At 68.0% G+C, this 55341-nt stretch carries 56 protein-coding genes, 2 pseudogenes and 1 riboswitch (2 of these 59 running past the window's edge); of the genes and pseudogenes, 28 read left to right on the plus strand and 30 right to left on the minus strand.

Annotation, left to right across the window (positions count from 1 at the left end; genetic code table 11):
- Positions 1–202, minus strand: partial view of a LytR C-terminal domain-containing protein gene (locus tag AC5Y3Z_RS15295; protein WP_473139442.1) — the 5' portion only. Its footprint begins 269 nt before the window's first position; the window shows 202 of its 471 coding nt (coding positions 1–202); its start codon is at positions 200–202; the stop codon falls past the left edge of the window.
- 52 nt (positions 203–254) lie between these two features.
- Complete coding sequence (gene napA, locus AC5Y3Z_RS15300; protein WP_463825581.1) at positions 255–563, minus strand: nucleoid-associated protein NapA; 309 nt, start codon at positions 561–563, stop codon at positions 255–257.
- Positions 564–714: 151 nt separating this feature from the next.
- Here napA and AC5Y3Z_RS15305 point away from each other — a divergent pair, with 151 nt between their 5' ends.
- From AC5Y3Z_RS15305 to AC5Y3Z_RS15320, 4 genes and pseudogenes are all read left to right on the plus strand, one after another.
- A complete protein-coding gene (locus AC5Y3Z_RS15305; RefSeq protein ID WP_463825580.1) occupies positions 715–1311 on the plus strand; it encodes a peptide deformylase in 597 nt (198 codons plus the stop codon).
- Positions 1311–1880, plus strand: a pseudogene (locus AC5Y3Z_RS15310) (GNAT family N-acetyltransferase, cg3035/Rv0428c family); the annotation flags it as partial. The gene AC5Y3Z_RS15305 and the pseudogene AC5Y3Z_RS15310, both read left to right, overlap by 1 nt.
- Before the next feature lie 82 nt (positions 1881–1962).
- The gene (locus AC5Y3Z_RS15315; RefSeq protein ID WP_463825966.1) at positions 1963–2766 is read left to right on the plus strand and encodes an exodeoxyribonuclease III; all 804 of its coding nucleotides are present in this window, start codon (positions 1963–1965) and stop codon (positions 2764–2766) included.
- 92 nt (positions 2767–2858) lie between these two features.
- Positions 2859–3323 (plus strand): hypothetical protein, encoded by a 465-nt coding sequence (locus AC5Y3Z_RS15320; protein ID WP_473139443.1) that lies wholly within the window; start codon positions 2859–2861, stop codon positions 3321–3323.
- A gap of 8 nt (positions 3324–3331) precedes the next feature.
- Here AC5Y3Z_RS15320 and AC5Y3Z_RS15325 read toward each other — a convergent pair whose 3' ends face one another.
- Positions 3332–3517, minus strand: coding sequence for an Rv1535 domain-containing protein (locus tag AC5Y3Z_RS15325; RefSeq protein ID WP_473139444.1), 186 nt, complete (start codon positions 3515–3517; stop codon positions 3332–3334).
- A 59-nt stretch (positions 3518–3576) separates the two neighbouring features.
- On the opposite strand from AC5Y3Z_RS15325, the gene AC5Y3Z_RS15330 reads away from it, so the two are divergent.
- The 6 genes from AC5Y3Z_RS15330 (at position 3577) to AC5Y3Z_RS15355 (ending at position 7796) form a co-directional block, all read left to right on the plus strand.
- Complete coding sequence (locus AC5Y3Z_RS15330; protein WP_473139445.1) at positions 3577–3858, plus strand: hypothetical protein; 282 nt, start codon at positions 3577–3579, stop codon at positions 3856–3858.
- Between the two features lie 44 nt (positions 3859–3902).
- A riboswitch (TPP riboswitch) is annotated at positions 3903–4013 on the plus strand.
- Entirely contained in the window at positions 4004–5641 is a 1638-nt protein-coding gene (gene thiC, locus AC5Y3Z_RS15335) for a phosphomethylpyrimidine synthase ThiC (protein WP_463825576.1), read from the plus strand. It overlaps the preceding riboswitch by 10 nt.
- On the plus strand, positions 5638–6468 hold the full coding sequence (thiD, locus tag AC5Y3Z_RS15340; RefSeq protein WP_463825575.1) for a bifunctional hydroxymethylpyrimidine kinase/phosphomethylpyrimidine kinase: 831 nt from the start codon (positions 5638–5640) through the stop codon (positions 6466–6468). Before thiC ends, thiD begins: the two co-directional genes overlap by 4 nt.
- The gene (locus AC5Y3Z_RS15345) at positions 6465–7088 is read left to right on the plus strand and encodes an alpha/beta hydrolase family protein (RefSeq protein ID WP_463825574.1); all 624 of its coding nucleotides are present in this window, start codon (positions 6465–6467) and stop codon (positions 7086–7088) included. Before thiD ends, AC5Y3Z_RS15345 begins: the two co-directional genes overlap by 4 nt.
- A 96-nt stretch (positions 7089–7184) precedes the next feature.
- Positions 7185–7409, plus strand: coding sequence for a hypothetical protein (locus tag AC5Y3Z_RS15350; RefSeq protein ID WP_463825573.1), 225 nt, complete (start codon positions 7185–7187; stop codon positions 7407–7409).
- Between the two features lie 42 nt (positions 7410–7451).
- On the plus strand, positions 7452–7796 hold the full coding sequence (locus AC5Y3Z_RS15355) for a hypothetical protein (RefSeq protein WP_463825572.1): 345 nt from the start codon (positions 7452–7454) through the stop codon (positions 7794–7796).
- On the opposite strand, the gene AC5Y3Z_RS15360 is transcribed toward AC5Y3Z_RS15355, so the two are convergent.
- From AC5Y3Z_RS15360 to AC5Y3Z_RS15390, 7 genes are all read right to left on the minus strand, one after another.
- The gene (locus AC5Y3Z_RS15360; RefSeq protein ID WP_473139446.1) at positions 7793–8227 is read right to left on the minus strand and encodes a DUF4190 domain-containing protein; all 435 of its coding nucleotides are present in this window, start codon (positions 8225–8227) and stop codon (positions 7793–7795) included. The genes AC5Y3Z_RS15355 and AC5Y3Z_RS15360 overlap by 4 nt on opposite strands.
- Positions 8228–8238: 11 nt before the next feature.
- The gene (locus AC5Y3Z_RS15365; RefSeq protein WP_473139447.1) at positions 8239–9675 is read right to left on the minus strand and encodes a neutral zinc metallopeptidase; all 1437 of its coding nucleotides are present in this window, start codon (positions 9673–9675) and stop codon (positions 8239–8241) included.
- Between the two features lie 77 nt (positions 9676–9752).
- Entirely contained in the window at positions 9753–10154 is a 402-nt protein-coding gene (locus tag AC5Y3Z_RS15370) for a DUF4190 domain-containing protein (protein ID WP_463825569.1), read from the minus strand.
- Positions 10155–10245: 91 nt separating this feature from the next.
- Positions 10246–11721 carry a M28 family peptidase gene (locus AC5Y3Z_RS15375; RefSeq protein WP_473139448.1) on the minus strand — a complete coding sequence of 492 codons (1476 nt, stop codon included), beginning with the start codon at positions 11719–11721 and terminating at the stop codon, positions 10246–10248.
- Complete coding sequence (locus AC5Y3Z_RS15380; RefSeq protein ID WP_463825567.1) at positions 11718–13220, minus strand: M28 family metallopeptidase; 1503 nt, start codon at positions 13218–13220, stop codon at positions 11718–11720. The genes AC5Y3Z_RS15375 and AC5Y3Z_RS15380 overlap by 4 nt, the downstream gene beginning before the upstream one ends.
- A gap of 10 nt (positions 13221–13230) precedes the next feature.
- Positions 13231–13656, minus strand: a complete 426-nt coding sequence (locus tag AC5Y3Z_RS15385; protein ID WP_473139449.1) for a DUF2752 domain-containing protein — start codon at positions 13654–13656, stop codon at positions 13231–13233.
- Between the two features lie 21 nt (positions 13657–13677).
- Positions 13678–14001: a CD225/dispanin family protein gene (locus AC5Y3Z_RS15390; RefSeq protein ID WP_463825565.1), complete on the minus strand. Its 324-nt coding sequence runs from the start codon at positions 13999–14001 to the stop codon at positions 13678–13680.
- Between the two features lie 368 nt (positions 14002–14369).
- Between AC5Y3Z_RS15390 and AC5Y3Z_RS15395 the strand changes: the two genes are divergently transcribed.
- Complete coding sequence (locus tag AC5Y3Z_RS15395) at positions 14370–14870, plus strand: serine/threonine protein kinase (RefSeq protein WP_463825564.1); 501 nt, start codon at positions 14370–14372, stop codon at positions 14868–14870.
- 14 nt (positions 14871–14884) lie between these two features.
- On the opposite strand, the gene AC5Y3Z_RS15400 is transcribed toward AC5Y3Z_RS15395, so the two are convergent.
- Genes AC5Y3Z_RS15400 through thiO form a run of 4 tightly spaced genes read right to left on the minus strand, consistent with a single transcriptional unit; the run spans position 14885 to position 17589 of the window.
- Positions 14885–15643 carry an SGNH/GDSL hydrolase family protein gene (locus tag AC5Y3Z_RS15400; RefSeq protein WP_473139450.1) on the minus strand — a complete coding sequence of 253 codons (759 nt, stop codon included), beginning with the start codon at positions 15641–15643 and terminating at the stop codon, positions 14885–14887.
- The gene (locus AC5Y3Z_RS15405; protein ID WP_463825965.1) at positions 15640–16344 is read right to left on the minus strand and encodes a thiazole synthase; all 705 of its coding nucleotides are present in this window, start codon (positions 16342–16344) and stop codon (positions 15640–15642) included. The genes AC5Y3Z_RS15400 and AC5Y3Z_RS15405 overlap by 4 nt, the downstream gene beginning before the upstream one ends.
- Positions 16345–16387: 43 nt before the next feature.
- Complete coding sequence (gene thiS, locus AC5Y3Z_RS15410; RefSeq protein WP_463825562.1) at positions 16388–16585, minus strand: sulfur carrier protein ThiS; 198 nt, start codon at positions 16583–16585, stop codon at positions 16388–16390.
- The gene (thiO, locus tag AC5Y3Z_RS15415; RefSeq protein ID WP_463825561.1) at positions 16585–17589 is read right to left on the minus strand and encodes a glycine oxidase ThiO; all 1005 of its coding nucleotides are present in this window, start codon (positions 17587–17589) and stop codon (positions 16585–16587) included. Before thiO ends, thiS begins: the two co-directional genes overlap by 1 nt.
- A 143-nt stretch (positions 17590–17732) precedes the next feature.
- On the opposite strand from thiO, the gene thiE reads away from it, so the two are divergent.
- Positions 17733–18398 (plus strand): thiamine phosphate synthase, encoded by a 666-nt coding sequence (gene thiE / locus AC5Y3Z_RS15420; protein WP_473139451.1) that lies wholly within the window; start codon positions 17733–17735, stop codon positions 18396–18398.
- Here the strand turns inward: thiE and AC5Y3Z_RS15425 are convergent.
- Positions 18385–18861 (minus strand): annotated as a pseudogene (locus AC5Y3Z_RS15425) (NUDIX hydrolase); the annotation flags it as partial. The gene thiE and the pseudogene AC5Y3Z_RS15425 sit on opposite strands and share 14 nt — an antisense overlap.
- A 116-nt stretch (positions 18862–18977) precedes the next feature.
- On the opposite strand from AC5Y3Z_RS15425, the gene glnX reads away from it, so the two are divergent.
- The 3 genes from glnX to AC5Y3Z_RS15440 are packed head-to-tail and all read left to right on the plus strand — an operon-like array spanning position 18978 to position 23583.
- Positions 18978–20297 (plus strand): protein kinase G-activating protein GlnX, encoded by a 1320-nt coding sequence (glnX, locus tag AC5Y3Z_RS15430; protein ID WP_463825558.1) that lies wholly within the window; start codon positions 18978–18980, stop codon positions 20295–20297.
- Entirely contained in the window at positions 20297–21274 is a 978-nt protein-coding gene (locus AC5Y3Z_RS15435; protein WP_463825557.1) for a glutamate ABC transporter substrate-binding protein, read from the plus strand. Before glnX ends, AC5Y3Z_RS15435 begins: the two co-directional genes overlap by 1 nt.
- Complete coding sequence (locus AC5Y3Z_RS15440) at positions 21274–23583, plus strand: serine/threonine-protein kinase PknG (protein WP_473139452.1); 2310 nt, start codon at positions 21274–21276, stop codon at positions 23581–23583. Before AC5Y3Z_RS15435 ends, AC5Y3Z_RS15440 begins: the two co-directional genes overlap by 1 nt.
- Positions 23584–23704: 121 nt before the next feature.
- On the opposite strand, the gene AC5Y3Z_RS15445 is transcribed toward AC5Y3Z_RS15440, so the two are convergent.
- The 4 genes from AC5Y3Z_RS15445 to fgd form a co-directional block, all read right to left on the minus strand.
- A complete protein-coding gene (locus AC5Y3Z_RS15445; RefSeq protein ID WP_473139453.1) occupies positions 23705–24580 on the minus strand; it encodes a putative endonuclease domain-containing protein in 876 nt (291 codons plus the stop codon).
- A gap of 79 nt (positions 24581–24659) precedes the next feature.
- Positions 24660–25808, minus strand: coding sequence for an acetate kinase (locus AC5Y3Z_RS15450; RefSeq protein WP_473139454.1), 1149 nt, complete (start codon positions 25806–25808; stop codon positions 24660–24662).
- On the minus strand, positions 25805–27880 hold the full coding sequence (gene pta / locus AC5Y3Z_RS15455) for a phosphate acetyltransferase (RefSeq protein WP_473139455.1): 2076 nt from the start codon (positions 27878–27880) through the stop codon (positions 25805–25807). Before pta ends, AC5Y3Z_RS15450 begins: the two co-directional genes overlap by 4 nt.
- Positions 27873–28883, minus strand: coding sequence for a glucose-6-phosphate dehydrogenase (coenzyme-F420) (gene fgd / locus AC5Y3Z_RS15460; RefSeq protein ID WP_463825550.1), 1011 nt, complete (start codon positions 28881–28883; stop codon positions 27873–27875). Before fgd ends, pta begins: the two co-directional genes overlap by 8 nt.
- A gap of 79 nt (positions 28884–28962) precedes the next feature.
- On the opposite strand from fgd, the gene AC5Y3Z_RS15465 reads away from it, so the two are divergent.
- Positions 28963–29700 carry an MBL fold metallo-hydrolase gene (locus AC5Y3Z_RS15465; RefSeq protein WP_473139456.1) on the plus strand — a complete coding sequence of 246 codons (738 nt, stop codon included), beginning with the start codon at positions 28963–28965 and terminating at the stop codon, positions 29698–29700.
- On the opposite strand, the gene AC5Y3Z_RS15470 is transcribed toward AC5Y3Z_RS15465, so the two are convergent.
- From AC5Y3Z_RS15470 to AC5Y3Z_RS15495, 6 genes are read right to left on the minus strand one after another with little or no spacing between them, the layout of a single operon-like run.
- The gene (locus tag AC5Y3Z_RS15470; protein WP_473139457.1) at positions 29697–31007 is read right to left on the minus strand and encodes an NtaA/DmoA family FMN-dependent monooxygenase; all 1311 of its coding nucleotides are present in this window, start codon (positions 31005–31007) and stop codon (positions 29697–29699) included. The genes AC5Y3Z_RS15465 and AC5Y3Z_RS15470 overlap by 4 nt on opposite strands.
- Entirely contained in the window at positions 31004–32119 is a 1116-nt protein-coding gene (locus AC5Y3Z_RS15475; protein ID WP_473139458.1) for an LLM class flavin-dependent oxidoreductase, read from the minus strand. The genes AC5Y3Z_RS15470 and AC5Y3Z_RS15475 overlap by 4 nt, the downstream gene beginning before the upstream one ends.
- The gene (locus AC5Y3Z_RS15480; RefSeq protein WP_473139459.1) at positions 32116–33162 is read right to left on the minus strand and encodes an LLM class flavin-dependent oxidoreductase; all 1047 of its coding nucleotides are present in this window, start codon (positions 33160–33162) and stop codon (positions 32116–32118) included. Before AC5Y3Z_RS15480 ends, AC5Y3Z_RS15475 begins: the two co-directional genes overlap by 4 nt.
- The gene (locus AC5Y3Z_RS15485) at positions 33159–33656 is read right to left on the minus strand and encodes a GNAT family N-acetyltransferase (protein ID WP_473139460.1); all 498 of its coding nucleotides are present in this window, start codon (positions 33654–33656) and stop codon (positions 33159–33161) included. The genes AC5Y3Z_RS15480 and AC5Y3Z_RS15485 overlap by 4 nt, the downstream gene beginning before the upstream one ends.
- Positions 33657–33667: 11 nt before the next feature.
- The gene (locus tag AC5Y3Z_RS15490; protein WP_473139510.1) at positions 33668–34531 is read right to left on the minus strand and encodes an SAM-dependent methyltransferase; all 864 of its coding nucleotides are present in this window, start codon (positions 34529–34531) and stop codon (positions 33668–33670) included.
- A 60-nt stretch (positions 34532–34591) separates the two neighbouring features.
- Positions 34592–34957: a DUF3054 domain-containing protein gene (locus AC5Y3Z_RS15495; RefSeq protein WP_463825544.1), complete on the minus strand. Its 366-nt coding sequence runs from the start codon at positions 34955–34957 to the stop codon at positions 34592–34594.
- A gap of 35 nt (positions 34958–34992) precedes the next feature.
- Here AC5Y3Z_RS15495 and AC5Y3Z_RS15500 point away from each other — a divergent pair, with 35 nt between their 5' ends.
- Positions 34993–36180: an acyl-CoA dehydrogenase gene (locus AC5Y3Z_RS15500; RefSeq protein WP_463825543.1), complete on the plus strand. Its 1188-nt coding sequence runs from the start codon at positions 34993–34995 to the stop codon at positions 36178–36180.
- Entirely contained in the window at positions 36177–36773 is a 597-nt protein-coding gene (locus tag AC5Y3Z_RS15505) for a hypothetical protein (protein ID WP_473139461.1), read from the plus strand. The genes AC5Y3Z_RS15500 and AC5Y3Z_RS15505 overlap by 4 nt, the downstream gene beginning before the upstream one ends.
- Here AC5Y3Z_RS15505 and AC5Y3Z_RS15510 read toward each other — a convergent pair.
- Complete coding sequence (locus tag AC5Y3Z_RS15510; protein ID WP_473139462.1) at positions 36770–38320, minus strand: HNH endonuclease signature motif containing protein; 1551 nt, start codon at positions 38318–38320, stop codon at positions 36770–36772. The genes AC5Y3Z_RS15505 and AC5Y3Z_RS15510 overlap by 4 nt on opposite strands.
- Positions 38321–38384: 64 nt before the next feature.
- On the opposite strand from AC5Y3Z_RS15510, the gene AC5Y3Z_RS15515 reads away from it, so the two are divergent.
- The 7 genes from AC5Y3Z_RS15515 to AC5Y3Z_RS15545 all read left to right on the plus strand — a co-directional run bounded on the left by AC5Y3Z_RS15515 (position 38385) and on the right by AC5Y3Z_RS15545 (position 48196).
- Positions 38385–38759 carry a hypothetical protein gene (locus AC5Y3Z_RS15515; protein ID WP_473139463.1) on the plus strand — a complete coding sequence of 125 codons (375 nt, stop codon included), beginning with the start codon at positions 38385–38387 and terminating at the stop codon, positions 38757–38759.
- Between the two features lie 15 nt (positions 38760–38774).
- Positions 38775–39896, plus strand: coding sequence for an FAD-dependent monooxygenase (locus AC5Y3Z_RS15520; RefSeq protein WP_473139464.1), 1122 nt, complete (start codon positions 38775–38777; stop codon positions 39894–39896).
- A gap of 72 nt (positions 39897–39968) precedes the next feature.
- Positions 39969–40643 carry an ABC transporter ATP-binding protein gene (locus tag AC5Y3Z_RS15525; RefSeq protein WP_473139465.1) on the plus strand — a complete coding sequence of 225 codons (675 nt, stop codon included), beginning with the start codon at positions 39969–39971 and terminating at the stop codon, positions 40641–40643.
- Positions 40640–43129 (plus strand): ABC transporter permease, encoded by a 2490-nt coding sequence (locus AC5Y3Z_RS15530; RefSeq protein ID WP_473139466.1) that lies wholly within the window; start codon positions 40640–40642, stop codon positions 43127–43129. The genes AC5Y3Z_RS15525 and AC5Y3Z_RS15530 overlap by 4 nt, the downstream gene beginning before the upstream one ends.
- A 3-nt stretch (positions 43130–43132) precedes the next feature.
- The gene (locus AC5Y3Z_RS15535) at positions 43133–44200 is read left to right on the plus strand and encodes a UbiA family prenyltransferase (RefSeq protein WP_473139467.1); all 1068 of its coding nucleotides are present in this window, start codon (positions 43133–43135) and stop codon (positions 44198–44200) included.
- Complete coding sequence (locus AC5Y3Z_RS15540; protein WP_463825535.1) at positions 44197–45246, plus strand: pyridoxal phosphate-dependent aminotransferase; 1050 nt, start codon at positions 44197–44199, stop codon at positions 45244–45246. The genes AC5Y3Z_RS15535 and AC5Y3Z_RS15540 overlap by 4 nt, the downstream gene beginning before the upstream one ends.
- Positions 45239–48196 carry a thiamine pyrophosphate-binding protein gene (locus AC5Y3Z_RS15545; RefSeq protein ID WP_473139468.1) on the plus strand — a complete coding sequence of 986 codons (2958 nt, stop codon included), beginning with the start codon at positions 45239–45241 and terminating at the stop codon, positions 48194–48196. Before AC5Y3Z_RS15540 ends, AC5Y3Z_RS15545 begins: the two co-directional genes overlap by 8 nt.
- Position 48197: 1 nt before the next feature.
- Here the strand turns inward: AC5Y3Z_RS15545 and AC5Y3Z_RS15550 are convergent, their stop codons facing one another.
- Both AC5Y3Z_RS15550 and AC5Y3Z_RS15555 read right to left on the minus strand, forming a co-directional pair.
- Positions 48198–49706, minus strand: coding sequence for a cytochrome P450 (locus AC5Y3Z_RS15550; RefSeq protein ID WP_473139469.1), 1509 nt, complete (start codon positions 49704–49706; stop codon positions 48198–48200).
- A gap of 28 nt (positions 49707–49734) precedes the next feature.
- On the minus strand, positions 49735–51054 hold the full coding sequence (locus tag AC5Y3Z_RS15555) for an aminotransferase class I/II-fold pyridoxal phosphate-dependent enzyme (protein WP_473139470.1): 1320 nt from the start codon (positions 51052–51054) through the stop codon (positions 49735–49737).
- 97 nt (positions 51055–51151) lie between these two features.
- Here AC5Y3Z_RS15555 and AC5Y3Z_RS15560 point away from each other — a divergent pair, with 97 nt between their 5' ends.
- From AC5Y3Z_RS15560 to AC5Y3Z_RS15570, 3 genes are read left to right on the plus strand one after another with little or no spacing between them, the layout of a single operon-like run.
- Positions 51152–52066 (plus strand): Rieske (2Fe-2S) protein, encoded by a 915-nt coding sequence (locus tag AC5Y3Z_RS15560; RefSeq protein ID WP_473139471.1) that lies wholly within the window; start codon positions 51152–51154, stop codon positions 52064–52066.
- Positions 52063–52548 (plus strand): hemerythrin domain-containing protein, encoded by a 486-nt coding sequence (locus tag AC5Y3Z_RS15565; RefSeq protein ID WP_463825530.1) that lies wholly within the window; start codon positions 52063–52065, stop codon positions 52546–52548. The genes AC5Y3Z_RS15560 and AC5Y3Z_RS15565 overlap by 4 nt, the downstream gene beginning before the upstream one ends.
- A 48-nt stretch (positions 52549–52596) precedes the next feature.
- Positions 52597–54024: an NAD(P)/FAD-dependent oxidoreductase gene (locus AC5Y3Z_RS15570; protein WP_463825529.1), complete on the plus strand. Its 1428-nt coding sequence runs from the start codon at positions 52597–52599 to the stop codon at positions 54022–54024.
- Here the strand turns inward: AC5Y3Z_RS15570 and AC5Y3Z_RS15575 are convergent.
- Together AC5Y3Z_RS15575 and AC5Y3Z_RS15580 are read right to left on the minus strand one after the other, a co-directional pair.
- Positions 54021–55214, minus strand: coding sequence for an O-succinylhomoserine sulfhydrylase (locus tag AC5Y3Z_RS15575; protein ID WP_463825528.1), 1194 nt, complete (start codon positions 55212–55214; stop codon positions 54021–54023). The genes AC5Y3Z_RS15570 and AC5Y3Z_RS15575 overlap by 4 nt on opposite strands.
- Positions 55215–55341: the 3' end of a rhodanese-like domain-containing protein gene (locus AC5Y3Z_RS15580; protein ID WP_473139472.1), read on the minus strand. It continues 293 nt past the right edge of the window; only the last 127 of its 420 coding nucleotides appear in the window; its start codon lies off the right edge, out of view; it ends in the stop codon at positions 55215–55217. It lies immediately after the preceding gene.

Raw genomic sequence — 55341 nt, forward strand, 5'->3', positions numbered from 1 at the left:
TGGCCGCCGGTTTGGCACTGGTCGAGGTCGGCGCCGACGTGCTGGACATCGTGGTGACCGCCGACGACGACTCCTCGTCGGCCTTGCCGGCCGAACCCAGGGCCTGCCAGCCGAGCAACAGGAAAATCACGCCCAGGAAGAGCAGCACCATCACCATGGCCCGCAGCGGAAGCCCCGTCGAGTCGGGTACGCGCTCGTTCATCGAAGCCACTGTAACCAGCGCACGGCCAGAACCCGCAAAGGGCGCGGACCGGTCAGGTGACCTCGAAGCCCAGCCGCCGCGCGGCGCGGGCCTTCTGGCGACTGGCCCGCAGCCGCCGCAACCGCTTCACCAACATCGGGTCGGCGGCCAGCGCTTCGGGCCGGTCGACCAGCGCGTTGAGCACCTGGTAGTAGCGCGTCGCCGACATCGAGAACAGCTCCTTGATGGCGTCTTCCTTGACGCCGGCGAATTTCCACCACTGCCGTTCGAAAGCCAAGATGTCATGCTCGCGCCGGGTCAGCCCGTCTGCGATCTCCGAGTCGTCGTCCGCTCGATGTGCCCGCGCCATGGCGCTGTCCATATTGCTTCCCCTGGACCCTTTCGGCGAATGCTGGGCAATGTTGTGCGCGAATATTGAACCACGCCGCAATGTGTTGCGCCGGAATGCAGACCCGCGCGTCGGCGTAGACCTTTGCGGGACCGTTCGCGCAACTCGCCTAAGCTAGCCGACCATGGCAGTCGTACCCATCCGCATCGTGGGAGATCCGGTTTTGCACACTCCGACGACGCCTGTCCCGGTCGGCGCCGACGGGTCGCTGCCGGCCGAGGTGCTCGAGCTGATCCAGACCATGTACGACACCATGGACGCCGCCCACGGTGTGGGACTCGCGGCCAACCAGATCGGGCACGGCCTGCGGTTGTTCGTCTACGACTGCTCGGACGACCGGGGACTGACCAGCCGCCGGCGCGGGGTGGTGGTCAACCCGGTGCTGGAGACGTCGGAGATTCCCGAGACCATGCCGTCAGCCGGCCACGACGACGACGAAGGGTGCCTCTCGGTGCCGGGCGAGTCCTTTCCGACCGGACGGGCCGACTGGGCGAAGGTCACCGGCCTGGACGCCGACGGCAAACCGGTCAGCGTCGAAGGCACCGGGCTGTTCGCGCGCATGTTGCAGCACGAGACCGGGCATCTGGACGGATTCCTCTATCTCGACCGGTTGATCGGCCGGCACGCACGCGCGGCCAAGCGGGCGGTCAAGTCGCATGGCTGGGGCGTGCCGGGATTGTCCTGGACGCCGGGCGAGGGGCCCGACCCGTTCGGTCACTGATGGTTGCCTGGCCGCCGCCCGGGACGCGGGTGACGCTGCGCTACCGCCGGCCGGCCGGATCGGTCCCGCCGCTGACCGACGCCGTGGGCCGGTTGCTGGCGGTCGATCCCGCGGTGCACGTACAGACGAAATCCGGTGCAGTGGTCCAGGTTCGGCCCGACGACGTGGTGGCCCTGCGGGTCCTGACCGACGCTCCGGTGCGCACTGCCGACATCCGGGCGCTCGAGCGCCGGGCCGCCGAGGCCCGGCCCGGCGCCGAGGAAAGCCGGCTGTCGGGCTGGCTGCTGCGCGCCGGTGACGGCGTTGAACTGGCCACCAATTCTGCTGTGCCGCTTGATCTTTCGGCGGATTCAGCAGCCATCGGCGCGATCGCCGCCTGGTACACCGCGCGAGGCCTGCCGCCGCGGGTGGTCATCCCGGACCGGTTGCTGTCGCCGCCGGCCGGCTGGTGCTGCGAGCGTACCGAACGGGTCCTGGTGCGCGAGGCTGATCACGCGTACCGCTGCATACCCGACACCGAGCCGACCGGCACGGCCGAATTGCAGGGTTTCCGCCTGCACCATCGCCGCCGGTATTTCCGCGCAGCACCGGACTGGACACCGGACTAGAGAGGAGAACGCCATGCCCGACACCCCCGCCGGCGGCGACCGGCTGCGGTTGGCCACCTGGAACGTCAACTCGATCCGCTCCCGGCTGGACCGGGTCCTCGACTGGCTGGTGCGCGCCGAGGTCGACGTGCTGGCCATGCAGGAGACCAAGTGTTCGGATGAAAAGTTTCCGGCCCTGCCGTTCCACGAAATCGGTTACGAGGTGGCCCATGTCGGCTTCAACCAATGGAACGGGGTGGCGATCGCCTCCCGGGTCGGGCTGTCCGATGTGCAGGTCGGCTTCGACGGCCAGCCGACCTGGAGCGCCAAACCCGACGTGGCGGCGGCGGCCGAAGCCCGTGCGCTCGGCGCCACCTGCGGCGGGGTGCGGGTGTGGAGCCTGTACGTGCCGAACGGCCGCACCCTCGACGACCCGCATTACCTCTACAAGTTGAATTGGCTTGCCGCGCTGCGCGATACCGCTGCCGGCTGGATGCGCGAGGATCCCGGCGCGCCCATCGCGCTGGTCGGCGACTGGAATATCGCGCCCACCGACGACGATGTCTGGAGCACCGAGTACTACGCCGGCTGCACCCACGTCTCGGAACCGGAGCGCCGTGCGTTCGCGGCCATCGTCGACGCACAATTCGCTGACCTGGTAAGGCCTTTCACGCCGGGACCGGGGGTATACACCTACTGGGACTACACCCAGCTGCGCTTCCCCAAGAAGCAGGGCATGCGCATCGACTTCATCCTTGGCTCCCCGGCGCTGGCCGAGCGGGTGGTGGACGCACAGATCGTCCGCGAGGAGCGCAAGGGCAAGGCGCCCAGCGATCACGCGCCGGTCCTGGTGGACCTACGCCCCTGACCTTTCAAGATGCTGTGAAATTCGTTGTTGTTTCTGGTGAAGAACGCGGCCGGGGGGTATACAAGCAGAGTAGCCAAGGCCAGGGAGTGATCATGGGTGTCGTTGACGGAGCTTTTCGCACGGTAGGTCGGACACTCAGTCGGGCCGCGACGGCAACCACCGCCGCTGCCGGCGCCGTCGGCGGGGCGACGGTCAACGGCATCGTCGGCGGGGTCAAGGGCGCCGCCGAGGGGATTCAGCAGGGCATCGGCACCGGCAGCAAGTCGACTCCGGCCGCCGCGCTGGCGATCGGCGCGATCGGCGCCGCGGGTCTCATCGAGTGGCCCATCCTGTTGGCGGTCGGCGGTGGAGCGCTGTTGCTGCGCAAACTGAACAACGCCCCGGAACCGGCCGGCGTGCAGGCCCCGGCCAAGCTCACCCCGGTGCCGGACGAACCGGCCGCCGCCGAAGCACCGAAGACCCCGACGAAGACAGCGACAAAGACAGCCCGGAAGGCACCGGCCAAAAAGGTCGCCGGGCGCCGGGCCGGTAGCACCAGCCTGCGCAGTACGAACTGATTCCGTCGTCAGCCGGTTGCGCGCGAGCAATCACACCGCGACGCGCGGACCGTGACAGGGCGAGGAGTTCGATCCGAGACCACCTCCAGCACCCCCGCCCGCCACAGCAGGGCGTACAGCTCCGTCAACGGCCTCTGCAGCAACCGGGCGCACGACGCAGCCAGCGGGTCACGCAATGCATCTGTCGTCGTCATACCTCGACGGTGACCGCCCCACCGGGCACGACGGCAAACCCTTCGTTACTGAAAGGCAAATGATGGCCGAAAAGAAAGATCGCTCCGTTACCTCCCAGCGCGAGGCGGTGTCCCAGATCCGGCAGGCCCAGACGTTCGTGATCAACCTGCCGATCCTGGGCAGGGTCCAGATACCGCCGCCCGAACAGCTGGCCTACTACGGCGGGATCGCGGCCCTGGCGGCGTTCGAACTGATCGACTGGCCCGTCGCCCTGGTGATCACCGCCGGGCACCTGCTGGCCAGCAACCACCACAACCAGGTCCTCGAGGAACTCGGCGAGGCCCTGGAAGAGGCCGACTGATACCCGGGCCGGTGCGCGCTGCGCTAGCGTGGGAGCCATCCAACCGAAAATGACGCGGGAGCGCACGCCCGGTGCGCTGAGAGGACGGCTCGGGGCCGTCGACCGTACGAACCTGACCGGGTAATGCCGGCGTAGGGAGATAGCCATGACCATGACCGTCGAACCGTCCGTCACCACCGGCCCGATCGCCGGCAGCAGCAAGACCTACCGCGAGGTGGAGGGCGTCCCCGCGGCGCGGGTCCCGTTCCGGCGGGTGCACCTGTCCACCGGGGATCACTTCGACCTGTACGACACGTCCGGGCCCTACACCGACGCGAACGCCGTGATCGACCTGAACGCCGGCCTGCCGCCGCGTCCGGGTGTGGTCCGCGACCGCGGCACCCAGCTGCAGCGCGCCCGCGCCGGCGAGATCACCGCGGAGATGGCCTACATCGCGGTGCGCGAAGGCATGCCCGCCGAGCTGGTGCGGGACGAGGTGGCCCGCGGGAGGGCCGTCATTCCGGCCAACCACAACCACCCCGAGATCGAGCCGATGATCATCGGCAAGGCGTTCGCGGTGAAGGTGAACGCCAACATCGGCAACTCCGCCGTCACCTCCTCCATCGCCGAGGAGGTCGACAAGATGGTGTGGGCCACCCGCTGGGGCGCGGACACCATCATGGACCTGTCCACCGGCAAGAACATCCACGAAACCCGCGAATGGATCCTGCGCAACTCGCCGGTCCCGGTCGGCACGGTGCCCATCTACCAGGCACTGGAGAAGGTCAAGGGTGACCCGACCGAGTTGACCTGGGAGTTGTACCGCGACACCGTGATCGAACAGTGCGAGCAAGGTGTCGACTACATGACCGTGCACGCCGGTGTGCTGCTGCGGTACGTGCCGCTGACGGCCAAGCGCGTCACCGGCATCGTGTCCCGCGGCGGGTCGATCATGGCGGCATGGTGCCTGGCGCACCACCGGGAGTCGTTCCTGTACACCCACTTCGAGGAACTCTGTGACATCCTGGCCCGCTATGACGTCACGTTCTCCCTGGGCGACGGGCTGCGGCCGGGTTCCATCGCCGACGCCAACGACGCCGCCCAGTTCGCTGAGTTGCGCACCCTGGGCGAGCTGACCAAGATCGCCAAAGCCCACGGGGTGCAGGTGATGATCGAAGGCCCGGGCCACGTCCCGATGCACAAGATCGTGGAAAACGTTCGGCTGGAGGAGGAGTGGTGCGAGGAGGCACCGTTCTACACCCTCGGGCCGCTGGCCACCGACATCGCGCCGGCCTACGACCACATCACCTCGGCGATCGGCGCGGCGATCATCGCCCAAGCCGGCACCGCGATGCTCTGCTATGTCACCCCCAAGGAGCACCTCGGCCTGCCGGACCGCAAGGACGTCAAAGACGGCGTGATCGCCTACAAGATCGCCGCGCACGCAGGTGATCTGGCCAAGGGCCATCCACACGCGCAGGACCGCGACAACGCTCTGAGCACAGCACGTTTCGAATTCCGCTGGAACGACCAGTTCGCCCTGTCGCTGGATCCCGACACCGCACGGGAGTACCACGACGAGACGCTGCCGGCCGAACCCGCCAAGACCGCCCACTTCTGTTCGATGTGCGGGCCGAAGTTCTGCTCGATGCGCATCACCCAGGATGTGCGGGACTTCGCCGCCAAGCACGGACTGGAAACCGAGGCAGATGTGGACGCCATGCTGGCCGCCGGCATGGCAGAGAAGTCCCGCGAGTTCGCCGACCACGGCAACCGGGTGTATCTGCCGCTCGCCCAGCAGTGACCTACCTGCCCCTGCCGGCACCGGGCGCAACGCCGCTGCGGGTGCTGACGATCGCCGGGTCGGACTCCGGGGGCGGCGCGGGCATTCAGGCCGACATGCGCACCATGGCGCTGCTGGGCGTGCACGCCTGCGTCGCCGTCACCGCGGTGACTATCCAGAACACCTTGGGCGTCAAGGGTTTTCACGAGGTTCCCACCGCGGTGGTGGCCGGGCAGATCGAAGCGGTGGTCACCGACATCGGCATCCAGGCGGCCAAGACCGGGATGCTGGCGTCGTCGTCCATCATCGAGGTGGTGGCCGCCACCTGGCAACGCCTCGACCCGCAGGCGCCGTTGGTCGTCGACCCGGTCTGCGCGTCCATGCACGGGGATCCGCTGCTGGCCCGGGATGCGCTGGAATCGCTTCGCACCCAACTGTTTCCGTTGGCCACGTTGGTGACGCCGAACCTGGACGAGGTACGGCTGATCGTCGATATCGAGGTGGTCGACGCCGCGTCCCAGCGCGCCGCGGCCGAGGCACTGCATGCCCTGGGCCCGCGGTGGGCGCTGGTGAAGGGCGGGCACCTGCGGACCTCGCAGTCCAGTTGCGATCTGCTGTACGACGGTTGCGATTTCTACGAGTTCGACCAGCCCCGGATCGCCACCGGCGACGACCACGGCGGCGGTGACACGTTGGCGTCGGCGGTGGCCTGCGCGCTGGCCCACGGCTTCACCGTGCCCGACGCCGTGCGCTTCGGAAAGCGCTGGGTCACCGAATCGCTGCGGGCCGCCTATCCGCTGGGCCGCGGCCACGGTCCGGCCTCTCCCCTGTTCCGGCTGCACCGGTGAACCTCGACGACATCGCAGGTGTCGCGCATCGGCCCGAAGGCACCCCACATGGGGTGGTGGTGCTGACCCACGGCGCCGGTGGCAATCGGGATTCCGCACTACTGCAACAGATTTGCGCACAGTGGGCCCAGCGCGGCTGGCTCGCGGTGCGCTACAACCTGCCGTACCGCCGACGCCGCGCAGCAGGCCCGCCGTCGGGCTCGGCGGCCACCGACCGGGCCGGGATCATCGAGGCGATCGAGGTGTGCCGGCGACTCAGCGACGGACCGCTGATCGCCGGCGGACATTCCTACGGCGGCCGGCAGACATCCATGGTGGCCGCGGGGGGCCAGCCACTGGACGTGCTTACCCTGTTCTCCTATCCGGTGCACCCACCGGGCAAGCCGGAGCGTTCCCGCACCGAACATCTGCCGGACATCACGGTGCCGACGGTGTTCACCCACGGCACATCCGATCCGTTCGGCACGATCACCGAACTGCGCGACGCCGCTGCGCTCATCTGCGCACCGACCGAGATCGTCGAGATCACCGGCGCCCGCCACGACCTCGCTTCGAAGAAGTTCGACGTCGCCGGCCTGGCGGTGGCCGCGGCGCTCCGGCTGGCAACCGCAGTGGGCTGAAACGCCCTGCTCCGCACCACCCAGACTACCGTCGTGCTGGAATGTCCATTAACATAGTGCACGTCCGTGGGGTAGGCCGACTGGTGGCGGGGCGTCGTGTTGGAAAGAATTCGCCGGGTGTTGAGCTTCGAGCTCTCCGTCGCCCAGCTGCTGGCCATCGGGATCGGGCTCGGTGCCCCATATCTGCTGGTAGGGGTGGTTTGGTCAGCGACGCACACCGATCATCTGCGCGATCTGCAGGGCGCCGATCTGGCCGTGTCGTTCCTGGGGTCGATCGTTTCATGGCCCGTCCTACTGTTCGCCAATGTCTGCATGACCTGAATGTCGACACCGTACCGACTATTAACATCGCCGGGAGCAAACGTGAGTCACCGTCAGTTCTACCTCGGAATCACCGGCCTGCTACTCGTGCTGATCGGACTGGCTGCGCTGTGGTTTCCGGTGTACCTGGGCCAGTACGACCAGTACGGCATCAGGATCAACTGCGGCAACGGTCTCGGCTTCCAGCTCTCTCAGGCCCCGCAGGCCGCCCCGGCCGCGACGTCGCAGTGCGGCAGCGCGTTGCTGATCCGTCGGTTATGGGCGATCCCCGCCGTGGCCGTCGGGTGGGTGCTGGTCTGCTGGGTAGCGATCAAGTGGATGCGGGAAGAGACGTTGAGCGACGAGCCCGAACACCTTGTGCCCCATCCCGAGATCGGGTGGTTCTAACAGGACACCGTCTGGGGAGTGCGGCTGATCGTCGCGGCGATGGCGGTCGAGTAATCGTAGTAGTCGCGGTGGTGGTAACGATGGCGGCGTGAGTCCGCCTGTGCCAGCAGCACCAGCGCGATCACGATGATCACCCCGGCCACCACGGTGAGCGCGCTGATGATGATGCCGGCAATCGCCATGCCGCGGCCCTGTTGCCCGCTGGTCCTGATCTGGTGGAGTCCGATGAACCCGAACACCAGCCCGAGAACGGTGGCCACGCCGCACACGAACGGTCCGATCACCGAACACACCAGCGAGGCGATCGCCATACCGTTCGTGCCCTGCTGCGTCGGGTAACCGCCCATCGGCGGCGGATAACCGAAGCCTGGTTGCGGCTGGTATCCGTAGCCACCGGGCGGCGGCGGATAGCTCGGCGGCTCGTAGGTCACGAGACGAAACTCTACCCCGGGTAACGGGTATAACATCCGGCCATCTCGCCGCCGACGCCGGAGCGGAATGCGGCGATCCGGGTGAATCCGGCGGGCACGCTGACACCGTCGGCGTCACTGGCGACCATATGGTTGGTGAGCAGTCCGGCCACCGCTTCGTCGAGGTCACCGGCGGTCAAGACCAGCGAGTTACCCGACGGCAACTCGATGTTGTCGGACATTTTGCGGTGCGCGACGCCGGTGAGGCAGGCCGTGCGCAGCGCGGTCCACGGACTCTGCATCGGCAGGTTGCGCTCGTGCTGGACCGCCAGCGCGTACCTCGACATCACGATCGACAACGCGGTGTCGTCGCCCTGGGGCAGGCTGTGTTCGTTCTCGCCGGCGACCTTGCCCATCGTGGCCAGGGCAGGCAGGTCGACGGCGATGGTGTTGGTGGCCGGGCAGTACGACGCCGGCGGGCTGGGCTTGGCGTCGGCGCAACCGGCTTCCTTCAGTGACAGCTTGGGCGGGTTCTTCGGGGCGAAGATCTTGCCCATCAATTCCATCAAGGTGTTCAGGGTGTCTTCGTTGATCTGGACCTCACCGGTCTCCGTCGATCCGCTGGTGTCGACCCGCAGCGTCGTGGGCAGGTCGCCGCGGCGCCGCTCGATCTCGGCTTTGGTGATCGTCGCGCACGCCGACGTCCCGGTAACGAAGCCCATCTGAAAGGCGCTCACCCGGTCCAGTGCCGATCCGTGCTCGTCTTCGTTGGATTCGTCGGCGTCCATCACCGGGTCCCGGGTGGTGATGATCCCGGCCAGCACATGGTCGAGTCCGTCGCCGGTGCTCAGGGTGAAGCGCGGCGACTTACCCTCGGCCACGTAGTACAGGTACACCCCGGCGAAACAGTCCGCCTGCTGCTCGTAGACGATGGTCGGGTCTTTCCGGTTGACCAGCTTGGCCATCGCCTGCAGGGCGTGCCCGAACTCGTGGGCGAGCACGCCGTTGACCGACATGTCACCGAAGTACTGCTGCGCGGTCGGCATGAAGACCCCGCGGTCCCAGGCGATCAGGTTGCAGCGCGACGTGAAGAACGCGTTGACGTTGTCGTAGGTCTGGCTGCGGCAGACCCGTGGGCTGTTGCGGTCCTTGGAGTTGTAGGACACGAACTTGTCGACTGGCTTGTAGGAACCCTTCAGCGGTGCTTTGTAGTTCGCCTGCCAGAACTCTTCGATGTCGTTGATGGAGAGCAAGGACAGTCTGTCGATCGGTCCGTTGTCGGTGTTGACGACGGTGCCCGTCGCGGCGGGCGCGTTCGCTTTCACGCCACTCTTGCCGTTGGTCGCCGGCAGGCCACCCACCCGGAAAGGATCGTTCAGGATGGAGACCGCCCGGCCCTCGACCATGGTCGAACATCCCGCCACTATCAGCACGGCGCCGAGGCATGCCGTCACTGCCCGAAAGCTCATCGAATCAACCCCGTCCCGACCCGGCCGGACCCAACGACACCCATTCTAACCGGCGTCGTTCAGGTCACCGGAACGCGTCAGACTAGCGCAGCTCGCGAAAACACCTGCGGGTCAACGGCAGTCAGCATCATCGAGACGGTGTCGTGGCTACTGCTGGTGGCCGCCATGATGGCGACGAAGATGAACCAGAGCACGATCATGACGATCGAGATCCCGCTGATGATCACGCCGGCCAGCGCCATGCCGCGGCCATCCTGCCCGGTCTTCTTGATCTGATTCAGCGCGATGATGCCCAATACCAGGCCCACGATCGGGCCGATGCCGCAGATCCACCCCACCAGCGAACACACCAGCGAGGCGATCGCCAACCCGTTGGTGCCGACGGGTTGCGGATAGCCACCGTACGGATTCGGTGCCGGCGGCGGATATCCGTATCCACCGGGCGGTGGCGGCGGATAGTGGGGCGGTTGCTCCGTCATGGGACCCTCCTACACCAATCACGATGCCGCCGCAGTTTGCCGACGTCAGCGCACACTCTACTTCCCGGCTCACGTCGTGACCAGCGTTGCGCTAAGACACCCGGGTGCGGTGACGTTTGTCATGGGGGGTAACGCCGTTGACACCGGTGACCGAGTCGGCATAGGTGCCCACCGCGAATGCCACCCCAGACCCCATGACCGCCAACGCTTCCCGGTTCACGGCTTCGAGGTTGTCGCGTGCACTCTGGTAGCCGGGGTCGAATGCCACGCCCGGCTGACCACCCCAGAGTCGCGCCTGCACAGCGGTTTTCACTTGCGAAGCGCCGGTGTTCATGCCACCCACCGGGACGCCCGCGACGAGAAACGGGTGATAGTCGGTGCGGGTGTTCAGCGGCATGTCGGCCGGCCGCTTCCCGGCCAGGTTCAGGTATCCGGCCAGCGTCCGTTCGATTCCGGCCGATCCCTGCGGCACGTCGGCCGACGGCACATCCGGACCGGCCGGTCCCGACTGGTCACCGTCGTCGGTGAAGAACCCCGCGTTAGGCGAACCGAGCATGTCGAAGTTCAAATACAGTGCAATGTTGTTCAGCGCCTCGTTGTCGAGGCCGAAGACGTAGTCCATCGAGCCGTTGGTGCCGTTCTCCTCGGCTCCCCAGAACGCGAAGCGCACCGCGTTGGTCACCGGCGGCAGGGGACCCAGCTGCAGCGCCGTCTCCAACACCGCGGCCACCCCGGTCCCGGCATTGTTCAGGCCCGGACTGTCCGCCGGGCTGTCCAGATGGGTGCCTACCATCACCACCTCGTTGACCGCGCCGGTCCTGGTCTGCGCCAACACGTTTCGCGAGGTGATCTTGACGTTCGCGGCGTCCAGCACCAGCCGCACCGGTCCGGCGCCGCGGGTCAGTGCGGCGGCACCGTTGGTGCCCACCACCGCGACCGGGACGGTCAGCTGGTTGTAGTAGCCGGGGTTGAACAGTGTGGGCGATGCCCCCTGGCCGCTGGGCTGGATCACGATCAGCGCGGCCGCACCCCTGGCCACGGCGCTGTTCTGCTTGTCCACCACCGAACAGCGGGTGTCGTCGACCACTGCGATCGCGCCCTTGGGCAGCGCGTCCGGATAGTCGGTCGCGGCACAACCGGCGGCTGCGGCGGGTCGCACCACCGGTCCGCTCAGGCCGCCGGCCGGCGTCCGCACCAGTAGCGAAGCCTGGTCGACGGGGAAGCTGCGACCGGCGACGGTGAGCGCCGGCTTGCCCTGCGAGGTGTTGCGCAGCCGCTCGAACTGGGGTGTCGCTACTTCGAATCCCTTGGCGCGCAGTGTTCTAGCCACATACTCGACACTGGCGTCGTAGCCGGGTGTGCCCGCGGCCCGACTCCCCTTGTTGGCGTCGGCGATGTCCTGCAGCGCCCGCAGATGGGCGAACATCGCGGCTGCGGTGACCTTCGACGCCAGCGCACGCGCCGGGTCCGGTGCGGCAACCGGCTGGGCCGGGTCATGCGAGGACGGCGTACCCGCGCATGCCGCGAGCAGCAACGTCAACAGCAGGGCGGCGATCCGGCCGGTCATGGCCTGGCGAGCACGTGACGGGTGCGATCTCCCATGCTCGGAACCCCGTTGCGGCCGCCGAGATCCTGCGCGTACAGGCCTACTGCATAGGCGACGCCGCCGCCCTGGATCCCCAGCGAGGTTCGGTCGATGTGTTCGAGGGTGTCGCCCTTCTGGTGGTAGTTGGGGTCGAACGGCTGGTCGGCCGCCCCGCCCCACAGCTTGGCCTCCTCCTCGGACATCTTGGCTTCCGCTCCGGAGAACAGGCCGCCCGACGGGACGCCGGCCAGGGTGAACCCGTCGTAGTCGGAGCGACCGTCGAACGAGGTGTCCCGGGCGGCCTTTCCGGACAGTTTCAGGTAAGCGACCAACGTGCGCTCGATGCCGGCCGAACCCTCCGGCACCACCGGCTGGCCGCGGGCATCCATCGGCAGCGACTGGTCACCGTCGTAGGTGAAGTAACCGGGGTTGGGCGACGCCAGCATGTCGAAGTTAAGGTACAGCGCAATGTTCTTCAGCCCGTCGATGTCCAGTGACTCGACGTAGTTGCGCGAGCCGATCAGCCCGAGTTCTTCGGCGCCCCAGAAGGCGAACCGGACCGCGTTGTGCACCTGCGGCGAATTCCCCAGTTGCACCGCGGTTTCCAGGATCGCGGCGACGCCGGAACCGTTGTCGTTGATGCCCGGCCCCTCCGGCACGCTGTCCAGATGCGCACCGGCCATCACGACGTCGGTCGGCGAACCCGTCTTGGTCTGCGCGATGACGTTGCGGGCCTTGAAGTTCTGCGTGGTCGCCGAAAGTTTGATGGTCGCCAGCCCGGACTTGGCGCGCAACTGGAAGCCGACGGATTTGGTGACACTGACCACCGGAATCTTCACGTCGGTGGTCGCGCCGAGCGTGCCGCCCATGGCCTGCTCGTCGACGTTGTCGATGACGATCAGGGCCACGGCACCGCGTTGTGCGGCGGCGTCCTCTTTCTGGGCGAACTGGCAGGAACCGCGGTTGACCACCACCACCGCGCCCTGCACCGGCAGCTTGTCGTAGTCGTCCGGCGTGCAACCCGGACTCTCGCCGTCGGGCGCGAACAGCAGCGGGCCCGTCACACCCTCGGGCGGGGTGCTGCGGCTGTACTCCAGGGCGCGGGCGTCGGCGGTCAGGTCCCCGACGGCGACCGAACCCTTCTCGGCGTGGAACACCCGCGCCGAGAATTCGGGGGTCTGTACGTCAAACCCGCTGTTGCGCAACGTTTCTACGACGTAGTCGACGCTGGCGTCGTAGCCGGGGGTGCCCACCGCGCGGGTGCCGTTGTTGGCGTTGGCGATGTCCTGCAGTTTGGACAGGTGCGCCAGCATCCCGTCGGTGGACACCTTGTTGCGCATTGCGGTGGCGAAGTCGGTCGCGGCCGGGCTGCCGCCTGCGGGCTGCGACTCCGTGGCGCACCGTCCGCAACCCGTGACGAGGAAAGCGACCGTCGCCAGCACGGCAAGGGCCGCGGCAAGCGACTTCGATTTGTGCACCATCGCGCCCAGACTAGACGGCCAGTCCCCGCAACGGCGCGACCGGGATGTTGCGCACCACGAACCAGACCACCCACACCCCCAGCGTCACCAGCGCCGCCCACCGGGTGTGCTGCCAACTCTTGATCCGCCGACCGACCACGTGGCCGTACGTCCAGGCGGCGTAGGCCCACACCAGGAGTACCACTGCGATCAGGGCGACGGCGTTGAATCTGGCCGCCGCCCACACGTTCCCGTGCAGCAGGCTGTACAGCATCCGCATGCTGCCACACCCCGGGCAGTCGATCCCCAGTAGCGCTTTGGTGGGACAGGTCGGCAGCGGGCCGCCCGGCGTGGTGGGGTCAGCCAGCCAGATGCCGGTACACACCGCTGTTGCTGCCGCAGCCACCAGCAGCGGACGACCCAGCCGCAACGGCCGGACAGCTCGGCGGGTGTCCACAGGATCAGCCAGTGCTCGGCCTCAGAACAGGATTGCGGCCATCGAGGTGGTCGTATCCGGAGCGTTCGACGCAAGCACGAATGCGAGGACCGCATAGAGGACGGCCGAGATCACCCAGGCAATGACCGACCACTTCACCCACTTCTTGGCCGAGTCGGCGGAGGCTTGCGCCTCGGCGTACTGACCCTGCGCCCAGAGACCCGAGACCTGACTGGCCTTGACGATCGCGACGATCCCGGTGGGCGGGAAGCAGAAGATCGTCGCCAAGATGGCCAACACCAGGTTGTTGTTCGGCGCCTGCCCGGCGGGCGGCTGCTGCGGCGGGTAACCGGGAGGTTGCGTCATGATTCTCCAGATCGAGAGAAGTTAGCTGGCGGGAAGCGAGGCTTACCATACCGGAGACTTGGCACGCTGGCACCACAAACTCGGCAGCCGCGATCGCGCCCCGGCAGCCCGCCCTTGCGCAATTTTCAGAACTTGCGACAAACACTGCGCCACAACGTATTTCAGTGCTACCCCGAGGACCGACGCACCGTCATTGGCACCCAATCAGACAGTGCCCCACAGAATGTATCGCCGCCGGGCAGGATGTCCGGTCACCCGAGCCGTGGATTCCTTTCGGAAAAGTCTGTTTTCTGCGGTGCCGCACAAATACACTCCCCGGTACCGGCACAGGCGCACCATCGGTCCCACCAAATAAAAGGAGTCAACAAATGTCTCACCTCACACAGTTGCTGCGGGCCGTATCCGCCGCGGCGCTGGTTGGCACTGTCAGCTATGCGGGCATGGCGACAGCGAATGCCGATCCCAACGAAACGCTCGTCAGCCTGCTGTCGAAAGGCTACTCCACCAGCAACTGTCACCAGGCGGACCCGTCCAGCGGCATGGTCGCCGTCATGGAGTGCGGCCAGAACTCGCTCGAGGGTGGACCCGTCGTCGCCAAGTACATGCTGTTCAGCAACTCCACCGACCTGGGCAGTGCGTTCACCGCCAGCATCAAGGACGACACCCTGGCCAACTGCGGGGACGCCAAGTCACCCACCACCTGGACCCAGGGCAGCTCCACCACACCCTCCGGCCAGGTGGCGTGCGGCACGTATCAGGGTCAGGCCGAGGTCATCTGGACCACCGACGCCAAGAACGTGCTGAGCTTCATCCGCGCGTCCAACACCGACACCGCGTCGCTGTACAAGTGGTGGCACACCAACGGCTGACCGTTTTCGTTGCCTTACAACGCTTTCCGGATAAGTTCTGCGACGGCCCGCATCCCGGCACCGTTCGGGTGCAGCGGTGCGGGCCGACCGGGTAGCGGCACACCGGGTTTGGTAGTCCAGGGCTGCTGGGACCACGCGTGATGATCGCGGCTGGCCGCCGCGGCCGGCACCACGGCACAGTCCGTCACCGCGGCGGCTTCGGCCGTCAGCTTTTCCAGGGTAGTGGCCAGATGCCGGCCCAGTTCCACATGTTCGCCGGACAGCGGTGGCGCGGGCACACCTGCCGGTGGCAGCACCGTCAGGTAGTCGACAAAGAAGATCTGCGCCCGCGGCGCGCGCTCGCGCAACGAATGTCCCACTGCGCAAAGCGAATCGAACACCTCGGACAGGGCGCGATCGCGCGTCTGCCGATCCAGCAGACCCGCGATGCGTCCGCCCAGCAGCGGCAGGTGCCGCACCACTGACGGCAGCGACGCCGCCATCAGCGCCGGGACATAGCCGACGTCGTTGCCGCCGATGGTCACCGTCACCAATGTCTCGGACCCGTCCAGTGCGGTCACTTGTGGCGGTGCGCCGTATTGACGTTCAGACAGCACGTGCGCCGTGGTGGCGCCGGAGAAGGTGACGTCGGTCAGATCCAGGCCGGCTTGTGCGGCGAGCAGGTGCGCGTAGTTGCGCGCCGATCGTCCCGCTCGCCACGGCGCACCCGCCGCGCGCGGCCGTATCCCAGGGCCGGCGGCCATCGAACTGCCCAGTGCCACATATCGTTTCATCGGGTGGGGCTGGACGCCTGAGCCCAGAAGCGCTTCGGGATGCGACCGGCCCGCCGGGCCAGATAACCCGCATTGACGGCGGCCGCCATGGCCGCGGCCATCATCGGCGGATCGGCCGCGCGGGTGACCGCGGTGGCCAACAGGACCGCGGCACAACCCAATTCCATCGCCAGGGCCGCATCGCTGGCCGTGCCGATCCCCGCGTCCAGCACCACCGGGACACCGGCGCGGGCGACGATCATCTCGATGTTGTGCGGGTTGGTGATGCCCAGCCCGGTGCCGATCGGCGAACCCAGCGGCATCACCGCCGCGCATCCGGTGTCTTCCAGGCGTCGGGCCAGCGCCGGATCGTCGTTGGTGTAGGGCAGCACCACGAAGCCGTCGTCCACCAACTGTTCTGCTGCCCGGATCAGTTCGACGGCATCCGGCAGCAGGGTGCGCTCGTCGGCGATCACTTCGAGCTTCACCCAGTTGGTGTTGAGCGCTTCCCGGGCGAGCTGCGCGGTGAGCACCGCCTCGGCGGCGCTGCGACACCCGGCCGTGTTCGGCAGCGGTGTGATGCCCAGCCGGTTGAGCAGGTCGAGCAGGCCGGTGCCGCCCTCGGCGTCCACCCGGCGGATCGCGACGGTGGTCAGCTCGGTGCCCGAAGCGGTGAGCGCCTCCTCCAGCACTGCGAGGTTGCCCGCTCCCCCGGTGCCCATGATGAGCCGCGAGGAGAAACTGCGGTCCGCGATCGTCAGCTTGTCAACCACCCTGCACCGCCGTCACCACCTCGATACGCGCACCATCGGACAACGTTGTCGCCCAATTGGACCGCGGCAGCAACGAAGAATCCAGCGCCACCGCCACCCCTCGGTCCGGGAAACCCATCGAGCTCAGCAGCGCGGCCACGGTGGTCTGCTCACCGACCTCGACCTGTCGTTCGTTGACCATCACGATCATCAGTGCGCTCCCACCGGAATCAGTTGTGACACAATATGTTCGGCTGTCCACGGGGCTAACAGGAACCCGGACCGGCCGTGGCCGGTGGCGACCAGGGTCCGCTCGTCCAGTCGTCGCACAATGGGCAGGTTGTCCGGCGTCATCGGCCGCAGGCCGGCCGCGCACTCGGCCAACTCGTATTCGCCCAGCGCCGGCAACACCGCGCACGCGTCGTCGAGCAGGTCACGCACCCCCGAGACCACCGGGGCGGTGTCGCGGCCGTGCTCGTACTGGGTGGCGCCGACGACGACGCCGTCCGGGCGCGGCACCAGGTACACCTGCCTGCCGTGCACCCGGGCCCGAATCACCCGCTCCGGCAACGGCATACATCCCTTGCGCCAGCGCAACCGCAGCACCTCGCCCTTGACCGGCCGCACCGGCAACCCGGGCCACAATCCGGGAGCGTCGATGCCGTTGGCGATCACCACCGTTTCGCCGGCTGCGCCGGCCAGGTCGGTGACCGGTCCCGCCCAGTGAATTCCGAGCCGCGTACAGTCCCGGGCCAGGGCGTCGAGCACCGCGCGGTTGTCCACCGCCAGCTCGGTCGGCGCCCGGAAGCCGTGCCGGATGCCCTGCGCCAGCTGCGGTTCCACCTCCCGGGCGGCCGACTCCCAGACCACCGGGTGACCCTGCTGCGACAACCAGTCCGCCACCGTCCGCAGATCAGCGACGTCGGCCCGGTCGACCGCCACCACCAGAGACTCGCGGGCGGTCACCAGCTGCGGTTCCAGACCGTCCAGAAACCCGCCGTCGCGCCACAGCCGCAGCGACTCCAAGCCCAACCGCAGCAGCCGCTCCTCACCGGGCCAGCCTTCGCTGTGCGGGGCCAACATGCCGCCGGCCACCCAGGAGGCGCCGCCGTCGTCGCGGCGGTGCACGGTGACCGAGAGCCCGGCCTGAGCGGCCCGGCGCGCCACCGACAACCCGATGATCCCGCCGCCCACCACCGCGAGCGCGTCCGACATTCCTGCTCCCTTCGCCGGCATGACCCGGATCAGGTGTGACGGTAAGGGCAGGTCCATATCGGCTGTGCCCACTCTCAGCCCCGCCGGTAACCCGGGACTCCCGTGTGTTCTCCGTGTCCACGCTAGCGCGCTAACGTCGCGGTGTGCATCAGCCCCGACTCGCGACAGCACGGTTGTACCTGTGCACCGACGCCCGGCGCGAGCGCGGCGACCTCGCCGAGTTCGCCGACGCAGCGCTGGCCGGCGGGGTGGACATCATCCAGTTGCGGGACAAGGGGTCGCCCGGTGAGCAGCGATTCGGTCCGCTGGAAGCGCTCGACGAGCTGGCCGCCTGCGAGATCCTCGCCGAGGCTGCCCACCGGCACGGTGCCCTGTTCGCCGTCAACGACCGCGCCGACATCGCCCGCGCCGCCGGTGCCGACGTGCTGCACCTGGGCCAACGCGACCTGCCCCTGCCTATCGCCCGCGAGATTGCCGGGCCGGACCCGCTGCTCGGGCTGTCCAGCCACTCAGCCGCCGAAGCCGAAGCGGCCGCGGCCGGGCCGGCCGACTACTTCTGCGTCGGTCCCTGCTGGCCCACACCGACCAAGCCGGGCCGATCGGCGCCGGGTCTGGACCTGGTGCGTTTCGCCGCCGCGCTGGCTACCGACAAGCCCTGGTTCGCCATCGGAGGCGTCGACGTGCAGCGGTTGCCTGAGGTGCTCGAGGCCGGGGCACGCCGGATCGTGGTGGTGCGCGCCATCACCGCCGCCGAGGATCCGACAGCCGCAGCGCAAGCGCTCAGCTCGGCGCTTGCAGCGGCAGCGTAGCCAGGACGCCGCGCAGATATTGCCAGCTGGCGGCGAACCCCGGGTGTAGCGGCAGGCTGGCAACCTCGTCCTCGCCGACCCAGCGCATCTCCGCGGTTTCGTGGTTGGCCACGGTCTCCAGCATTTCCTCGGCGTCGGCGACCACGGTCGTGTAGGTCCACTCGGTATCGAGTGGCTCAGCCGTGATCCGCGTTGTACGCACAATCACCCGCCGCGTGTCCAGACCCGCCTCCTCGTACGCCTCACGCAGCGCCGCCTGCTCCGGGGTCTCGTGACTGTCCAGGGCACCGCCGGGCAACCCCCAGGTCCCGCCCTGATGACTCCATACCGCGCGATGTTGCAGCAGCACCGCGGGGGCGCCGTCGTGCCGGGGCGCCCGCAGCAGCAGCCCGGCCGCACCGAATCTGCCCCAGTAGTGCCTGCCACCCTCGGATATCACCCATCCGTCACCGTCGCCCCGCACCGATTCAGGATAGGCAGGCGGCAATTCGTGCCGCCTCCCCACATCCTCGCCGAGATGCTCATAAACTCGACGCATACGGGTTGGTGAGATGGCCGAAAGATGAGGGCTGAGCAGAAGTGACGGTTGAGCTGGCGCATCCGTCGACCGAGCCACTGGGATCGCGCTCCCCCGCCGAACCCGCACATCCCCGCTGGTGGTTCGTGTCCACCACCCCCGGCCGCATCCTGACCATCGGCATCGTGTTGGCCGCCCTGGGGGTGGCCAGCGCGTTCGCGACTTCCACCACGATCAACCACCGCCAGCAGGTGCTGACCACGGTGCTCGAGCACACCGAGCCGCTGTCGTTCGCGGCCGGCCGGCTATACACCACGCTGTCGGTGGCCGACGCGGCGGCGGCCACGGCGTTCATCGGGCAGACCGAACCGCGGGCTGTGCGGTTGCGGTACGAGCAGGCCATCACCGACGCCGCGGTCGCGGTGACCCGGGCCTCGAGCGGTCTGACCGACCAATCGCTGGTGCAGCTGCTCGGCCGGCTCAACGCCGAACTGGCCGTCTATACCGGGCTCATCGAGATCGCCCGCACCAACAACCGGGCCGGCAACCCGGTCGGCTCGTCGTACCTGTCGGAGGCGTCCGGGCTGATGCAGTCACGGATCCTCCCCGACGCGCAGCGGCTCTACCAGGCGACCTCGAACCGGGTGGACAGCGAGACCACCGCCTCGACGCAGATCCCGGCCCCGGTCATCCTGGTCGTGGCCACCACCGTGGTGTTCGGCGCGTTCTCCCATCGCTGGCTGGCGCGGCGCACCCGGCGGCGGGTAAACCCGGGCCTGGTCGTCGGCGCGCTCGGTATTCTCGTCATGGTGGTGTGGGTGGGGACCGCGTTGGCCATTTCCACGACGGCGAGTCGTAGCGCGAAGGACACTGCCGCCGAGTCGCTCAAGACGGTGACCAACCTGGCGATCACCGCCCAGCAGGCACGGGCCGACGAGACGTTGTCGCTGATCCGCCGCGGTGACGAGGAGGTCCGCAAACAGGCCTTCTACCAGCGCATCGACGCCATGCATCACCAGCTCGACGCGTACATGGCCCGCAACGACGCCGTCGACAAGCCCGATCTGCAGGGTGCCGATCAACTGCTGGTGCGCTGGCAGCAGGCCAACGACCGGATCAACGCCTACATCGCGGTAGGCAATTACCGGGCCGCCACCCAGGTGGCGTTGGGCAAGGGCGAGGACGACTCGACCCCCGCCTTCGACAAGCTCGACGAGGCACTCACCAAGGCCATCGAGCAGAGTCGTAATCATTTGCGCACCGACGTGCTCAATGCCTACCGGGGACTGGCCGGGGCGCAGATCGGCGCGGTGGTGCTCAGCCTGAGCGCCGCCGTCGCGGTCGCGCTGGGGCTGTGGCCGCGGCTGAAAGAGTATCGGTGATGAGGCGCCGGGGCCGGATCCGACGAGTTGCCGGGCTGGTTGCGCTCACGGTCGGCCTGGCCGGTTGCGGTCACTCCGAACCACTGAAGGTCGACGCGGCGCCGACCCTGCCGCTGCCGACGCCGGTGGGCATGCAGGAGCTGCCGATGGAGGCTCCGCTGCCGCCGGACAGCACCAGCCAGGACTGCAACCCCACCGCCAGCTTGCGGCCATTTCCCAACCGCGCCGACGCCGACGCCGCGGTGGCCGGCATCCGTGCCCGCGGCCGGCTGATCGTCGGCCTGGACATCGGCAGCAATCTGTTCAGCTTCCGCGACCCGATCAGCGGCGACATCACCGGTTTCGACGTCGACATCGCCGGCGAGGTGGCGCGCGACATCTTCGGCAGCCCCAACCACGTCGAGTACCGGATCCTGTCGGCCGACGAACGCATCACCGCGTTGCAACGCTCGCAGGTCGACATCGTCGTCAAGACCATGACCATCACGTGCGAGCGGCGCAAGCTGGTCAACTTCTCCACCGTGTACCTCGACGCCAGCCAGCGCATCCTGGCGCCGCGGGACTCGCCGATCGCCAAGGTGGCCGACCTGTCCGGCAAGCGGGTCTGCGTGGCCCGCGGCACCACCTCGCTGCGCCGGATCCGCGAGATCGCGCCGCCCCCGGTGATCGTCTCGGTGGTGAACTGGGCCGACTGCCTGGTGGCGATGCAGCAACGCCAGATCGACGCGGTGTCCACCGACGACTCGATCCTGGCAGGTCTGGTCGGCGAAGACCCCTACCTGCACATCGTCGGGCCGAACATGGCCACCCAGCCGTACGGCATCGGGATCAACCTGGACAACACCGGCCTGGTCCGGTTCGTCAACGGCACCCTCGAGCGCATCCGCGGTGACGGCACCTGGAACACGTTGTACCGCAAGTGGTTGACCGACCTGGGTCCCGCCCCGCTGCCGCCCCAGCCGAAGTACGTGGACTGATGAGCAAGCAGGCATCCCAGGACCAGCAGGATGAGCTGGAGGGCACCGAACCGGCCCCCCAGCAGGAAGATGCGCAGACCGGCGCGACCGCGACGACCGGCCGCCCGCAAGCCACCCAGGCGCTGTTCCGGCCGGATTTCGACGACGATGACGATCTCGACAGCGACGACATCGCCTTTTCGCTGGGCTCCATAGACACCCAGCCGCAGGACCGGATCGCCGGGACGACGCGGTCGGTGCCGGCGATCCGGCAACTCGGCGGCGGGTTGGTGGAGATCCCGCGGGTGCCCGACATCGACCCGCTCAAGGCGTTGATGAAGAACCCCGTCGTCCCGGAAAGCAAGCGGTTCTGCTGGAACTGTGGCCGTCCGGTCGGCCGGTCCGGTTCGGAAGGCAAGGGCGGGGAAGGACCCAAGGAGGGTTGGTGCCCGTACTGTGGTAGCCCGTACTCCTTTGTGCCGCAACTGAATCCGGGCGATATCGTGGCCGGGCAGTACGAGGTGAAAGGTTGCATCGCGCACGGCGGGCTGGGCTGGGTCTACCTGGCGGTGGACCACAACGTCAACGACCGCCCGGTGGTGCTCAAGGGCCTGGTGCATTCCGGCGACGCGGAGGCACAGGCCATCGCCATGGCCGAGCGACAGTTCCTGGCCGAGGTCGTGCACCCGTCGATCGTGCAGATCTTCAACTTCGTCGAGCACAACGATAAGCACGGCGACCCGGTCGGCTACATCGTCATGGAGTACATCGGCGGCCAGTCGCTCAAGCGCAGCCGCAAGAACGGGAAGACGGAGAAGCTGCCGGTCGCCGAGGCGATCGCCTACATCCTGGAAATCCTGCCCGCGATGAGCTACCTGCATTCGATCGGCCTGGTCTACAACGACCTCAAGCCGGAGAACATCATGCTCACCGAGGAGCAGCTCAAGCTGATCGACCTCGGCGCGGTGTCGCGGATCAACTCGTTCGGCTACCTCTACGGCACCCCCGGCTTCCAGGCCCCCGAGATCGTGCGGACCGGGCCGACCATCGCCACCGACATCTACACCGTGGGCCGCACGCTGGCCGCATTGACGCTGAACCTGCGCACCCGCAACGGCCGCTACGTGGACGGCCTGCCCGACGACGACCCGGTACTTGCCGAGTACGACTCGTTCGGCCGGTTGTTGCGCCGCGCCATCGACCCGGACCCCCGGCGGCGATTCGCCAGCGCCGAGGAGATGTCCGCGCAGCTGATGGGGGTGTTGCGGGAGGTGGTCGCGGCCGACACCGGGGTGCCGCGACCCGGCCTGTCCACCATCTTCAGCCCGAGCCGCTCCACCTTCGGGGTGGACCTGCTGGTCGCCCACACCGACGTTTACCTGGACGGACAGGTGCATTCGGAGAAGCTGACCGCCAAGGAGATCGTCACCGCGTTGTCGGTCCCCCTGGTCGATCCGGCTGACGTGGCCGCACCGGTGCTGCAGGCCACCGTCTTGTCCCAGCCGGTGCAGACGCTGGATTCGCTGCGGGCGGCGCGCCACGGTTCGCTGGACGCCGACGGCGCCGACGTCTCGGAGTCGGTGGAACTGCCGCTGATGGAAGTCCGGGCCCTGCTGGACCTCGGCGATGTCAGCAAAGCCACGCGCAAGCTCAACGACCTCGCCGCGCGGGTCGGCTGGCGGTGGCGGCTGGTCTGGTACCGGGCCGTGTCCGAGCTGCTCACCGGCGACTATGACTCGGCCATCAAGGACTTCACCGACGTGCTGGACACCTTCCCGGGCGAGCTGGCCCCCAAGCTGGCGCTGGCCGCCACCGCTGAACTGGCCGGCAAACCGGACGAGCAGAAGTTCTACCGGACGGTGTGGAACACCAACGACGGCGTGATCTCGGCCGCTTTCGGATTGGCGAGATCGCTGTCCGCGCAAGGTGATCGGAGTGGGGCGGTGCAGACGCTCGATGAAGTACCGCCCACCTCGCGGCACTTCACCACCGCGCGGCTGACCAGCGCGGTGACGCTGCTGTCCGGGCGGTCGCAGAACGAGATCACCGAGGAGCAGATCCGCGATGCGGCGCGCCGGGTGGAGGCGCTGCCGGCCACCGAACCCCGCGTGTTGCAGATCCGCGCGCTGGTGCTCGGCGGCGCGATGGACTGGCTGCAGGACAACGAGGCGAGCACCAACCACATCCTGGGTTTTCCGTTCACCGACCACGGCCTGCGGTTGGGTGTCGAGGCGTCGCTGCGCAACCTCGCCCGCGTCGCGCCCACCCAGCGGCACCGGTACACGCTGGTGGATATGGCCAACAAGGTGCGGCCCATCAGTACTTTCTGAAGCCCGGGCGCCGAGCGTGAACCCTGGGCGCCGGGTGTGAACCCTGGGCGGGAATTCGCCGGCCGGAATCCCGCCCTCCGCTCACTTTCAAAACCACTGTTGCACAACGGACGCCACCAGCTCACACCCAACGCTGTAGCTCCGAATCCGGCGCAGGCCACCCGCGCTCTACCATCGCCACCCGCACTCGCCGAGTAATGCTCGCCGGGCGGTCCTCGGCGACTACCCGCACCATCAGCCAACCCTGCTGCTGAACGTCCTCCAGTCGGTGGATGTCGTAGACGTAGCGCCCCCGCACGGTCTGATGGTGCATGCCCTCGTATTCGACGCCGACCTTGAACTTCTCCCACCCGACGTCGATGTGAGCGAACGGAATCCCGTTGGCGCCCAATACGGGTATCTGGGTCTGCGGCCGGGGAAACCCGGCTTCGATCAGCAGCATCCGTAGATAGCTCTCCCTGGGCGACTGCGCACCCGCGTCGACGAGTTCGAGCGCCGTCTCCAACCGTCGCAGGCCCGGCGACCCGGGGTGCCGTTGCGCGATGTCCAGGACATCGTCGACCGTGAAAGACGTCGCGGCAGCCAGTGCGTCCAACCGCGCGACCGCCGAATGCAGGGCGCCACCCCGACCGATGTCGAAGGCGGTGCGCGCCGCGGTGGTGACGAAGCGGCCGTCGATCAGCTGCACCTCACCCTCCAGCAGCCGGCACCGCCGAGTCACGACACCGCGCGGTGGCCGGGAGTTGTTGCAGACCAGTTCGATTGGCACGGCACGCGGAACCCACCCGGCACCGTGCAACCCTGCCGCGGCCGCACCCGCGATGACGGCGGTACCTTTCGCCCATAGCCAGGCCGCCGCAATGCGCTGCTCAAACGAAGGTTCGCCGGCCGCAGGCAGATAGATTCCGGGCAGCACCGCCCGGTATCGCGTGCGCAATTGATGACGGTTCAACACTCCGCGCTGCAGCGCGTCGCTGCCGACGAATGGTTCCTGCACGCCGCGAAGAATCGCACGACCGGCGCATCCCCCGAATACGTTGATCCACAGCTGCTCCGCAGGCGGGCACCGCCCACGTCTATCCGTTCAGCAGGCCGATGCAGTCGCGCGCAATCGCCAACTCCTCGTCGGTCGGCACCACCAGCACCGCGATCCGCGAACCGTCGGCGGAGATCCGCCGCGCGCCGCTCCCGGTCGTGTTGCGCTCGTCGTCCAGCTCGATCCCCAACTCGCCGAGTCCGGCCAGCGCCTCCCGGCGCACTACCGCGTCGTGCTCGCCGATCCCGGCGGTGAAGCTGATGACATCGCAGTGCCCGAGCACCGCCAGATAGGCACCGATGTATTTGCGCAGTCGGTGGATGAACACGTCGTAGGCCAATTTTGCTGCGGCATCGCCGGATTCGATCATGGACCGCAGCCGGCGGAAGTCGCGTTCGCCCGCCAGGCCCTGCACCCCGGACTGCTTGTTCAGCATGGTTTCGATCTCCTCGACACCGAGGTCCGCCGCGCGCCACAGATAGCTGAACACGCCCGGATCGATATCACCGCTGCGGGTGCCCATCACCAGGCCCTCCAGCGGGGTCAGGCCCATCGATGTCTCGACCGGCCGGCCGCCCACCACCGCCGAAGCGGACGCGCCGTTACCCAGATGCAGCACGATCTGGTTCACATCGGACCACGGCCGGCCCAGGAACTCAGCGGCCTGCCGGCTGACGAATTCGTGTGAGGTGCCGTGGAATCCGTACCGGCGGATCTGCCACCTCTCGGCCAGCTCGCGGTCGATCGCATAGGTCTGCGCCGCCGCGGGCAGTTCGTGGAAGAAGGCGGTGTCGAACACGGCGACGTGCGGCACGTCCGGTAGCAGTTTGCGGGCCACCCCGATACCCGCCAGCGCGGGCGGGTTGTGCAGCGGAGCCAGCGGCGAAAGTTTCTTCAGCTCCGCGATCACCTGGTCGTCGAGCCGCGTCGGCTCGTGAAACCGGTTGCCGCCGTGCACAACCCGATGACCGACCGCGACCAGCCCACAGTCGTGCAGGTCGATTCCGTCGTCGTCCAGCATGTCGAAGGCACGACGCAGCGCAGCTTCGTGGTCGGGGACTTCGGCGGATTTCTCCCCGATCTGTTCGACGACGCCGGCGGCCCGGGAGACCCCGGAGTCGGGATCGACGAGCTGGAACTTCAGCGAGGAGGATCCGGAGTTGATCACCAACACCGACCGGTCACTCATCGCTGCCCCTGCCCCTGAATCGCCGTGATTGCCACGGTGTTGACGATGTCTTCGACCAGCGCACCCCGGGACAGGTCGTTGACCGGCTTGCGCAGGCCCTGCAGCACCGGGCCGATCGCGATGGCGCCCGCGGAGCGCTGGACCGCCTTGTAGGTGTTGTTGCCGGTGTTGAGGTCCGGGAAGATCAGCACCGTGGCGCGACCGGCCACCGGCGAGTCGCGCATCTTGGTCGCCGCGACCGACGGGTCCACCGCGGCGTCGTATTGGATCGGGCCCTCGACCAACAGCTCCGGTTCTCGGGAGCGCACCAATTCCGTTGCAGCCCTGACTTTTTCCACGTCTGCGCCAGAGCCGGAGTCACCGGTGGAGTAGGACAGCAAGGCCACCCGCGGGTCGATGCCGAACTGGGCTGCGGTGCGCGCCGAGCTGATGGCGATGTCGGCCAGCTGCTCGGGTGTCGGGTTGGGGACGATCGCGCAGTCTCCGTAGGCCAGCACCTTGTCCGGCAGACACATCAGGAAGATGCTGGACACGGTCGACACGTCCGGCACCGTGCGGATGATCTCCAGCGCCGGACGGACGGTGTGCGCCGTCGTGTGCACCGCGCCGGACACCATGCCGTCGACCATGTCGTGATACACCAGCATGGTGCCGAAATACGTTGCGTCATTCATGATTTCGCGTGCCTGCTCCAGGGTGACGCCCTTGGCCTCGCGCAACTCGGCGTACTTCTCGGCGAACTGCTCGTGCAGGTCGCTGGTGCGTGGGTCGATCACCTGCGCATCGTCGAGGCTGACGCCGAGTTCGGCGGCGCGCCCCCGGACCTGCCCCTCGTCGCCCAGGATCGTCAGCTCGGCGACCGAGCGCTGCAGCAGGCGTCCCGCAGAGCGCAGGATCCGGTCGTCCTCGCCCTCGGGCAGCACGATGCGCTTGCGGTCGGCTCGGGCCCGCTCCTGCAACTGGTGGGTGAACATCTGCGGCGTGGTGACCGTCGGGATGGGCAGGGCGAGTTGCTCGAGCAGATCGGTGACGTCGACGTGGCGGTGCATCATCGCCAGCGCGGTGTCGATCTTGCGCTGCGAGGCGACGGTGACCCGCCCGCGTGCCGAACCCGCCGCGCTGGCGGTGTCGTACGTGCCGAGCTTGGTGGCGATGATCGGCAGTCGCAGCTTCAGGCCGGCCACCAGCGCCGCGATCGAGGGGTGCAGGTCGAAGCCACCGTTGAGCACGATGCACGACAACGACGGAAAGCCTTCGGCCGCATGGGCACTCGCAACGGCGAGCACCACGTCCGAGCGGTCACCGGGGGTGATGACCGCCATGCCGTCGCGCAGCCGCTCCAGCACGTGGTCTGCCGTCATTCCGGCCACCATCACCCCGGTCACCTCGCGCTGGGCCAGCTGTTCGTCGCCGCGCACCGGCGTCCCGCGCACGGCGGTGGTGAGCTCGGCCACCGTCGGCGCGGCCAGCAGCGGCTCCTCGGGCAGCACGTAGCTGCGCGGGGTGAACCGCCGCAGCGCGTCCGACACCGCCGCCAGCTCGGCCGGATCGCAGCGGTTGGCCACCACCGCCGCGGTGTGCGCGCGCTGCGCGGACAGCTCGGCCAGACACACCTCGACGACGGCGGCGATCTCGGCAGGTGTGCGCCCCTTGCCGCGTACCGCAAGCAACACCGGGGCACCGAGATTCACGGCGATGCGCGCGTTGACGGAAAGCTCGGCCGGACTCGCCACGTCGGAGTAGTCACTGCCCACGATCACCACGACGTCGCATTTCGCGGCCATCGCGTGGTAGGTGTCGACGATGGTGGCGATGGCGGCGTCGCCGTCCTCATGCAGCTGCTGGTAGGTGACGCCGGCGCATTGTTCGTACGGCAGTCCCGCACTGCTGTGCGCCAGCAACAGCTCCAGGATGTAGTCCCGGCCGGCCTCGGCGCGCGTGATCGGCCGGAACACACCAACTTTGGCGACGGTGGCCGCCAACCGGTGAATCAGTCCGAGCGCGATCGTCGACTTACCGGTCTCCGACTCGGGCGCCGCGATGTAGATCGCCCTCGACGCGGTGTCAGCCAAGTTTGCGCAGCCTGGGCGCGAGGTCCTTGTCGAACAGCTCCAGGAAGCGGCGCTGGTCGTGACCGGGAGCGTGGAAAACCAGGTGATTGAGACCCCAGTCCACGTAGTCCTTGACCTTGGCGACGGCCTCGTCGGGGTCCGAGGCCACGATCCAACGCTTGGCGATCTGCTCGATCGGCAGTGCGTCGGCGGCCTTCTCCATCTCGATCGGGTCGTCGATGCTGTGCTTCTGCTCGGCGGACAACGACAGCGGCGCCCAGAAGCGGGTGTTCTCGCGGGCCAACTCCGGGTCGGTGTCGTAGGAGATCTTGATCTCGATCATCTTGTCGATGTCGTCGAGGTTGCGGTCGTTGATCTGCGCGCCTTCTTTGACGGCCGGGATCAGCTTCTCGGTGTAGAGCTCCTCGCCTTTTCCAGAGGTGCAGATGAAACCGTCGCCGGCGCGTCCGGCGTACTTGGCCACCGCCGGGCCGCCGGCGGCGATGTACACCGGGACGCCGCCCTCGGGTACGTCGTAGATCGAGGCGCCTTTGGTGCGGTAGTACTCGCCGTCGAAGTCGACGCGATCCCCGCGCCACAACTCGCGCATCAGCCGCACCGATTCCCGCAGCCGCGCGAACCGCTCTTTGAACTCCGGCCAGTCGCCCTCGTACCCGGTGGCGATCTCGTTGAGCGCTTCCCCGGTGCCGACGCCGAGGAACACGCGGCCGGGGTATAGGCACGCCATGGTCGCGAACGCCTGCGCGATGACGGCCGGGTTATACCGGAAGGTGGGGGTGAGCACCGAGGTGCCCAACTGCAGCCGCTCGGTGCGCTCGCCGACGGCGGTCATCCAGGCCAGCGAGAACGGGGCGTGCCCGCCCTTGTGCCGCCACGGCTGGAAATGGTCGCTGACGGTGGCGCTGTCCATGCCGTGCGCCTCGGCGAGAACGGCGAGTTCGACGAGCTCTCGGGGTGCGAATTGTTCGGCGGACGCCTTGTATCCGAGTTTCAGTTCAGCCACTAGTTCTTTCTACTCCTGACGGTCGCGACCCGCTGCGCCCGGCATCGCCGGGCTTGCGATCGCTCCTAGACTCACGACCATGACGGAGCTGGTGCAGATCACCGACAAGGTCCACCTCGCCCAGGGTCCCGCGGTCAACTGGACACTGGTCGCCGACGACACCGGCGTCATGTTGATCGATGCCGGTTACCCCGCCGACCGGGCGGAGGTGCTGGCCTCGCTGCGCAGGCTGGGCTACGAACCCGCCGACCTGCGCGCAATCCTGCTCACCCACGCCCACATCGACCATCTGGGCAGCGCGATCTGGTTCGCGCGCGAGCACGGCACCCCGGTGTACTGCCATGCCGACGAGGTCGGTCATGCGAAGCGCGAATACCTGGAGCAGGTGTCGATACCCGCGCTGGCTTTACGGTTGTGGCGGCCCCGCTGGGCGGTGTGGACCGCGCATGTGGTGCGCAGCGGTGGCCTGATTCGTGCGGGCATCCCGACTGCCAGGCCGCTGACGGCCGACATCGCCGCCGGGCTGCCGGGTCGCCCGGCAGCGGTCTTCAGTCCCGGCCACACGAACGGCCACTGCTCGTATCTGGTCGACGGCGTCCTGGCCAGTGGTGACGCGCTGGTCACCGGGCATCCGCTGCTCCCGCACGACGGCCCCCAGTTGTTGCCGGCGATCTTCAGCTACAGCCAGCAGGAGTGCATCCGCACCCTGTCCGCGCTGGCCCGGGTGGAGTCCGAGCTGCTCGCCCCCGGTCATGGCCCGCTGTGGCGCGGCCCGATCCGCGAGGCGACCGATGCCGCGCTGCGCAAAGCGGGCTAATCGGCCAGCTGCTCGCGCAGCGTCACGCCGGTGTATTCGGTGCGGTAGGCGCCGCGCTCCTGCAGTAGCGGCACCACCCGGTCGACGAACTCGTCGAGGCCGTGCGGGGTGAGGTGCGGCACCAGGATGAATCCGTCGCAGGCGTCGGCCTGCACGTAGCGGTCGATCTCGTCGGCGATATGCGTTGCGGTGCCGACGAATTGCTCACGGCTGGTCACCGCGATGATCAGTTCGCGGATCGACAGGCCGTCGGCAGCGGCCCGCTCCCGCCAGCGACGTGCCACCGCGACCGGGTCGCCGTGCCGGACGCGCCCCTGGGAGATGTCGCTGTCGACGACGGGATCGACGTCGGGCAGCGGACCGTCCGGGTCGTAGTCGGAGAGTTCGCGGCCCCACACCTGCTCCAGCATCGCGATTGCGGTGGCGCCGCTGACCTGTTGGTGGCGGATGTGGTGAGCCTTATCGCGGGCGTCGTCGTCGGAGTCACCGAGCACGAACGTCGCGGCCGGAAAAACCTTGAGCTCGTCCGGGTTTCGGCCTTGCTTGCGGGCCCGGTCTTTGACGTCGAGGTAGTAGCGCCGGCCGTCGTCCAGGGAGCCGTGCAGGGTGAACAGTGCGTCGGCATGGCGGGCACCGAAGTTGCGGCCTTCATCGGAGTCGCCGGCCTGCAGCAGCACCGGATGCCCCTGCGGGCCGGCGGGCAGTGTCGCGAACCCCGTTACGTCGAAGTGGGATCCGGTGAATTCGACGCTGTGGATTTTGTCCGGATCGACGTAGGCGCCGTCGCGGCGCACCACCGCATCCGGGGCCCAGCTGTCCCAGAATTTGCGGGCCACGGTGACGAATTCCTCCGCCCGAGCGTAGCGCTCGGAGTGCGCCAGGAAACCGCCGCGGCGAAAGTTGGCCCCGGTGAACGCATCTGAGGAAGTCACGATGTTCCAGCCGGCCCGTCCCCCGGACAGGTGATCCAGGGTGGCGAATTGCCTTGCCACTTCGAATGGTTCGTTGAAGGTGGTGTTGATGGTTCCGGTCAGGCCGATTCGTTCGGTGACACCGGCCAGTGCCGCCAGCAGGGTGAACGTGTCCGGCCGGCCGACCACGTCCAGGTCGTAGATCTGCCCGCGATGTTCGCGCAACCGCAACCCTTCGGCCAGGAAGAAGAAGTCGAACAGACCGCGTTCGGCGGTGCGGGCCAGGTGCACGAACGAGTCGAAGTCGATCTGGCTTCCGGACGCGGGATCGCTCCACACGGTGGTGTTGTTGACGCCGGGAAAATGCGCGGCCAGATGAATGGGCTTGCGACTCATGGCGTCAGCCCCCAGCGTCGGGCGATCAGTTCGTGGGACCGCAACCGGTCTTCGTGCCGGTGGGTGACCGAGGTGACGACGAGTTCGTCGGCGCCGGTCACCCGCTGCAGTGCCGCCAGGCGTTCGGCGACCTCGTCTGGGTTGCCGACGAATTGTGTTGCGAGCCGATCCTTAACCAGGTCGAACTGCGCTGCGGTGAGCGTTGGCAGGTGGTCCGATTCCGGGTAGGGCATGGCGCCCACCCCGGTGCGGATGGAGTACACCCAATGCCCGTAGCCGGCCGCCAGCCGCTGCGCGGTCTCGGTGTCGTCGGCAACCACGATATCGGCCGAGACCACCACATACGGCTTGTCCAGTGCCGCCGACGGCACGAACGTTTCGCGGTAAGCCTCGATGGCCTCCAGCGCGGTGGCCGGCGTGATGTGGTAGCTGGCGACGAACGGCAATCCCAACGCGCCGGCGACGCGCGCGCTCTGCCCCCGGGTGCTGCCGAAGACCCACGGCCGCAGGCCGCTGCCCTCGCCGGGCACCGCGTGCACGTCGAACCCGCCGGCGCGGTAGCTTCCGTCCAGCAGCGCGAGAATGTCGTGGATCTGCTCGGCGAAGTCCGGCGAAATCGCTTCGGGCTGCTGCAGGATCGCCATGGTGGCCTGCAGCCGGTCGACATCGAGCAGTCCGCGCAGATCGAACGGGGTGGGGATCACGACGCCGTCAGTCTCATGCCAGACGCGCGGGGGCCGCGGCTGCCGGGGGCGCTTCGGTTTGCCTTCGTCGGAGCGACGTTGCCCGGACCGGCCGACGCCGAGATCGATGCGACCCGGGTAGAACGCATCGAGCATGCCGAAGTTCTCGACGACCGCGACCGCGGTGGTGTAGCCCAGCTGGACCGCCGCCGCGCCCACCCGAATCGTGTTGGTGGCAGCGGCAATCTGGCCGATCAGCACCGCCGGCGACGAACTGGCGACGCTGACGAAATGATGCTCGGCGACCCAGTAGCGGCGAAAGCCCCACCGCTCGGCCCGCTGCGCCAGGTCGATGGTGTTGCGCAGCGCGGTGGCTGCATCGCTGCCGGCGCTGATCGGCGCCAGGTCCAGGATCGAGAGCGGAATCATGTTGTCAGACCGATCCTTTCGCGCAGGGATTCGCCGTCGCGGTAGTGGGTGCGGAACCGGTCGGCGCGCTGCAGCAGCGGCACCACCTCGTCGACGATCACCGCCAGGTCGGTGGCATGCACCGCCGGGCGCAGTCGCACGCCGTCGAAACCCAGGCGCTGCCAGCCGAGCAACATGTTTACCAGTTCGGCCGGAGTGCCCGACCAGACCCAGGTATCCGAGCGGAAATCGTTCTGGCCGTGAAACGAAACCACAATGTCGGCAAAGACTTTCAGGTGTGCGCCGATGCCACGCACCTCATCGTGCAGTGCGCCCGCGGCGGCGTCGTCGCTGGGCGTGACGAACACGACATCGGCGGTAGCGGCCGCGAACTCATAGACGGGGGTCGCGTGGGCCAGCACGGCCACCACCGGCTGTCCCTGCGGCGGGCGCGGTGTGATCGAGGGCCCCTTGACCGAGAAGTACTTGCCGGTGAAGTCGATGTAGTGCAACTTGTCCCGGTCGATGAAACGACCGGTGGCCACGTCGCGGATCACCGCGTCGTCCTCCCAGCTGTCCCACAACCGGCGCACCACTTCGACGTAGTCGCGCGCCTCGTCGAACAGCTCATCGGGGTTGATGCTGCGTCGGCCGAACAGTGCCGCCTCGTGCGCGGTGCCGCTGACCCGCGGTTGCCAGCCCGCCCGCCCGCGGGACACAAAATCAAGGGTGGCAATGGCTTTGGAGATGTGGAACGGCTCGGTGTGGGTGACGGTGGCGACCGGGATCAGGCCGATGTGTCGGGTGGCCGGGGCGATCCGGGCGGCGGTCAGCACCGCGTCACCGCGTCCGGTCAGCCGGTCGGGATGGATACGGGAGCTGCGCCCGATCTGCGGCATCAGTGTGTCGTCGATGGTGAGGAAATCGAGCAAGCCGCGTTCGGCGGTGACAGCGAGATCGGCCCAGTAGCCACCGCTGAGCACCGAACGCGATTCGGCGACCAGCGCCCACGCCTGCGGGTGCCAGCCATACCCGTCGAGCGCAACCCCCAGGTGCAGGGTCACTGCAACGCCTTCAAGAAGGCGATCGGGAGTACCGGCCCGCGCGTCGGCAGCGGCTCGGACAGCTGGGTGTAGCCCAGCGAGCGGTACAACTGCACGGCCTCTGGCTGACGGTCGCCGGTGACCAGATACACGCGGCGGTAACCGCTGGCCGCGATGTCGGCCTCCAGCGCAGCCACCAGCGCGGCCGCATACCCTCGGCGGCGGTGGTCGCGGTGCGTCCAGACCCGTTTGATCTCGGCGGTCTGATCGTCGTAACGACAGAACGCGCCCCCGGTCACCGACCGGCCGTCCACCAGGCCGACGAGCATGCCGCCGTCCGGGGCGGCGAACTCCCCGGCCGGCCCGTCGACCAGCCAGTTCCGGATCAGCGGGCGTTCCATCCCGTACCGAACCGAGTACTCGTCGGCCAACTCCTCCAGCAGCGGCTGCGCGTGCGGATCGTCGAGCGTGACCGGCACGAAGCGCAGCCCGGGGCGGGTTGAGGGGGTGGGCATCACGTAACTGTCTAACGCTTGTCGCGAGAAAGCATTCCGGTGAGATATCGGGGGCTGGCCGCGACATCGCGCGGACTCATCCGTCGGCGTCCCGCAAAGCCGCCGGCGGCGAGCAGCTCGAGGATGCTGCGATCGTTGACCACCCAGCGATGCGCCGCCAGGTTCTCCGGGACCGAGCGGAATTCGGCTGTGTAGGTCAATTTGGTCAGGTCGACATCCAGACCCTGATCACGCCACTGGTCGATGAACGCCCGCCCCTCGGTGAGCTGGACGGGGGTCCAGGGCAGATGGTCCGCGGCGAACCAGCTGCCCGGGGCGCTGACCTCACTGGCCTCGCGCAGCAACCGGTCCTGCGCGTGCGGCGGCAGATAGCCCACGAGCAGGTTCTCGGCGACCCAGACAGTGCGCTGGGCCGGGTCGAAGCCGGCGCGGCACAGCGCCGTCAGCCAGTCGCAGCGCAGATCGACGCCCAGCGCGCGCCGGTGCGCGGCCAGCTTGACGCCCATGTCGCGCAGTACTTTCCCCCCGAACTCGACCACGTCGGGCTGGTCGAGTTCGTACAGCGTGGTCCCCGGTGGCCACCACAGCCGGTACGCGCGAGTGTCCAGACCCGAGCCCAGGTTCACCACCTGGCGGATGCCGGCCCGCGCCGCGCCGGTGAGGAACTCGTCCAGGAACCGGCCGTGTATCGCGAGGACACTGATCATCCCGGACATCACCGGGTCGCCGCCGTCGGCCGCGTACTGCTCGTCCCCGATCAACCGGATGAAGTACTCCACCCCGGCGGCGCGGACCAGCGGCTCAGCGAACGGATCGTTGATCAACCCCTTGTTGGTGGCCACCGCCCGAGCGGTCGCCCCGAACGTCGCGGTCATCCCGACGCCGGTCGCCGGATCCCAGGTGTCGTTGTCCTCGCGTACCACGTGTCGGACCTGTCAGCCGCGACGACGTGCGACCGATTGGACGGCGGCCCGCCATCCGAGCAGCAACACCGCGGTCACCGTCGAGGCGACCGCCACGAAGGCCAGGGCCACACTGGCCGAACTTGCCTTGCGCAACAACATCCCGACCAGCACGGTCGACACCCAGACGAGCACCCCGGTGGGCGCCACCTCGGTAGGCCGCCGCCAGGCCCGGGCCACCAGCCAGCCCAGCACCGTCCCACTCAGAAACGGCCACGCCGTGCCGGCCAGGCCGCTGACGGTGACGCCTTCGTCGTGGCTGCGCCGGCCGAGGGCGCAGAAAACAAGCACGGCCACGACGTCAATGCCCAGCCAGACGGGCCCCCGCCGCGGTTGCATGCAGCGAGACTACCGGTCCCGGGCAGGATTGAGGCATGAACACCGACGCGCCGCCGACCTTTGATCCCACCGACCCGCTGGGGCTGGACGCATCCCTGTCCAGCGACGAGATAGCCGTGCGGGACACGGTCCGCGCATTCTGCGCCGAGCACGTGACCCCGCACGTGGCCGGGTGGTTCGAGGACGGCGACCTGCCGGTGGCGCGGGAACTGGCCAAGCAGTTCGGCGAATTGGGCCTGCTGGGGATGCACCTGGACGGTTACGGCTGTGGCGGGGCGTCGGCGGTGCACTACGGGCTGGCCTGCCTGGAACTGGAAGCGGCCGACTCCGGCATCCGGTCGCTGGTGTCGGTGCAGGGGTCGCTGGCGATGTTCGCGATCTGGAACAACGGCTCGGAGGAGCAGAAGCAACAGTGGTTGCCCGGCATGGCGGCCGGGGAGCTGATCGGCTGTTTCGGGTTGACCGAACCCGATGCCGGCTCCGACCCGGCCGCGATGAAGACCCGGGCGCGCCGCGACGGGTCGGACTGGGTGCTCAACGGCCGCAAGATGTGGATCACCAACGGCTCGATCGCTGACGTCGCGGTGGTGTGGGCCGCCACCGACGACGGGATTCGCGGGTTCTTGGTGCCGGCCGAGACCCGCGGTTTCTCCGCCAACACCATCCACCACAAGTTGTCGCTGCGCGCCTCGATCACCAGCGAGCTGGTGCTGGACGACGTGCGGTTGCCGGCGTCGGCGATGCTGCCCGACGCCACCGGGTTGAAGGGCCCGCTGGCATGTCTGTCGGAGGCGCGGTACGGGATTGTGTGGGGCTCGATGGGTGCGGCCCGCTCGGCGTGGCAGGCCGCGCTGGACTATGCCCTGCAACGCACTCAGTTCGACCGGCCGATTGCCGGATTCCAGCTGACGCAGGCAAAGTTGGTCGACATGGCGGTGGAATTGCACAAGGGGCAGTTGCTGTCGCTGCACCTGGGCCGGCTCAAGGACAGTGTGGGTCTGCGGCCCGATCAGGTGAGCTTCGGCAAGCTGAACAACACCCGAGAGGCCATCGAGATCTGCCGGACAGCGCGAACGATATTGGGCGGCAACGGCATATCGCTGGAGTACCCGGTGATCCGGCACATGGTGAACCTGGAGTCGGTGCTGACCTACGAGGGCACCCCCGAGATGCACCAGCTGGTCCTGGGCCAGGCGTTCACCGGTCTGGGAGCATTCCGATGATGGTCGCGTTTCGCGTTCTGATTGCCGTTGCGTTGTCGCTGGCTTTGGCGCCGGCAGCGCACGCCGATGCCGCGCTGCCCCCGATGACGTCCACCGGCAGCGGCCCCGTGGTGGGTGGCGGCGCCAACGCGGCAATCGCGCAGCAGCTCTTCAGCTTTCGCGATGCCAACATCCAAGAGGTCGACGGCTCCGACGCAGCCCAATTCATCACGGCCGCAGCCGGTGTCGCGAATCGCGACGTTGCGACGGTGTTCCAGCCTTTGCAGCGGGCGTTGGGGTGCCAGGTGAACGGGACCGGGTTCGGAGCACGCGCCTACCGCCGCAACGACGGGCAATGGGGTGGCGGCATGCTGGTCATCGCCAAGAGTGGCGTCACCAATATCGAAGCCCTGACAGCGTGCGCAAAGTCGAGTTGGCGCCGGGCGACGGTAGGCACGCCGACGTCGATGTGCAACAGCGGGTGGAGTTATCCCCCGTACAGCGACATCAAGCGCGGCGAGGGTTATTTCGTGCTGCTGGCCGGAACCAACTCGGATTTCTGCTCTGGTCCGAACGCGAACTTCCGGACGAACGCGAGTTCCTGGCCCACCTAGAACGGTGGGGGGTCGTCGTCTGGGTTGGGTGGTGGGTTGTCCTCGGTCCACCAGCCGGTGACCACTGCTTGGCGGGCTTGGGTGCGGGCTTGGTGGTTCTGGCGTCGTTCGGCGGCGACGCGGGCGGTGCGGTTTTGCGCGCGGGTGCGGCGGCGTTTGGGCATCATCGCGGCCCGGTCGCCGCAGTGGTCGTTTGGCGGTGTGGTGTCGGGGGTGGGCATTCCCCCGACCGGAGCGCACAAGCTGGGGAACAGCAGCGCGCTGCCGGGGGTGGTGACATAGATGTCCCCGGCGGGGGAGGTGAGTATCAGGGTGGCGTCGGCGAGTTGTGTGTCGGTCCAGCCCCAGAACGTCTTTACCAGATGATGCTGGCGGCAGTAGCACTTGAGGTTGGCGGCGTGGGTGGGACCACCCTGGCTGTAGGGGATGCTGTGATCGAGGTCGCAATCGGTGGCGGGGACGTCGCAGCCGGGCCAGCGGCAAGTCAGGTCTCGGGCGCGGACGAAGTCGGCCAGGATTTTGGACGGTGTGTAGCGGGGTTCGGGGTCGCAGCAGCCCGGGTGTGTCAGCGGTGTCAGCGTGGCTGTCTGGGCCAGTTCTCGCAGTAGTTCCGCGGTGACGAGTCCCTCAGCGCCGATCTGTACGGCCGGGGCGTCGTTGTGGCCGGTGAGAGTGGCGTGCTCGGCGATGAGATGGATCACCGCCGGGGAAGCCGGTTTGCGGTCGGCGGCGGTGCAGTCCGGCCGCGCGCAGCGACAGCTCAGCCGGTCGGCGCCGGCGGCTAACGCGCCGACCGCGTCGGCGCGGCGTTGTTCACGGGTGCGCGGGTCGTGCGGGCAGACGGTGGCCGCCAGTTTCGTCAGCCGGCTGTCCAGGGCGTGCGCATCCGTGCTGGCTAACTGCCCTCGAATCTCACAGATCCCGTCGCAGTCGTCGCCGATCGAGATGTCGCGATCCTGGCGGCGTTTCTTGCGGCGCCGCACGGCGTCGATGTCGATGCGGGTCACGATTTTGTCGACTTGGGCTGACAGCCGCCAGGTGCTCAGGGAGGGCCAGCGCAGGATCTGGGCCGCGACCAGTGCATCAACCCGGGCGAGCACCTGTGGTTCCACGATCAAATCGGTGCGAGAGACGACGGTGGTGAACGCCGAGATGTCGATGTCCCCGCTGCAGAACAACGCCGCAGTGCGGGGCAGGCGTTCGCGCATCGCGCGGGCGTAGTGGACCTTGCCCGCGGCCCAGGACTGGCTGATCTTGAGGCCCGCTGCGACCTCGGCGGCCACGGCTGCCATGGTGTCCATCGCCCAGTCTTCGGTGTCAGCACTGCGCGAAAGCCGGTAGCTGAACAATTCCCCGATCGCCATCAACTGCGCAGCCTCGCCCTGGTTGGCCACCCGACCCGACTCCTGGATACGACTCATCCAACTCGTGGCCGCCGGAGTGGTCGCTATCAGGCCCTCCCGGTGCGCGAACGCCGCCCCCATCGACCGGTCAAAGCGCGCCAACTTCTCCGCGGCGGTAACCTCCGATTGGGCGTATTCGCACATATGTTCGATAGTAGCACAGATCGGCCCTGGTGTAGCGGCCCGCGTCCAGCTAACGTCAACGCCTATGAAAGGCGTGGTCGCAGCTGCCGTCGCAATCGCGGCCGGTACCGTCCTGGCAACCCCGGCCACCGCCGATCCGGGCAGCCAACCCGTCCCCAACATGGCGGACAATGCCGTCCTGGGCCAGCCGTGCTACTCGAACACCGGGCGCTACATCTTCGGCTGGGACGCCAATGGCAAAGTTCTCAGATGCAGATCCGGAGTGTGGGCGAACGCCGGGACACTGCTCGGAGTGCGGCAAATCGGGGCGAAGTGCGTCGCGGAAGTTCACACCGCGTTCCCCGACGACACCGGTGGCCCCGTCGCTGCCCAATCGCCCGACGGCGTCGCGCTGTTCTGCGCCTATCCGACCGACTCCTGGGAACCGAACCGTTCCTGACTACGCTTTCGGCGCATGAAAGCTGTCGTGGTCGGCGCCGGGATCGCAGGGCTCGCGGTCGCCAACGGACTGCAACAGGCGGGATGGGACACGACCGTGCTGGAACGGTCGTCCGATTCCCAACCGCCGCGGGCCGGATTGTCCTTGTTCGGCAACGGGTTTCGCGCGCTGGACCAACTCGGTCTCGGCCCGGCCGTCCGGGCGATCTGCGCCGACGCGCCCCCGTACACCCGGTCCGGAATCCGCAAGCCGAACGGCCGCTTCCTGGTCACCTTCGCCCCGGCCACGTATGCGAACCTGCGCGCCGTGGACCGCACCGAATTGCACGCCACCCTGTTCGCCGGCCTCGCCGCGGGCACGGTGCAGTGGGGTCATCGGGTCGCCGCGGTCACCGACGGCGCCGTGCACACCGACCACGGCGACGTGACCGCCGGCGCCGACCTGGTCATCGGAGCCGACGGGATCCGCAGCCGCGTGCGCGCCAGCCTGCCGCAGGACCGTCCCACCCGCCGCAGCGGCTACGGCGTGTGGCGGGCGATCACGTCCCGGCCGGTAACCGTCGAGGCCGGCGGGGAAACGTGGGGCGCCGGGCAGAGATTCGGCCTGGTTCCACTCAAAGACGGCCGGGTGTACTGGTTCGGCGTGGTGGCCAGCGCCCGCAACGAAACCGGTGTCGCTGCGCTGCAGGAGATCCGGGCCCGGTTCGGTGGCTGGCACGAGCCCATCGCCGAGCTGCTCGACGCGACAGATCCCGAAGCCGTTCACTACACCCACAGCGAGGAACTCGAGGGCCCCCTGAGGTCTTACGTGCACCGCAACACCGTGCTGATCGGTGACGCGGCGCACGCGATGTCGCCGAACCTCGGCCAAGGCGCCAATCAGGCCCTGGAGGACGCCGCCACGCTGTGCGCCCTGATCACCAGGCACCGCGACCTGAGCGCGGCGTTACGGGAGTACGACCGGGTGCGCCGCCCGCGCACCCAGCGCATTGCGCGGGAATCACGCGGCATCGGCGTCGCCGGCCAGTGGGGTCATCCGCTGCTGGTCTGGGCGCGCGAGACAGGCCTGACCCTGGCGCCGAACTGGATTTTCAGCCGTCGCACCAGCCGGCTGCAGGAATGGGAAACGCCCGCGTAAGAAATTGACGGTGTGTAAGGTTAGCCTGTCCTGCACTCAGTCTGTGCACCGCTAGCGCCCAGGGGCTTTCTCATGCTGATCGAGATCACTGCTGTGAGCAGGACTTATCAGCGGGGTCAGGAGCTGGTCAAAGCGGTCGACGATGTCACCCTGTCGTTGGGCAACGAGAAGCTGGTCGCCATCACCGGACAGTCCGGGTCGGGCAAGAGCACCCTATTGCACCTGATCGGCGGGATCGACCGCCCCGACCAGGGTTCGATCAAGGTCGACGGCGAAGAACTGTCCCAGAAGAGCGACGACGAACAGTCCGAGTACCGCCGGCGCAAGGTCTCCTTCATCTTTCAGTTCTTCAACCTGCTGCCCACCCTGACCGCCTGGGAGAACGTGGCGATGCCCCGGGTGCTCGACGGGTCGTCGATGAAGCTCGCCCGCCGGGACGCCTGCGAGTTGCTGGAGATGGTCGGCCTCGGCGACCGCATCGACCACAAGCCTTCGCAGCTTTCCGGTGGCCAGATGCAGCGCGTCGCCATCGCCCGCGCGCTGATCATGAAGCCGGGCGTGGTGCTGGCCGACGAGCCGACCGGGAACCTGGACTCAGAGTCCGGCAAGAACATTCTTACGCTGCTCCGCAAAATCGCCGACGACGGCGACTGCTCGGTGATCATGGTCACGCACGACCCGTCGATCGCGGCCGCCGCCGATCGCGAAATCGTCATGCGCGACGGCAAAGTCGTCGAAGACCCATGATCGCCCCCGCCGTCCGGTTCAGGCTGCTCAATCTGCGCTACGCGATCGCGCACTGGAAGCGATCGCTGAGCTGCGTGGCAGCCGTGATGATCGCGACCGCGCTGCTGGTGGCCATCGCCGGCATCTACACCTCGATGACCGAATCGGTGGCGACGATGGCCGAAGACCTCTACGGCAGAGCCGCTTTCGAGGTCACCGGTGCCGCCGACAGCGGAATGCCCGAATCGTTGGTCGCCGAGTTGCGCAGCGTCGACGGGGTGGCCGCTGCCGAACCGATCGTGAAGGCGACAGTCAACGCTCCGCGTTCCGGCACCACGCTTTTGGGGGTCAGCCCCAGCATCCGGGTGCTGGACAACAGGGTGGGCAACGAGCTGGTGCAGCAGGCCGACAAGGACAAGCTGGCCGGCGGGGCGATCGCCGGCCCGGGCCTGGGCACGGGCCCCGGCGGATCGGTGGAAGTCAACAACACCCGCGTCAACGTGGTGTTCGTACCCACGGGTGAGCTTGCCGAGAAATACAACGCGGGCGATTACCTGATCGTCCCGTTGCCGTTGGCGCAGCAGCTGTTACATCAGCCCGGTCGGGTGAGTTCGGTGTTCGTGGTGGCCAAGCCCGGGGTCGATCTGAGATCCCTGGGTGCCGATCTGGTGCGGGTGGTCGACCACCGTGCGGTGGTCGCCGAACCGCAGTTCCGGGTCGCCCAGACCGACAACTCCGTCTCGCTCACCCGCGACACCCTGCTGCTGGTCGGATCGATCGCGCTGGTAGTGGCGATGTTCATCGTCTTCAACACCATGAATATGGCTGTGGTGCAACGTCGTCCGATGATCGCCACGCTGCGGGCCCTGGGCGCCGAGCGGGGGCAACTGGCCAGGGACCTGCTGCTCGAGGTGTCCCTGCTGGGGCTACTCGGCGGCCTGCTGGGGGCACCGCTGGGCGCGGCCATGAGCTACCTCGCAATCAAGCGGCTGCCGCCGCTGATGCTGCAGTCCGTCGACGTCAAGCCAGACTATTTCTTTCCCGGCACCGCGATCGCGGTGGTGGTGACGGTGGGCGTCGTCGCTTGCGTCTTGGGCGCCGCCTGGCCGGCGATGGTGGTGTTCCGGGCGTCACCCATCGCGGCGATGCGGCCGGTGGAACTGGAGAGCCTGGGCACCGACCGGACCCGACCGCACTGGCTCGGGGTGGTGGTCGGTGCGCTGCTGATGTTCGCGGCGTTCTTCATCGCGCTGCGGTTGCACGACGAAAAGACTTTCGCCGGAGGCATTTTGGTGCTGGTCGCGGTGCTGACCCTGTGCTGGGCGCTGGGGCCGACGCTGGTGGCGCTGGCCAGCCGGATCGCGGCGCTGATGGGGCCGAGCGGGCAGGTCAGCAGGTCGACGATGACGGCGGCCGCCAAACGCACCTGGGCGAGTCTGATGATCGTCACAATCGCGGTGGCGCTGGGCAGCGTGACCAGCGGGGTGCTGACCGACGTGGTCGACTCCACCGGTAACGCCTTCTCCTCCCTCGCCGGTGCGGACATGTACCTGTCCGCGGCGTCCAAGGAAGTGGTGCCGATCAGCCCGCTGATCCCGAAGGGAACAGACGAACAGGTGCGGGCGATCCCGGGCGTCGTCGCCGTCCGGCCGGTCCAGTACGCCTTCGTCAACGTCGGCAGCGACCGGGTTCTGGTGGTGGGATCCGACCCGCAGACAGTGACGCCCGCCTTCGCCGCCATGCCGCCGTCGGTGCGGGCCGAGGTCGAAGCCGGTGCGGGTGTGGTGGTCTCCCGGCAGCTGGCCCGGCACCTGCACCGTGGGGTCGGGGACCAGCTGACGTTGAGCACCCCGTCCGGTGAGCAGACCGTGCAGATCCTCGGCATCGTGGACTACCTCACCACTGAACGCGGCATGATCGCGATGTCGCTGACGCACATGAAGACGTGGTTCCAGCGCGACGGTGCCACCTACCTGGAAGTCCACGTCGACAACCCGGCGAACGCGCCCGCCGCGTTGGACCAGCTCGAAAAGCTCGCTGCGGCAACGGGTTTGTATGCGTTCAGTGGGCAGGACGCCGTCGACTCGGGCAAAGGCGCGGTCGCCCAGATCGGGTCGCTGGCGGTGTTCGTGCAGTGGATCGTGGCGCTGTTGGCGGCGATGGCGCTGTTCAACGCGTTCATGATCTCGGTGATCGAACGCACACGGGAGATCGGCGTGCTGCGCGCGATGGGGGCCTCGCGCAACTACATCACTAAGTCGATCCTGGTCGAATCGACCAGCATCGCGCTACTGGGCGGCGTGATCGGGATGCTGACCAGCGTGGTGGTGCACCGGCTGGGCACCCTGATCATGAGTTCGGTCACCGCCATCACGGTGCGGTATTCGTTCTCGCCGCTGGACTTACTCACCGTCGCAGTGGCGGTGATTCTTTGTTGGAGCGGGGCTTTGCTCCCCGCGTCTCGCGCCGCGAAATCGACAATCGTGGACGCATTGGAAGTGGAGTAGGCCATGGAGGAGCGTCAACTGAAGACCGACACCCGCCCATTCCTGGAACTGCCCAGCGAGCAACGGCTGGAACTGGTGCGCACCTCGCCGGGTATCGCCGCGCCGGCCAGCTGGCGGATCGCACAGTTCGTCGCGTTCTCCCGGCCCCGGACGTGCATTCCGGGCATGTTGGGTTTCTATCTGGCCAGTGTCGTCGCCGGCGAGGTGAGTTCGCTGGCCCTGGTCGTCGGAATGGTGGTGTCCTACCACATCGCAGCGATCGCGAACCTGTACAACATCTACACCGACGTCGCGGAGGACAACGAGAACATCCCGTCGCGGGTGTACGAACTGAGCCGGTACGGCCGGGACCGGCTGCTGCGCCACACCCACCTGCTGGCCGTGTTCAACTTTGCGCTCTCGTTGCTGGTGAATCCGTGGTTCGCCGGCTTGACCCTGCTGGCTTTGATTGGCTGCCAACAGTATTCATTCCGACCGCTGCGGATGAAGGCGCGGGCACGGATCGGGATCCTGTACTTCGCCAATGCGGTGGCCTATCCGTATGTGAGCGCGGTGCTGGCCTCCGATCTGAGATGGGACGTGCTGACCGATCCGCAGTACTGCGCGCTGGCCCTGTACCTGTTCGTCTGGTTCTGCGCCAAAGGCCTGACCAAGAACGTGCCCGATTACGAAGGGGACAAACGAGTCCACGTCACCACCTCGGCGACGTTGAGCGCCACCAGACACCGTGCCGCGTTGATCGCCGCGGTGGCGACGGTACTGGTGTATGCCGCCGTCGTGGTTCCGGTTGTGCTCGGCTTCCTGGCTCCCACGTACCTGATTGCCCTGATCTGGCTTCCGGTGTCGTGCATCCAGGCGTGGCGCCTGGTGCGCACGGTTGACCAGAAGTCGTCCAACGACATGCTGCGCGACGACATGTTCGTCTCGGTGGGCTATCTGTCGACTCTCATCCTGATCGAGCGGATCTCGGTGGTGTCGGTCGCGGTGGTGGTTGCCGGATTCGCGGTCATGCTGATCACCGACCGGTTGCGTCTGGATACCAGACGAGCCGAAGACTTCGAATTGCCATGAGGGCCAAGCGCATTTCGATGCACGACCACGCCAGGAACCCGCTGCGGATCAGGTTCGACCTGTCCCGCAACGAGTTGGCGTTCGACCCGCTCCCGGAGGTGCGGGAGATCCTGTCCAGCAGTGCGGCCACCCTCTGCCACTACCCCCACAATCACCATGTCGCCGAACTGACCGCGGAGATCAGTGCCCTGCACGGAGTTTCGCGAGACCGGGTCGTCATCGGTCCCGGCAGCGTCGGCGTCCTGGACGCCGTCCTGCACGCCGCACCGGTACGGGGGTCGACGGTCTTCGGGCTACCGGCCTTCGACGAATACGCGGTGCTGGTGTCGCGGGCCGGCGGTGTCCCGGCCGGGGTGGCCAGCGACCCGCCGGGAAACCAATCGCTACAGGGCATCTTGTCGCGCGCCGATGCGTCGACCCGTCAGGTGATCGTCGGCGCGCCGCACAGCCCGACCGGCGCCACGGTGAGCGTGACCGACCTGACCGCGCTGCGCGACGCGCTGCCCGAAACCGTGCTGCTGGTGGTCGATCAGGCGTACGCAGAGTTCGACGAGACGTTGCCGGACGACGCGGTGCGGCGCCTAGTGAGCGGTCCGGACGACGTGGTGGTGCTGCGCAGCTTCTCCAAGGCCTACGGACTGGCCGGGCTGCGGATCGGATACGGCGTGTTCAGCAGCGCCGCCCTGGCCGCGCGCGCCCGGAACGCCGTCCCGACATACTCGGTGAACTCGATCGGCATCACCGCGGCCGCAGAGTCGCTGCGACATCAACACCAGCTGCAGCGCCGGGTGGCCGGCGTCATCGAGGACCGGAACAGGTTGGAAGAGTTCCTGATTCGTCACAACCTGCACTGCGGGACGCGGTCGCAGGGCAACTTCGTATGGGTACCCGCGCCGGATGCGCACGCCCTGTTTCAGCGGGCACTCAGCGACGGCATCCTGGTGCGCGAGTATCCCGGGCTGGGGGTGCGGATCACCGTTCAATCCGGCGCATCCGTGGACGCCGTGATCCATTGTCTGACCGAACACAGCCGGATCCATGCATAACCGGCACCTGTTCTCCAATGCGCTCGGGCGGCAACGCTTCGCCGACGAGCTGGTGGACTATCTGATCGCCCTCGGCGTGGAATACCTCTTCGGCATGCCGGCGGAGTCGGTGAACTCGCTGGTCCATGCGGCGAGCAAGCGCACCGAGATCCGGGTCGTCACCACCCGCCACGAGACCGCCGCGGCACTGATGGCGGTGGGGTACGCCAAGGCATCCGGCCGGCTGGGCGTGTGCTTCGGCACCGCCGGGCCCGGCGCGACCAACCTGGTGGCCGGAGCCTACGAGGCCTTCGTGAGCCGGGTTCCGTTGCTGGCCATCACCGGTCAGGTTCCGGTGGCCAACATCGGCCGGGACTCGTTCCAGGAGATCGACTCCGAGGCGCTGTTCAGGTGCTGCACCTCGTCCTCGGTGCAGATCCATGCGGCCAGTCAATTCGAGCGATTCGCCCGCTCCGCGGTGCTGGCCGTACACGAGTCCACCGCCTGTCACGTCGCGATCCCCGGGGACGTGCTCTACGCGCCGATCGCCGCCGACAACACGAGCCTTTTCGTTCCGCGGCCGCCGGCACCGGCCCTGCCGAGCAAGGAGGAGTTCAGCTCGATCGCCGAGTTCCTGGAATCCGACGACCTGGCCATCCTGCGGTCCTGCCCGGACGCCACCTATGACGAACTGGCCCAACAGCTTTCGGTACGACTGGGCTGTCCGTTACATGACGTGCGGGATGCCGGTGTGATCCCGTCCGGCGACGTGCTGGTGCTGGGGCGATCGAGTCCGTTGCTGCGCCGGCGCGTGCAAGCGCACGCGAACCTGTTGGAGCTGACCGACCGGCGTTTCACGGCCAAGCAGATGCCCTACACCCGTCAGATCGTCTGCGACGTCGCAGCCACCCTGAATACCCTCCTGGAATCGGAACCTGCACCGGACGACGACGCCGCCACCGCCCCCGAATCAGTGTTCACCGACCTGGCCGACGTGGCTGGATCATCCAGCCTGGCAGGCATTCCCGGTGCCGCCCTACCCCTGGGTATCGGCGCGGCGCTGGCCGGCCGGTCGCGGTGCAAGGTGGTCACCGACCGTGCGCAACTGAGCCAGTTCGCCCCGGATCTGTCCAGCCTGGCCGGTGCCGATCTCGACGTGGTCTGCACCGACGCCCCTGCGAATCTGGCCGGGATATCGCTGCTAGGCCAGGCGTTCTCATTGCCTGGCGGCATCACTGCGGCAGTTCGGGAGACCCGCCCGCCGGATCGGCCGCCGCGCCCCGGCGAGCGGTCACTGGCCGCCAGTCTGGCGGCGAATCTGGCTGCACCGGTGCAGATCAGCGAATTCTGCGCGCCGCTGCTGCCCGCGTTCGGCAGCGCACAGCGCAGCGCCAACGCCCAGGCGCCGTCGATGAGCGCGTCCGCCCTGCGCAAGGCCGGCAGCCCGTCAGCCGGGACCGTCGCAGCCACCGGTCCGGCGCTGCTGTTGCAGCTCAACGGCATCTATGACGCGGCGCTCGACCACGCCCGAATCCTGGTCACCACGGTGGAAACCGAGGAGTGGCTGGTCGATGCGGGCCGGGTGCTCGACGAGGTCAGTGTCGCGCGCTACGTCGTCGACAACCCGGCGACGGCCGCAGCCATAGTGCGGCGGGCATGTGCTACTGCAGCGGACTCCGGCACCGGCGTGGTGCACCTGCAGGTGCGGGCCGCCGCGCTCGCTGCGGAATGGCACGAAACCGGCGCTGCCCCAGTCGAATCAGTGCCGTTGCGGCCCACCGCGCCCGACGAATCGGCGCTCGCCGCGGCGATTGCTGCACTGCGCGGCGCACAGCGGGTGGCCATCGTCGCGGGTCGCGGCGCGGCGGGCTGTGCGGAGTTGCTGACCGCGCTGTCCGGGGCGCTGGGTTGCTCGGTGCACCTGACGATGGGCGGCGATTCGGTGGTCGACGACCCGGCACTGCGCACGCCGGGACGGGTCGGCGGATCCGGCGACCTGCGGGCATTCCGCGACGTCGCCCAGGCCGATGTGCTGCTGCTGGTCGGGGTTTCGAATCGGGGTTCGGCTTTCGATCTGGGCGCTACCGGTCGAACCGTGGTGGTGAATGTCGATCCGAACGCGATGCTGCGCCTCGGCGAGCAGGACGTCTGCGTCCTCGGTGACGCCATGGCCACGTTGGAGGCACTGGTCGGTGCGCTCCGCGGGGAGGCTACCAACCACCAACGGCCACAACGCAAGCCGCGCACCCGTCGGCGTCGTCGGCGCGCCGAGCGTGCTCCACTTCGGGCGTCCGCACTGACCAAGGCGATCAACGAGGAACTGGCCCGCTTCGGCGGCTCGGCCACGGTGTGCGCGGATGTCGGCGTCAATACGCTGTGGGTGTACCGCTACATCACCGCGATGACGCGCAGCATCTGGTCAGCGTCCTTCGGCACCATGGGATTTGCGGTGCCCGCGGCGATCACGGCGGCGCGCAACACCGAAACCCAGCTGGCGGTGGCGGTGGCCGGTGACGGCGGCACCTCGGTGACGCTCAGCCAGATCCGGTCGGCAGTGGGCCTCACCAAGCCGGTGGTGTTCGTCGTCGTCAACAATCTGGCGCTGGCGGCGATCAAGTACGAAAGCGAGATCATGGGCTGGCCGGACCGCGGTTCGGCGATCCCGGACATCAACTTCGCGGACTACGCCGCGTCCGTCGGCGTCGCGTCGCGGCGCGTGCACACCCTGGGTGAGTTCCGGGCCGCGTTCACCGAGGCCATCGGCGCACCCCGGCCGTACCTGATCGACGCCCGCTGTGTGCTCAACGACGCCCCGGTGCAGGCCGGCCGCAAGCACTGGCGCCAGGTCGCCGGGTTCTTCGTGGCGTGGACGAAGGAGGGGCGCCAGGCCGGCGGTGCGTCGTTCCGCGAAGTACTGCGCGCCGTGGTGCGCGGCAAGCTGTACGAGGCGGGCCTGCGGCGCGTCGGGTGATTCACACTCGCGAAACCGTGGCCGGCAGACCGCCCTTGACCATCACCGAGAAGGTGAACTGCGGCTCGGGGTGCCAGCCGTCGGGCACGCTCAGCCGGTAGCGCTGGAACAGGATCGTCAGGAAGAACTGCGCGGCCAGGTAGGCCATGCTGGTGCCCAGGCAGAAGTGCTGCCCGGAGCTGAACGGCATGAACGCCAGCCGCGGCCGCTCCCGCACCTGGTCGGCATCGATGAACCGCATCGGGTCGAAGCGGTCCGGTTCCGGCCACCACCGCGGGTCGCGGTGCACCACCGACATCGACGCGCCCACCAGGGTGAACTTGGGCAGCCGGTAGCCGCCGAGCTCGTTGTCGGTCATGCAGAACCGCGGGAAGAACGGGTGACCCTGCATCCGCTGGCCCTCGTCGAAGCACGCCTTGGCCCAGGTCAGGCGGGACAGGTCGTCGAACGTGGGCAGGGCGCCGCCCAACGCGTCGACCTCCGCGTAGAGCCTGGCCAGGCTGTCGGGGTTCTTCAGCAGCAGCGCCACCGTCCAGGTCAGCGCCGCACCGGTGGGGTCGTATGCACCCCCGAGCAGGCCGACGATCTCGGCTGCCAGGTCGGCCCGGTTGATCGGCGAACCGTCCTCGTAACGCGCGTCCAGCAGGGTGTCCAGGAAGTCCGGCGTCTCCAGGGGGTTCTTCCTGCGGTCCTTGATCAGCCGCCCGACCAGCCGGTAGATCCGCGCCAGCGCCGGGAACAAGCTCGACTTACCTTTGCGCGGAAGCACATTGGGGAACGGCACCATCAGCGTGGTCAGGCCGAGCAGGCCGGTGATCGCCCGCATGTCGGCGTCCAGCCGGCGCAGTTCCTGCTCCCCGATCGAAGCGGAGAACAGCGTCTTGAGGTACACCTTCAACGTCAGCAGAGTGATCTCGTACTGCAGGTCCACCGGACGCCCGGCGCCGACGAACGACGACCAGCCGGCCAGGCGCTCGTCGAACTCGCTGCAGAAGATGTCCGCCATGGTCGTCATGTGCCGACGGGTGAACATCGGCATCAGCATCTTGCGTCGTTCCCGCAGCTTCGGGCCTTCCAGCATGATGCTGTTGGCCCCGATGACCTTGAGCAGCGGACCGAGCAGGTCGTAGCGGCTGTACCGGCCGTCCTGGTCGTCCATGAACTCGCGCAGCAGGTCCGGGTGGGTCACCGCGACCATGTCGAGCAGCGGCATCGGGATCCGGAACATGTCGCCGTAGCCGGCCGCGCCACGACTGATCAGCTCGAACGGGTCCCGGCGCAGCTCGAAGAAGGAGCCGACGACGGGCAACCCCCTGGGCCCCGGCGGCAGCGGCAGGGGGCGGCCGTAGCCGCGGGCCGCGCCGAGCAAGGTGGGCACCGAGAGCCGGGTGGGCCAGAGGGGGTCTTCGCGCAGCGCGCCGACCGCGCTGAGCCGACCGGACGCCAACTTCCCGGCATCGCCATCCTGCGGCTCGACCGGCCGGTACAGCGGCTCTTCCGCAGCGGTCAACGCGTCACACCCTTTCGGTTAGGCAGGCCTAAGTTACCGCGCTGGCCAGGTCGGTCGCGAATCGCGTCGCCATCCTGCTGGTGACGGTCGACGAGGTGATCCGGATGCCGTACCGGGGCCGGTACGGGTCGACGGCGAAGATGTCACCCGGCTGCACCGCCCACCCGGCCCGCGTCAACCGGCCCACCGTCGCATCCACCGCCTGCGCATCGGCAAGGTCGACCCAGAGGTTCAGACCGTCCGGACTGCCCAGCGGCGAAATACCTTTGGCCACCAGAGCTTCCGCCAGAATAAGGCTGCGCCTGGCGTAACTGCGCCGGGCCCGGCCGAGTTGCGCGGCCGTCCCCGGATCGGTGAGCAGGTGCGCCGCGGCGGCCTGCAGCAGATGACTGACCCAGGTCTTGCCCGCGCGCAGCCGGGCACCGATCAGTTGAGCGGTCTGCGGATTCGCGGCCACCATGGCTACCCGCAGGTCCGGACCCAGGAATTTGGCGACGGAACGTACCAGCGCCCAGTTGTTCGTCGACGGCGGAGTCACCCGGCAGTACGGCGCCGACGACACCAGCGAGAAGTAGTCGTCCTCGATCACCAGCACCTCGGGATAGTCGGCCAATACCGCGCGCAACGCGGCGGCGCGGCGGTGGTCGATGCTCACTCCGGTCGGGTTGTGCGCCCGGGGGGTGACGATCACGGCACGGGCACCCCGGTTGGCGATCGCGTTGCGCAGCCCGGCCACCGTCATGCCGCTTTCGTCGACCGGGACGGGTACCCGCTGGTAACCGTTGAGCCGCACGGTGCCGATGCTGGCCAGGAAACAGGGATCCTCGACAGCGACCGCGTCCCCGCGGGCCAGACAGGTACTCAGCACGCGCTCGACGGCGTCGACGGCGCCGTGTGTCACCACGATCTGCACCGCGCCGGTTCCGCAAGCGCCGACATCCGGCGTGAGCAACCGCTCGGCCACCGTCATCAACCGGTCTTCGACGGCCGGCGCCCCGTACATCGTCGGGTGGTAGCGGGCCCGGCGAATCGCCGCGAGCGGGTCCGGCAGCAACCGGGGGTCGGGATTTCCACTGGCCAGGTCGACCAGCCCGGAACCAGGGGTCTGCTCGGCGCCGAGATCGGGGATCTCGGCGATCGCCGTGCCCCGCCGGCCGCCGGCCTGCGCCACCCCCGCGGAGACCAACTGCCGGTACGCCGCGGCCACGGTGTTGCGGTTGACCTGCAACTCGGTCGCCAGCGTGCGGATCGGGGGCAGCAGCGCACCGGGAGCCAGGTCGCCGCGCGACACCAGGTCACGCACGCTGTCGGCGATGGCACTGGCGGTCGACCCGGATATCGGCGGCACGGCAGTCAATGTACCGGCCGACCGGTGATCAACAGCGTGATTTTGTCCTATGACAAACGATGCTAGATTTAATTTCACGATGAGAGGAAAGCTGCCAATGGTGGATCAACTGGTGCGGCCCCACGAGGGGATCGGGAAACGAGTTCTTACGTTCATCGGACGCCAGGAGTGGCTGGACAGACCCAGCTACCGTCTCGAGAACGTGCTCAGCTTCGTGTTCAATTCCTTTGGCGCGGCGCGCAATCGGGTCACAAACCTGCTCAACGGCGTCTGGCTCGGGCATCCCGCCCATCCGCCGCTGGCGTCGCTGGCCAGCGGCGCGATCGGCACGACCGTGGCCCTCGACGTCCTGCATGCGCTGCCGAGCCGGCCCGCCACCGAACGGCGCGACTCGGCACGATTCGCCCAGCGCGCGCTCGGCATCGGCATCCTGGCCAACCTCGGCTCCGCCGTCACCGGCGTCACCGACTGGCAACACACCCATGAAGAAGACCGCCGGGTCGGACTGGTGCACGGCGTGCTGAACCTGCTCGCCACCTCGCTGTACATCGCATCGTGGCGCGACCGGCAGCAGGGCCGGAATCTGCGCGGCATGGTGGTCAGCGCGGTCGGCTACGGCATCGCATCCGGCAGCGGCTACCTCGGCGGGTCGCTGGTGTTCGGCTCCGGCATCGGCATCGACCAGTCCGGCCCACGACTGGACCTGCCCGACTGGACACCGGTGCTGGCCGAGACGGAATTGCCGCAGGGAGCGCTGCAGCGCGTCGAGGTGGACGGTGTCGGCGTGATCGTCTGCCGCACCGGTGACGACGAGGTGTCCGCAGTCGGCGAGTTCTGCCCGCACCTGGCCGCACCGATGTCCGACGGCTGGCTGGACCGCGGCCGGATCGTCTGCCCTTGGCACGGTTCACAATTCGACGTCGAGTCCGGACACGTGGTGCGCGGGCCCGCGGCCGCGTCGCTGCCCTGCTACCAGGCTCGGCTGAACGAGGGCAAGGTCGAAATCCGATGAACGCCTACGACGTACTCAAAGACCACCACAACCTGCTCCGCTCGTTGGGCTCCCGACTGCGCGAGGCCCCGGTGGGCACGCCCGAGCGGCAGAAGTGCATCGACGATCTGCTGCTCGAGTTCGACATCCACATGCGCATCGAGGACGACCTGTACTACCCCGCGATGGCGGCCGCGACCACCCTGATCGCGATCGCGCACGCCGAGCACCGGCAGATCTACGACCAGCTGGCCGTGGCGCTGCGCACCTCGCCCAAATCGCCGGACTACGAAGCGGAATGGAACTCCTTCTTGACCGTGCTGGAGGCGCACGCCGACGAGGAGGAAAGGGACCTCGTCCCGCCGCCGGCACCGGTGGATCTGAGCGACGAAGAACTCGATCGGCTGGGCCGCGACATGTCCGAACGGATGCGCCAGCTCCGCAACTCCAAGATCCAGCGAATGCACGTCAGAGGCAGGGCGGCACTGTTGCGGGCGTTCTGATCGCACCGATAACGTTTACCGGATGGAGTCGTACGGTATAGGAGGACCATGACGCCATCCAGCGAGGCCTCGACTGCCGACAAGCGCCACCACGTCGTCATCATCGGAAGCGGGTTCGGCGGCCTGAACGCGGCCAGGAAGCTCAAGCGGGCCGACGTCGACATCACCCTGATCTCCAAGACCACCACCCACCTGTTCCAGCCGTTGCTGTACCAGGTGGCCACCGGCATCCTCTCCGAAGGCGACATCGCCCCGACCACCCGGTTGATCCTGCGCCGGCAGAAGAACGTGCGGGTCCTGCTGGGCGAGGTCAACGCCATCGACCTGAAGGCCCAGACGGTCACGTCGAAATTGATGGACATGGAGACGGTGACCGGGTACGACAGCCTCATCGTCGCGTCCGGCTCCCAGCAGTCCTACTTCGGCAACGACGAGTTCGCCACCTTCGCGCCCGGTATGAAGACCATCGACGACGCGCTGGAATTGCGCGGCCGCATCCTCGGCGCGTTCGAAGCCGCCGAAGTCAGCACCGACCACGACGAGCGGGAACGCCGGCTGACCTTCGTGGTGGTGGGTGCCGGGCCCACCGGCGTCGAGGTGGCCGGGCAGATCGTCGAACTCGCCGAACGCACGCTGGCCGGGGCATTCCGGACCATCACGCCCAGCGAGTGCCGGGTGGTCCTGGTCGACGCGGCGCCGCTGGTGCTGCCCCCGATGGGCGAGAAGCTGGGCGGCAAAGCGCAACGCCGGCTGGAGAAGATGGACGTCGAGGTGCAGCTCAATGCGATGGTGACCGCCGTCGACTACAAGGGCATCACCATCAAGGAGAAGGACGCCGGCGAGCGCCGCATCGAATGTGCGGTCAAGGTGTGGGCGGCCGGCGTGCAGGCCAGTTCGCTGGGCAAGATGGTCGCCGAGCAGTCCGACGGCACCGAGACCGACAAAGCCGGCCGGGTGGTCGTGGAGCCCGATCTGACCGTCAAGGGACACCCCAACGTCTTCGTCATCGGCGACCTGGCGTCGGTCGAAGGTGTGCCCGGCATGGCCCAGGGCGCGATCCAGGGCGCGAAGTACGCGACCACGGTGATCAAGCACATGGTCAAGGGCAAGGACGACCCGGCCACCCGCGAACCGTTCAAGTACTTCAACAAGGGCAGCATGGCCACCATCTCGCGGTACAGCGCGGTGGCGCAGGTCGGCAAGCTGGAGTTCGGCGGTTTCATCGCCTGGCTGGCGTGGCTGGTGCTGCACCTGGCGTATCTGGTCGGCCACCGCAACCGGATCGCCGCGCTGTTCTCCTGGGTGATCTCGTTCCTGGGCCGCACCCGCGGGCAGATGGCCATCACCAGCCAGATGATCTACGCCCGAGTGGTGACCAAGTGGATGGAGGAGAGCCAGGGGCTCTCCGCCGCCGAGAGCCAGGGCGCACTGGCCGCCGCCGAACAAGCGGAGAAAGCCGAGCAGAAAGCCGGTTAGCTCAGGGCCTGGTCGATATCGGCGATCAGATCGTCGGTGCCTTCCAGTCCGACCGAGATCCGCACCACGCCGTCGCCGAGACCGATCGCGGCGCGGCCCTCCGGTCCCATCGCCCGGTGCGTCGTGGTCGCCGGGTGTGTCACCAGTGATTTCGTGTCGCCCAGGTTGTTGGAGATGTCGATCAGCCGCAGCTTGTCCAGCACCTCGAAGGCCCGCTGTTTGGCGGCATCCGCTGCGGCGTCCAGTGCGAACGTGACAACCGTTCCGCCGCCGGTCATCTGGCGCTTGGCCAGATCGTGCTGCGGGTGCGACGGCAGGAACGGGTAGCGCACCCAGCTGACCGCGGGATGACCCTCCAGGAACTCGGCGATGCGCTGCGCCGAGGAATTGCTGTACTGGACCCGGACCGCAAGTGTCTCAAGGCCTTTCAGCATGACCCAGGAATTGAATGCACTGAGCGCCGGGCCGGTGTGCCGCATCAGCTTCTGCACCGGGCCGTCGATGTACTCCTTATCGCCCAGGATCGCCCCACCGAGCACCCGGCCCTGGCCGTCGATGTGCTTGGTGCCCGAATACACCACCACGTCGACGCCCAACGGGAAACCCTGCTGCAGCAGTGGGGTCGCAAAGACGTTGTCCAGCACCACTTTTGCCCCCGCCGCGTGGGCCAATTCGGTGACCGCGGCGATGTCCACCAGCGACTGCATCGGGTTCGAGGGGGTCTCGAAGAACACCGCCTGGGTGGGCACCGACAGCGCCTCCTCCCACTGGGACAGGTCGTCACCGTCGACGAAGACGGTCTCCACCCCCCAGCGCGGCAGGATCTCGTTGCACACCACGAAGCAGGAACCGAACAGGCTGCGGGCGGCGACCAGCCGGTCGCCCGCGCCCAGCAGCGCACCGAGTGAGACGAACACCGCGGCCATGCCGCTGGCCGTCGCGAACGCCGCCGGGGCGCCCTCGATCAGGCGCAGCCGCTCCTGGAACATGCTCACGGTCGGGTTGCCGTAGCGGGAGTAGACGTAGTGCTCGACCTCGCCGGTGAACGACTGCTCGGCAACCGCCGCCGACGGGTAGACATAGCCGGACGACAGGAACAGTGCCTCGGAGGTCTCCTCGAAGCCGGTGCGCGTCAGGCCGCCGCGCACCCCCAGGGTTGCCGGGCCGACACCGTCGGGCAGCTCAGCCATCTAACCCTGTCTCCAGGGCAGCCCGACCGCGCGCCAGCCCGTCGCACCCCGGTGGCCCTGGGCGTCGAGCTGGCCTTCGAAACCGTCCAGCACGTTGTAGGACGGCGTGATGCCGGCCTCGGTGGCG

This window comes from Mycobacterium sp. NGS61 (genome assembly GCF_059812325.1).

Coding starts and splice junctions, on each gene's coding strand:
- AC5Y3Z_RS15470 (WP_473139457.1), bottom strand. CDS start 31,007: ATGAGTCGCAAGCCCATTCATCTGGCCGCGCATTTTCCCGGCGTCAAC.
- AC5Y3Z_RS15370 (WP_463825569.1), bottom strand. CDS start 10,154: ATGACGGAGCAACCGCCCCACTATCCGCCGCCACCGCCCGGTGGATAC.
- AC5Y3Z_RS15375 (WP_473139448.1), bottom strand. CDS start 11,721: ATGACCGGCCGGATCGCCGCCCTGCTGTTGACGTTGCTGCTCGCGGCA.
- AC5Y3Z_RS15440 (WP_473139452.1), top strand. CDS start 21,274: ATGAGCAAGCAGGCATCCCAGGACCAGCAGGATGAGCTGGAGGGCACC.
- AC5Y3Z_RS15540 (WP_463825535.1), top strand. CDS start 44,197: ATGAGGGCCAAGCGCATTTCGATGCACGACCACGCCAGGAACCCGCTG.
- AC5Y3Z_RS15395 (WP_463825564.1), top strand. CDS start 14,370: ATGTCTCACCTCACACAGTTGCTGCGGGCCGTATCCGCCGCGGCGCTG.
- AC5Y3Z_RS15505 (WP_473139461.1), top strand. CDS start 36,177: ATGATGGTCGCGTTTCGCGTTCTGATTGCCGTTGCGTTGTCGCTGGCT.
- AC5Y3Z_RS15530 (WP_473139466.1), top strand. CDS start 40,640: ATGATCGCCCCCGCCGTCCGGTTCAGGCTGCTCAATCTGCGCTACGCG.
- AC5Y3Z_RS15435 (WP_463825557.1), top strand. CDS start 20,297: ATGAGGCGCCGGGGCCGGATCCGACGAGTTGCCGGGCTGGTTGCGCTC.
- AC5Y3Z_RS15400 (WP_473139450.1), bottom strand. CDS start 15,643: ATGAAACGATATGTGGCACTGGGCAGTTCGATGGCCGCCGGCCCTGGG.
- AC5Y3Z_RS15380 (WP_463825567.1), bottom strand. CDS start 13,220: ATGGTGCACAAATCGAAGTCGCTTGCCGCGGCCCTTGCCGTGCTGGCG.
- thiC (WP_463825576.1), top strand. CDS start 4,004: ATGACCATGACCGTCGAACCGTCCGTCACCACCGGCCCGATCGCCGGC.
- AC5Y3Z_RS15405 (WP_463825965.1), bottom strand. CDS start 16,344: ATGGGCACCGGGGGAGCGGGCAACCTCGCAGTGCTGGAGGAGGCGCTC.
- thiO (WP_463825561.1), bottom strand. CDS start 17,589: ATGTCGGACGCGCTCGCGGTGGTGGGCGGCGGGATCATCGGGTTGTCG.
- AC5Y3Z_RS15365 (WP_473139447.1), bottom strand. CDS start 9,675: ATGAGCTTTCGGGCAGTGACGGCATGCCTCGGCGCCGTGCTGATAGTG.
- AC5Y3Z_RS15510 (WP_473139462.1), bottom strand. CDS start 38,320: ATGTGCGAATACGCCCAATCGGAGGTTACCGCCGCGGAGAAGTTGGCG.
- AC5Y3Z_RS15485 (WP_473139460.1), bottom strand. CDS start 33,656: ATGCCCACCCCCTCAACCCGCCCCGGGCTGCGCTTCGTGCCGGTCACG.
- AC5Y3Z_RS15495 (WP_463825544.1), bottom strand. CDS start 34,957: ATGCAACCGCGGCGGGGGCCCGTCTGGCTGGGCATTGACGTCGTGGCC.
- AC5Y3Z_RS15450 (WP_473139454.1), bottom strand. CDS start 25,808: ATGAGTGACCGGTCGGTGTTGGTGATCAACTCCGGATCCTCCTCGCTG.
- AC5Y3Z_RS15305 (WP_463825580.1), top strand. CDS start 715: ATGGCAGTCGTACCCATCCGCATCGTGGGAGATCCGGTTTTGCACACT.
- AC5Y3Z_RS15320 (WP_473139443.1), top strand. CDS start 2,859: ATGGGTGTCGTTGACGGAGCTTTTCGCACGGTAGGTCGGACACTCAGT.
- AC5Y3Z_RS15565 (WP_463825530.1), top strand. CDS start 52,063: ATGAACGCCTACGACGTACTCAAAGACCACCACAACCTGCTCCGCTCG.
- AC5Y3Z_RS15535 (WP_473139467.1), top strand. CDS start 43,133: ATGGAGGAGCGTCAACTGAAGACCGACACCCGCCCATTCCTGGAACTG.
- AC5Y3Z_RS15545 (WP_473139468.1), top strand. CDS start 45,239: ATGCATAACCGGCACCTGTTCTCCAATGCGCTCGGGCGGCAACGCTTC.
- AC5Y3Z_RS15525 (WP_473139465.1), top strand. CDS start 39,969: ATGCTGATCGAGATCACTGCTGTGAGCAGGACTTATCAGCGGGGTCAG.
- AC5Y3Z_RS15490 (WP_473139510.1), bottom strand. CDS start 34,531: ATGACCGCGACGTTCGGGGCGACCGCTCGGGCGGTGGCCACCAACAAG.
- napA (WP_463825581.1), bottom strand. CDS start 563: ATGGACAGCGCCATGGCGCGGGCACATCGAGCGGACGACGACTCGGAG.
- AC5Y3Z_RS15520 (WP_473139464.1), top strand. CDS start 38,775: ATGAAAGCTGTCGTGGTCGGCGCCGGGATCGCAGGGCTCGCGGTCGCC.
- thiS (WP_463825562.1), bottom strand. CDS start 16,585: ATGATCGTGATGGTCAACGAACGACAGGTCGAGGTCGGTGAGCAGACC.
- AC5Y3Z_RS15475 (WP_473139458.1), bottom strand. CDS start 32,119: ATGATTCCGCTCTCGATCCTGGACCTGGCGCCGATCAGCGCCGGCAGC.
- AC5Y3Z_RS15325 (WP_473139444.1), bottom strand. CDS start 3,517: ATGACGACGACAGATGCATTGCGTGACCCGCTGGCTGCGTCGTGCGCC.
- AC5Y3Z_RS15500 (WP_463825543.1), top strand. CDS start 34,993: ATGAACACCGACGCGCCGCCGACCTTTGATCCCACCGACCCGCTGGGG.
- AC5Y3Z_RS15575 (WP_463825528.1), bottom strand. CDS start 55,214: ATGGCTGAGCTGCCCGACGGTGTCGGCCCGGCAACCCTGGGGGTGCGC.
- AC5Y3Z_RS15330 (WP_473139445.1), top strand. CDS start 3,577: ATGATGGCCGAAAAGAAAGATCGCTCCGTTACCTCCCAGCGCGAGGCG.
- AC5Y3Z_RS15560 (WP_473139471.1), top strand. CDS start 51,152: ATGGTGGATCAACTGGTGCGGCCCCACGAGGGGATCGGGAAACGAGTT.
- AC5Y3Z_RS15515 (WP_473139463.1), top strand. CDS start 38,385: ATGAAAGGCGTGGTCGCAGCTGCCGTCGCAATCGCGGCCGGTACCGTC.
- AC5Y3Z_RS15390 (WP_463825565.1), bottom strand. CDS start 14,001: ATGACGCAACCTCCCGGTTACCCGCCGCAGCAGCCGCCCGCCGGGCAG.
- AC5Y3Z_RS15570 (WP_463825529.1), top strand. CDS start 52,597: ATGACGCCATCCAGCGAGGCCTCGACTGCCGACAAGCGCCACCACGTC.
- AC5Y3Z_RS15465 (WP_473139456.1), top strand. CDS start 28,963: ATGACGGAGCTGGTGCAGATCACCGACAAGGTCCACCTCGCCCAGGGT.